The organism is Streptomyces sp. NPDC047061 (assembly GCF_040643955.1).
Classification (GTDB): Bacteria; Actinomycetota; Actinomycetes; order Streptomycetales; family Streptomycetaceae; genus Streptomyces.
On sequence record NZ_JBEYVI010000033.1, the window covers coordinates 56655 to 113036 of the forward strand.

Genomic DNA, 56382 nt, shown 5'->3' on the forward strand with positions numbered 1-56382 from the left:
TCCGGCTGCTGGCGAGCGGAAAGGCCGAGCCGACGGACCTGGTCCGCCCCGGCCATGTCTTCCCGCTGCGCGCCCGGCCCGGCGGTGTCCTGGTCCGCGACGGCCACACCGAGGCCGCCGTCGACCTGGCCCGCCTCGCGGGCCTGCGCCCCGCGGGCGCCATCGTGGAGATCGCCGGCGAGGACGGCCGGATGCTCCGCCTCCCGGAGCTGATCCCGTTCGCCCGCAAGCACGGCCTGACGATCATCTCCATCGCCGACCTGGTCACCTTCCGCCGGGCCGCCGAGCCGACCGTCCGCCGCGAGGCCGAGGTCAACCTGCCCACCAAGCACGGCACCTTCACCGCGTTCGGGTACCGCTCCACCACCGACGGCGTCGAGCACGTCGCCCTCGTCCACGGCGACATCGGCGACGGCGAGGACGTCCTGGTCCGGGTCCACTCGGAGTGCCTCACCGGGGACGTCTTCGGCTCCGCCCGCTGCGACTGCGGCCCCCAGCTCGACGCCGCCCTGGACCGCATCCAGGACGAGGGCCGGGGCATCGTCGTCTACCTGCGCGGCCATGAGGGGCGGGGCATCGGGCTGCTGTCCAAGCTGCGCGCGTACGAACTCCAGGAGCGCGGCCGGGACACCCTCGACGCCAACCTCGAACTCGGCCTGCCCGCCGACGCCCGCGACTACGGCGCCGGCGCCCAGATCCTGGCCGACCTCGGGGTGCGCAGCGTCCGCCTGATGACCAACAACCCCGACAAGAGCGACGCGCTGCTGAACCACGGGCTCAAGATCAGCGGGCGCGAGCCGATGCCGGTACAGGCGGGCGAACACAACCTCCGCTACCTGCGCACCAAGCGGGACCGGATGGGCCACGACCTGCCCTGGCTGGACACGCCTCCCGCGATGTCCACCTGCGCCAACCAGTAGGAGACCGTGGCCACCTGCGGCCACCGGTAGAGAAACAGCACTGAGGAGAGACGTGAGCGGCAAGGGTGCACCTGAACTGTCCGTACGCAATGTCAGCGACCTGCGGGTCGCCGTCATCGCGTCCCAGTGGCACGAGAAGGTGATGGACGGACTGGTGGACGGCGCCCTGCGCGCCCTGCGCGACCTGGGCATCGACGAGCCGACCCTGCTCCGGGTCCCCGGCAGCTGGGAGCTCCCGGTCACCGCCAAGGTCCTCGCCGGACGCGGCTACGACGCGATCGTCGCCCTCGGCGTCGTCATCCGCGGCGGCACCCCGCACTTCGAGTACGTGTGCCAGGGCGTCACCCAGGGTCTCACCCAGGTCTCCGTGGAGACCGGCGTCCCGGTCGGCTTCGGCGTGCTCACCTGCGACGACGAGGAGTCGGCCCTGGACCGGGCGGGCCTCGCGGGCTCCAACGAGGACAAGGGCCACGAGGCGGTGACGGCGGCGGTGGCCACGGCGGCCACCCTCCGCTCAGTATCTGAACCCTGGCACTGAGCGACGCGGCAATTGGCGTAGTCTGGCGCTCACCATGTCCAACAAGACTTTCGAGGAGCTCTTCACCGAGCTCCAGCACAAGGCCGCCCACGGCGACCCCGCCACCTCCCGCACCGCCGAGCTGGTCGGCAAGGGGGTCCATGCCATCGGCAAGAAGGTCGTCGAGGAGGCCGCAGAGGTCTGGATGGCCGCCGAGTACGAGGGCAAGGAAGCGGCCGCCGAGGAGATCTCGCAGCTGCTCTACCACGTCCAGGTGATGATGGTCGCCCGCGGCATCTCGCTGGACGACGTCTACGCCCACCTGTAAGAACCCCTTTCAGACACCCCCTTTTCGAACCCCTTTCGAAGCGAAGGAAGCCGACCTCATGCTGCGCATCGCCGTCCCCAACAAGGGTTCCCTGTCAGGCCCTGCGGCGGACATGCTGCATGAGGCCGGCTACCGGCAGCGCCGGGAGTCCAAGGAACTCCGCATCGTCGACCCGGTCAACGACGTCGAGTTCTTCTACCTCCGCCCCCGCGACATCGCGATCTACGTCTCCTCCGGCCGCCTCGACATCGGCATCACCGGACGTGACCTGCTGGTCGACTCCGGCGCCAACGCCGAGGAGATCCTGCCGCTCGGCTTCGCCCGTTCCACCTTCCGCTTCGCCTCCAAGCCCGGCGAGGCGACCGGCCTGGCGGACCTGAAGGGCAAGACGGTCGCCACTTCCTACGAGGGCATCGTCGCCAAGCACCTCGCCGACGGCGGCGTCGACGCCTCCGTCGTCCACCTGGACGGCGCCGTGGAGACCGCCATCGAACTGGGCGTCGCCGAGGTCATCGCCGACGTCGTCGAGACCGGCACCAGCCTGCGCAACGCCGGCCTGGAGGTCTTCGGCGAGCCGATCATGAAGTCCGAGGCGATCGTCGTCCGGCGCACCGGCGCCGACGCCGAGGAGCCCAAGGTCCAGCAGTTCCTGCGCCGCCTCCAGGGCGTCCTGGTCGCCCGGAGCTACGTGATGATGGACTACGACTGCCGCGTCGAGCAGCTGGAGAAGGCCGTCGCCCTCACCCCCGGCCTGGAGTCGCCGACCGTCTCCCCGCTGCACAACGAGGGCTGGGTCGCCGTCCGCGCCATGGTCCCCACCAAGGACGCCCAGCGGATCATGGACGACCTGTACGACATCGGCGCCCGCGCCATCCTGACCACGGCCATCCACGCCTGCCGTCTCTGAGGCCCCGCGCGAGATGTCCGAGCTTCCTTCGCTGCCCGTCACCTTCCGGCCGGGCCTCACCCGCGTGATCCTGCTCACCGCAGGCGTCGCGATCTTCGTCACCATATCCGGGGTCGCACTGCTCCTCGAACAGCTCGGCCCGGGCGAGAAGCTCAGCTTCGTCGTCACCGGCGCGCTGATCTTCTGGGCGCTGGCCCAGCTGGCCCGGGTGAAGGTGGTCGCCGACGAGTCCGGGGTCACCGTCGTGAACATCGCCAGCAAACGGCGCCTGGAGTGGGCGGAGATCCTCCAGGTGAACCTCCGCCCGGGTGACCCGTGGGTGTTCCTCAACCTCAGCGACGGCACCAGCCTGCCCGCCCTCGGCATCCAGCCGGGCATCGCCAAGCAGCACGCCATCGCCGACGCCAAGGCCCTGCGCGCCCTCGCCGAGGCCCACACGAGCCACGACCCCGAACAGCATCAGGGCTGAAATCACGCAACTTCGGGGCCGTCTCCGGGCCGTCGCCCCTGCCGCAGCGGCCCCTGTCTTGATTAGTCTGTTGGCGGAGGCTTTTCACGTCCCGCCTCCACCCCTGTCGCGCGCCCGGCGCACAGGGGTTCCTGCTACCCGAGGAGTGACCCTCTCCGGCGATGGACGGATCGTCCTGTAGTACCTGCGCCGCCCCCTCCCGACATACCGCGGACCGCCTTCTCGCAGTCCGCGAAGCCTCGGAGGCGGCGGCATCATGACCACCCCCCTGCTGCTCCTGGCAGCCGCGTTCCTGCTCATCCTCGCCAACGGCTTCTTCGTCGCCGCCGAGTTCGGCCTGGTGACCGTGGAGCGGCCCGAGGCCGAGAAGGCCGCCGCCGACGGCGACAAGCGCGCCCGTACGGTCGTCGCATCGCTGAAGGAGCTCTCCTTCCAGCTCTCCGGCACCCAGCTCGGCATCACCATCACCTCCCTGGTCGTCGGCATGCTCGCTGAACCGGCACTGGCCGAGCTGCTGCGCGGTCCGCTCACCGCGACCGGCCTCCCCGACGGCGCGGTCTCCGGCATCGCCGTCGTGATCGGCATGCTGCTCGCCTCGGCGATCCAGATGGTGATCGGCGAACTCGTACCCAAGAACTGGGCGGTGTCCAAGCCGCTGCAGGTCGCGCGCTTCGTCGCCGGCCCGCAGGCCCGCTTCTCCCGCCTGTTCCGCCCGGTCATCGCCGCGCTGAACACGGTCGCCAACCGGCTGGTCCGCGCCCTCGGCGTCGAACCCGCCGAGGAGCTGGCCTCCGCCCGTACCCCCGGCGAGCTCGTCTCCCTGGCCCGGCACTCCGCCCAGGCCGGCGCGCTGGAACAGGACACGGCCGACCTGTTCGTCCGCACCCTGTCCCTGGGCGAGCTGACCGCCCAGCACGTCATGACCCCCCGGGTGAAGGTCAGCGCGCTCCAGGACACGGCGACCGCCGAGGACGTCGTCAACCTCACCCGGGCCACCGGCCTGTCCCGCTTCCCGGTCTACCGGGAGAAGATCGACGAGATCGTCGGCATGGCCCACCTCAAGGACGCGCTGGCCGTCTCGGTCCGCGACCGGCTGCGTACCCCGGTCGGCCGCATCGCCCGCAAGGCCCTGCTGGTCCCCGAGACCCTCCCGGTCCAGCCGCTCCTCGCCCGGCTGCGCTCCGAGCAGCCCATCGCGGTCGTCGTCGACGAGTACGGCGGCACGGCCGGCGTGGTCACCCTGGAGGACATCGTCGAGGAGCTCGTCGGCGAGGTCCGCGACGAGCACGACAGTCCGGACGCACCGGAACTCGCCGCCGCCCCCGCCCAGGACGGCAAGCCCGCCTGGGACGTCGACGGCAGCGTCCGGGTCGACATCCTCCAGCGGATAGGCCTCGACGTGCCCGAGGGCCCGTACGAGACGGTCGCCGGTCTGGTCGCCGACCTGCTCGGCCGCATCCCGGCGCCGGGCGACCGGGCGGAGCTGCCCGGCTGGCGGCTGTCGGTCCGCAGGGTCGGCCACTACCGGGCGGAACGGGTCCGCCTGGTCCGCACCGCCCCCGCCGTCGCGGAGGCCGCCCGATGAGCGTCCTCCAACTGGTCTTCGCCGCGCTGCTGGTCCTCGCCAACGGCTTCTTCGTGGGCGCCGAGTTCGCCCTCGTCTCCGTCCGCCGCAGCCAGATCGAACCGCTCGGCACGGCCCGGGCCCGCCAGGTCCTCCACGGCCTGGAGCGTCTCCCGCAGATGATGGCCGCGGCCCAGTTCGGCATCACCGTCTGCTCGCTGACGCTGGGCGCGGTGGCCGAACCGACGGTGGCCCACCTGCTGGAGCCGCTGTTCGAGGCCGTCCACCTGCCCGACGGCATGGTCCACCCGCTGGGCTACGTGATCGCGCTCGCCGCGGTCGTCTTCTTCCACCTGGTCATCGGCGAGATGGTGCCGAAGAACCTCGCGATGGCGGCGCCGGAGAAGGCCGCGCTGTGGCTGGGCCCCGGCCTGGTCGCCTTCGCCCGCGTGTGCCGGCCGATCACGGTCGCGCTCGGCGCCTGCGCCCAGGGCATCCTGAAGCTCTTCCGAGTGGAGCCGAAGGACGAGGTCGAGGCCGTCGTCACCAGCGAGCAGCTCAACCGGCTCCTGGAGGACTCCGGCCAGGCGGGTCTCCTCGACCCCGAGGAGCGGGAGCGCCTGGAGGACGCGCTGGAACTGGGCTCCCGCCCGGTGACGGACGTACTCCTGCGCCGCGAGTCCCTGATCACGGTCCCGCCGTCGGTCACCCCGGGCCAGATCGTCGAGCTCACCGCGCGCACCGGCTACTCCCGCTTCCCGGTCGCGGCCGAGTCCGGCGCCTTCATGGGCTACGTCCATGTGAAGGACGTCCTGGACCTGGAGGACTCCGACCGCGCGGTGCCGCAGCAGATATGGCGCCCGATGACGACGCTGCGGGCCGAGCTGCCCCTGGACGACGCGCTGACCGTGATGCGGCGGGCGGCGACCCACCTGGCGCAGGTCGCTGACGCGAACGGCCGGGTGCTGGGGCTGGCGGCGCTGGAGGACGTCCTGGAGCTGCTGGTCGGGGAGGTGACGGACCCGGCGCACAGGGATCGTCCGGCTGCGCCGCGCACTCCGGAGCCGAGGGCGAGCGGGGAGCCGGAGGAGGCCATGGCCGGCTGACTTCGCGAGGGAGCCAGAGTGACGGTGGGCCGAGCACGGTGGGGAGCTGCGGGCCGGTGGGGGCTGGTCGCGCAGTTCCCCGCGCCCCTAAAAGATTTAACTGCGGGCAGGCGTGCCGCAGGGCGGCACGGGTGGGCGCGGCGGCACCCTGCCAGCGCCGGTAAGTGTCCCCACCCCCCGGCCCCAGCCCGCCCCGCACCTACATCCCGGCCGCCGGATCCTGCGGCCCCCTCCCCGACAGCACCTCCCCGTACGCCTGCATCAGGTCCGGCAGCCGCAACGTCGCCAGGTCGCCCCGCGACAGCACCCCCGGATACGAGGACAACCGCAGATCCCGGTAGGCGCAGCTCTTCTCGTACAGCGTCCGCAGGAACCGCCCGTTGCCCAGCTCGTCGATCCAGCCCTGGTCCACCACGTGCCCGGCGATCGACCGGAGCTCGTCCAGTGCCTCCTCGTCCCACGCGTCCCCGTTCTCGGCGGCCAGCACCTCGCCGATCGAGGTCAGTTCGAGGGGGCGGTAGGACGGAAAGTCCACGCGGGTCGTGAAGCGGGAGGACAGCCCCGGGTTGGCGGCCAGCAGGCGGTCCATGCCCTCGGGGTAGCCGGCCAGGATCACCACCAGGTGGTCCCGGTTGTCCTCGGCCCGCTTCAGCAGCACCTGGAGCGCCTCGTCGCCGTACGCGTCCCCCTTGCCGTAGCCGGAGTTGGAGAGCGAGTAGGCCTCGTCGACGAAGAGCACGCCGCCGATCGCGGAGTCGATCAGTTCGTTCGCCTTCACGGCGGTCTGGCCGAGGTACTCGCCGACCAGGTCGGCCCGCTGCGCCTCCACGAGATGGTCCCCGCCGAGCAGGCCCAGCGCGTAGAAGACCCGGCCGAGGATGCGGGCGACGGTGGTCTTCCCGGTGCCCGACGGCCCGGAGAAGACGAAGTGGCGTTTCGGCGGCTGCACCGGCAGCCCCTGCCCGGCTCGCAGGCGGGCCATGTTCAACTGCGCGGACAGCGCCTTGACCTGTCGTTTCACGGGTTCGAGGCCGACCATGCGCTCCAGCTCCGCGAGCGCCTCCTCGAGTAACGCGGGGTCGGTCGGCCCGGCCGGCAGCGGAGGCGACGGCACGACCTTCTCGCGCACCGCCGGGTCGATCACCGACGGCATAGCCCCGGCCGGCGGCTCCGGTTCCCCGAACCGCAGGTCCCGGCCCTCGGTGCCGAAGAGCGGGTCGAGCATGTCGGGCCCGTCCACGACGTCCTGCCCGGCGCCGGTGAGGGTGATCGCCGCGAAGTCGGCCGTGTCGTCGTACCCGTCGCCCTCGGCTATCGCGGCCAGCCGCGCGGAGGTGTCCATGAAGGCGGGGTCGACGCGGTGCACGGCCCGGTAGAGGGGGAGCGCGGCGGCGCTGCGGCCGGTGCCCTCGTGCGCCCGCGCCAGCCAGTAGCGCAGCTCCTTGCGCTGCGGCTGTTCGCTGCGGCACCGCATCAGCGCCGCGGAGAGCAGCGGTTCGGCCTGGCCGTACATTTCGAGCCGGACCCGGGCCATGCCGCCGAACAGGCCCGCCTCGATGCCGAGCATGGGGTCGTCGAGGAGCGGGTCGGTGTGCCGTACCAGCTGCTCCCAGTCCTTGACCAGGTAGGCCCGGCAGGCGTGCAGGAAGCGGACCTGGGGGTCGGCGTCCACCGGCGGGAGCCCGGCGAGGGCCCGGTCGAGCTCCGGGACGTGCCTGCCGTCCAGCCAGTGCGAGGCGTGGGCGAGGAGGAGGTCGCGCGGGCTCTCCAGGACCGGCTGTACCCACCAGCCCAGCCAGTACCAGGAGTTCAGCGTGCGGCGATGCCGGCCACGCTGTTCGCCGAAGCGGTCCCGGTGCCGGAACATCCGCAGCAGCGCGGTCGTCGTGTCCACGCGCAGCGCGTGCAGCCCGAGCCAGCCGTCGGCCATCCCGGGATCCATCCGCACCGCGGTGCGGAACTCCTCCTCCGCCTGCGGATAGGCGCCCATCGTGTAGGCGTCCACGCCTCGTAGCCAGGCGAGGTCGGCCGGGGCATCGAGGCCCTGCGTGCCGAAATCCATCACGTCCCCCACAAACCGTGCCCCCGTGGTTGGCCCCCGGGCTCCCCCCGATGGCCGCCGTTGGTCGAACCGCTGTGCCGCGGACCGGAGTTGCAGGTGCGCGAAGCAGCCGTTCGAAGGTCGCACCGAGGGCATCGTACCTGCGGTTCCACCGCCCGCCGAAGGGTGCCGCACAGGCCGTTTGGCGAGGTGGGGGCAGAAAGGGCGCACACGGCTCGGTGACCGAGGGTGAGCGGAAGGGTGCACGCGGCGCACACAAAAGGGGTAAAGGGCAGAACGAAGCCCCCGATCACGGGGGAACAACCGGGGGCTTCGCGTCTGCAGGGCGGCTTCGATGGCCGCTCATTCAGAACGTAAGTCCTGTACGGCCCCCGGGTCAAGCGGAGTTGAGGTACTCGGGCAACTTCCTGGAGGCGTGTCTTCACAAGTTCAGCACACGGCCGACGGTCCGTCACGGTGGGTGACATTCTGGTCCGGTCCAACCGCTTTCACCGGCCCCGGCAGCACCTCATATCCCTTCTGTGACTGTGTCACCAGAAGGTCGGCGTACGGCCTGGAGGGGTCCTCGGAAAAGTGTTCGCGTTCCGCCCTGACCCACTCGACCCAGAAGTCCCGCTGTTCCGCGCCGTCCCGCGCCCTGCCCCGCGTCCAGGACTCCTCGTGCGGCAGCTCCATCCACAGCAGTCGCGCCAGGAAGGGGCGCAGTGCCCGGCGGCCGGCGCCGACGCCCTCCACGAGGATCACCGGGGCCGGCGGCAGCGCGCGGGGCGGGCCGAAGCGGCGGGTGTGCCAGTCGTAGGGGGAGTAGTGCGCCGTCCCGCCGCGGCCGAGCGGCTCGATCACCTGGGCCAGCAGGCGGCCGGTCCAGGCGAACAGCTCCTCGTGGCTGGCGATGTCGTCGAGGTGCAGCACCGGCGCCCCGCCCAGGGCGGTGGCCAACTGCCCGGCGAACGTGGTCTTTCCGGATCCGGCGTGCCCGTCGACGCCGACGAGGCGGACCGGGCCGCAGGAGGGCGGCAGGGTCCGGAGTGCGGAGGCGAGGTGGTGAATGGCCGTTCCCAGGTGTGCTGCGGGGTGGGGTGTTTTCCGGAAACATTCTAGTAGTGCGGCGCATAGCGGGCGTCTGCGGCCCCGGGAAGTCGCGGCTTGAACTAATTTCTGGCCGTTCTTTGCCGTGCGCATTGATATTTCCGTCCGGCTGACCGATATGTCGACCTCGCGTGTTTCCGGTGTGCCCGGCCCTGAGTAGGGTGCCTTCAGCGTGCACGCGTCGAACGGGGACGGACAGGGGAAGATGGCCGCGGAGTTATTCGAAGGGCAGTACGTATGGCATCCGGCGGCCGACGACCGTGTGCTCGCGAGCGTATGCGTGGACGTGCGCGCCGGAAGATATCTGACCGCCCGTGAGGCGCTGGCCGAGACGCGTGCCGACTTCCCCCTGCGGGCCCACCGCTCCCTGGTCCTCGCCTCCGAGGCGGCCGGCACCGACCTGGTGGAACGGTGGCTGGCCGAGGAACCGGGTGCCGAGTCCACGCTGATGTGGGCCCGGGTGGCCGTGCAGCGGGCGATCCGGGCGGCCGACGCCCGTGACGAGCGCGCCGAGGCGCTGGAGCGGATCGCCCTCGCCGCCTGCGACCGGGCCAGCACCATGAACCCCGCCGACCCCACGCCCTGGGCCGCCAAGCTGGCCATGGCCCGGCTGCACCGCCCGCACGACCCCGCCCCCGGCGGCCTGCTGACCTCCCCGCCCGGCCCATGGCGGCTGTTCGCGCACACCCTCGCCCTCGACCCCTGGCACCGCGAGGCCCACCACCGCTTCCTGTCCTTCTTCTTCACCCGGTACGGCGGCTCGGTCAACGCGGCCTGGGACGTCGCCGCCTTCCTCGCCCAGCGGGCCCCCGCCGGCTCGGCGCTGCGGCTGCTGCCGCTGGTCGCGCTGGTGGAGAGCCACAACCCCACCCAGCTGCTCGCCGAGCGGGTCTGGGAACAGCCCCAGTGGCGCAGCACCGCCCTGTCGAGCTACCACAACTGGCTGCCCACGGTGTCCGGATACCGCTTCACCCCGGTGCTCGACCTGGCCTACCTCGCGCACGCGCTGGTCATGGCCCGGTGCGAGTTCGAGGCCCGGGCGGTCTTCACGGCCATGGGACCGTACGCCTCACGCATGCCCTGGAGTGTCTTCGGCGAACCGGCCGACCAGCTCTCGCGGGCCCGCCGCGCCTGCGGCCTGCCCATCCCTTCCTAGAGTCCCAGAGAAAGGCCGGCACGTGTCAGAACGCACAGCGGACCCCGTCACGCTCGACGACGACGCGACCCTGCACGCGATGGGTTATCCGCGGAAACTCACCCGCCGATTCCAGGCGTTCGACAATTTCGCCATCTCCTTCACCATCATCAATATTCTCTCCGGTATTTTCTCCTCCTTCGGATTCGGTATGAACGCGGGCGGCCCCCGCATTCTCGTGTTCGGCTGGATCGGCGTCTGCCTGATGGTGCTGTGCATCGGCGCCGCCATGGCGGAAGTCGCCTCCGCCTATCCGACGAGCGGTGCCCTGTATTTCTCCGCCGGTAAACTCGCCAAACGGCACAAGGGCGCCTGGTCCTGGTACACGGGCTGGCTGAACTTCGTGGGCCAGATCGGCGGCACCGCGGCCACCGGCTACGCGGCCGCCACCTTCATCCAGGCCTTCGTCGCCCTGCAGTGGCCCTCGTACACGCCGACCACCCACCAGACGGTCCTGATCACGGCCCTGATCATCGTCGTCCAGGGACTCGCCAACACCTACACCGTGCAGCTCGTCGCCGTACTGAACCGGATTTCCGTCTGGTGGCTGCTGATCGGACTCGTGGTGATCGTGAGCACACTGACCGTGATGCCGGACCACCACCAGTCCGCGTCCTTCGTGACGCATTTCGTGAACAACACCGGCTTCACCAACGGCCTTTACGGCGGCCTGCTCGGGCTCCTGGTCACCAGCTGGACCTTCACCGGCTTCGACGGCAGCTTCCACATGTCCGAGGAAACCGTCCAGGCGACCGTCAACGCCCCCAGAGGGATCATCCGGTCCATCGGCTATTCGGCGATCACCGGTCTCGTCCTGATGCTCGCGCTGGTGTACAGCATCGGCGACTACACCAAGGTGGCGAGCTCCTCCGCGCCGCCCGTCCAGATCCTCATCGACGGGCTCGGCATGGGCTGGGCCAAGGCGATGCTGCTCGTCGTCATCGGCGCCATGCTCTTCTGCGGTCTCGCCAACCTCACCAGCAACACCCGGCAGATCTTCGCCTTCTCCCGGGACGGTGCCATGCCCGGCTCCCGGCTGTGGCACTCGGTCTCCCCCCGCACCCGGACCCCCGTCAAGGCCGTCTGGCTCGCGGTGGCCTGCTCGGTCGCCCTGGTGGTGCCGGGCTGGTGGTCGCACACGGCGTTCACCGCGATCGTCAGCGTCAACGTCGTCGGTCTGTTCCTCGCCTACGCCGTGCCGGTGTTCCTGCGGCTGCGGCTGGGCGACGACTTCCAGCCCGGGCCGTGGAACCTGGGCCGCTGGAGCAGGCCGGTCGGCTGGCTGGCGGTGACCTGGATCCTGCTCAGCAGCATCCTGTTCATGCTGCCGCAGGCCTCGCCGATCACCGTCGACTCCTTCAACTACGCGCCGATCGCGCTGGCCGCCGTCCTGGTCGTGGCCACGGTCTGGTGGTTCGCCACCGCCCGCCGCCGCTTCCAGGGCCCGGTCAGCTACGGCCGCCCCGACGAGGTCGCCGCCATGGACCTCATCTGAGCCGACGAGGACCGTGGAAAGGGCCCCGGCGACCGCGCCGGGGCCCTTTCGGCGGACGAGACCAATATTGGTGGGCGTGGCATGAGCGGAAGTGCTGGCAGGGGCATGGCGTCTGCTCCATAGTTGCCCCACAGCCTCTTGCTCCGGATCAGCCGTGACGCGCACACCTGGGGGTCCTCCGCCCATGAGCAGAGCCGAACAGCCGTCCCGCAGAACCGTTCTGGCAGCCGCCGCCGTCGCGGCGGCGACCGTCGCCCAGGGCGTGGTGCCCGCGGTGCCCGCGGTCGCCGCGCCGGAGACCGACGCCGACGCGACCGCCCGGACCGAGACCCGCCGGGCCGGGAACGGCCGTCCCGGGCACGGGCGTCCCGGCCACGGCCGGGACGGGACCCGCCCGATCGACCACCGCTCCTGGACGACCTACAGCGACTGGAAGACCGGCACCGCCAAGGGCGTCGGCGCCGTCGCCGGGGACCGGCCCGGCGTGGTGATCGGCACCCCGGCCGGCACCACCTCCTACACCGACCCCCACACCGGCACCGCCGCCAGCTGGGAGTACGCCACCTGGACCGGCCCGGTGCACCAGCCGGCCGTCCCCGCCACCGAGACCATCGCCTCCTGGAACGCGGACACCCCGGCCGGCACCTGGATCAAGGTCGAGCTGCACGGCACCTACTCCGACGGCACCGACACCCCCTGGTACGTGATGGGCCGCTGGGCGGCCGGCGACCAGGACATCAAGCGGACCTCGGTGGACGGCCAGACGGACGGCAAGAGCACCATCTGGACCGACACCTTCGCGATCGACGACGCCACCACGGGCCTGCGCCTCACCTCGTACCAGCTGCGCCTGACCCTCTACCGCAAGCCGGGCACCAAGCTCACCCCGACCGTCTGGCGGCTCGGCGCCATGGCCTCCGACATCCCGGACCGCTTCACCGTCCCCGCCTCAACCCCGGGCCTGGCCCAGGAGCTCAAGGTCCCGCGCTACTCCCAGGAGATCCACAAGGGCCAGTACCCCGAGTACGACAACGGCGGCGAGGCCTGGTGCAGCCCCACCTCCTCGCAGATGATCGTCGAGTACTGGGGCGGCCGGCCCACCGCCGCGCAGCTGGCCTGGGTCGACCCGTCGTACACCGACCCCCAGGTCTGCTACGCGGCCCGCTACACCTACGACTACCAGTACGGGGGCTGCGGCAACTGGCCGTTCAACGCCGCCTACGCGTCGACGTACCCGGACCTCCAGGGGGTGATAACGCGACTGGCCTCGCTCACCGACCTGGAGACCCTGATCGCGGCCGGCATCCCGGCCATAACGTCACAGTCGTTCCTCGCCTCGGAGCTGACGGGCGCCGGCTACGGCACCTCCGGGCACCTGATGACCGTGATCGGCTTCACCGCGGACGGCGACGTGATCGCCAACGACCCGTTCTCGGCCACCGACGACGCGGTCCGGCGGGTCTACCAGCGGCGGGAGTTCGAGAACATCTGGCTGCGGACCAAGCGGTACAACGCCAGTGGCAAGGTCGTCTCCGGCACCGGGGGCGTCTGCTACCTGTACTTCCCCGTGCATCCGGCACCGAGCCAGCAGCGCGCGCTCGCCGCCGTCGGCATCAGCTGACCGGGGGCCGCACGGGGCAGCGTCGGGCCGGCGGACTCAGTCGTCCTCTCCGGTGTCGTGATCGGAGTGGTTGGCCGTGTTCAGCTTCCAGTAGGCGCGGGTGTGCAGGGTGAGCACGCCCCCGCCGGGTGCGGTCCCGGCCCGCCGCGCCCCGTTCGCCAGCAGGTGCCGGCGGATCTCGCGCATCGCGCCGGCCTCGCAGCCGACCCAGACCTCGGTGGGCTCGTCGGAGAAGACCATCTCCTGGACGGCGGCGACCAGCCGGGCGCCCGGGCGGCCGGATTCCACCGCCCAGGTGACGGCGGAGACGGCGGGACGCGCCAGCGCGATCTCGTCGTCGGCGCCGACGACCTCGATCACCGCTTCGGCGGCGACCCCTGACGGAAGGGATTCCAGGACGGTCGCCATGGCGGGCAGCGCGCAGTGGTCGCCGAGCAACACCACCTTCGAGGTGTCCGGGCGGAGACGGAGTCCGCCTCGGGCCTGGCCGGAGATCTCCAGTGTGTCCCCGGGAGCGGTGGCCGACGCCCACCGGGTGGCCGGGCCGGCGCCGTTGGAGAAGGCGTGGAGCGGCTGTCCGGTCGCGGCCAGCGCGATGGAGTACGGCGGGTGGCAGTGGACCACGGCCCCCACGTCGGTACGGGCCCGCATCACCTCGGTGTGCAGCGGGAACTCCTTGGGCGGAGTCCCCGTCCCCTCCAGCAGGTTGCCGTCCAGGTCGACGAGTGCCACGTCGTCCCCGGACACCTCGTCGAAGCCGCGGCCACCGGTCTTCAGCCACACGCCGCGGTCCTGGGGGTCACGGCGGGAGACATGGCCCCACACGGGGTCGCCGTGGTCGTCGGTGCCGAGCACACGGCAGCCCGTGACGACGTCGGCGGCCGGATTCCCGGTGGGCAACTTCTCGGTGGGCAACGCCCTCACCTCAGTGCTTTCTGTCGCTCGTGGTGCTGTTCCGGGGGCGACCGGGAGCCGTGGCCCCGGCCGCCGGCGGGGAGCCGGCGGGCCGGGCCCCTCAGCGCGCGGGGTACGCGCGGTCGAGGATCGCGTCGACCACGGCGTTGAACCGCTGGGGGTTATCCCAGTAGTCCGAGTGCGGCGCACCCTCGACGAGCTGCACGTTCGCCTCAGGCAGGAGTTCGCGCAGACGGGCGTAGGCCGGCTTGTGGACCATGACGTCCGCACCACCCTCCAGGACCGTGATGTGGACGCCGGCCTTGATGGCGTCGCGCATCTGCTGCACGGCCACCGAACCCTGCAGGGAGTTGCGGAGGCGGTTGGGCCGGCCGGGGCCGGTCTGGTTGAAGCTGCCGAGCTGGAAGAACAGGTGGACCCGCTCCTCCTCCTCGGCCTGGAACTCCTTGGTGAGCAGGAAGTCCGCCACCGAGAGGTGCTTGACCTGTTCGCGGCCCTTGGCGTTCAGCCCGGAGATCTCGTCGCCCACCGGACCGAGGGTGGAGGTCATGACGAGACCCGCGATGCGGTCCGTGTTGTGCACCGTGTAGGAGAGGCCGCTGTAGCCGCCGAGCGACTGGGTGACCAGGAAGGCGTGGTCGATCCCGGCGTGGTCGAGGACCGCCTGGATCGCTTCCGGGTGGGTCCCGGTGTCGAACCGGCCGGAAGCGATCCGTGAGAGACCGAAGCCCGGGAGGTCGACCGTGACGACCTGGTACTTCTTCTTGAAGGTCCCGGCGACCGACCCCGGCACCCACCCCACGATGACGGTCACGAAGACCGGCACGAACGAGCTCACCGCGACGTTCGACCGGGCCCTGGACGCCACGGCCGCGTCGTTCTCGATCGTGAAGGACGGATCTCCGCTGGACATCTCGTACTTCACGTGGGCCGAGGACTCGAAGTCCGTGGTCTTCACGACGGCGGACGGTCTCGCCGACGGCAGCTACACGGTGAACATGGCCAACGTCACGAACGGGAGGAGCCTGAGCGGAACGCTGGTGATCGGCTGAAGATCCCGGTGAGCGGCTGTGCCGGGCCTGACCAGGCACAACAGCGGTCCCCGGGCACTCCGGGGGCCGCTATCCTGTGACCAAGCTCTCCACCGCAAAAGCCGCAACCAGTGGCATGGTGGACGTCATGACCACGCACTCCGCCACCGCCGCCCGCGCCCGCACCGGCGGCCCCAAGGACGACGGCCCGAAGGTTCTGGAACACGTCATGGGCTGGACCCTTGTCGTGGTCATCGCCATGTTGGTCACCCAACTCGGTCTGCTGTGACCTGACCCACGACCCGACCTGACATACTGCGGATGTCCCGCAGCCCGTTGAGACCAGGGTCGAAATTGAATATCAGTCAACAGCGTGCCGCCGCCCGTCCCCGGGCGCGCGGCACCGAGCGTTCCGTGGCTCGTCGTGCTGAACTCATCGCCATCGGGCGGAAGTTGTTCGCCGACACCTCGTACGACGCGCTCTCCATGGACGACATCGCCAGGCAGGCGCATGTCGCCAAAGGGCTGATCTACTACTACTTCCAGTCCAAGCGCGGCTACTACCTGGCGATCATCCAGGACTCCGTCGCCGACCTGGTCACCTATGCCGCGAGCGGTCTGGAGCTGCCCCAGACGGACCGCGTCCACCGCACCATCGACAGCTATCTGCGCTACGCCGAGCACCACCAGGCCGCGTACCGCACGATCGTCAGCGGCGGTGTCGGCTTCGACACCGAGGTGCACGCCATCCGGGACGGGGTGCGCGAGGCGATCGTCGCGACCATCGCGGAGGGCGCCTACGGCCGTACCGACATCGCCCCGCTCGCCAGGACCGGCCTGCTCGCCTGGCTGTGCAGCGTGGAGGGTGCCACCCTGGACTGGATCGACCGGCCCGTGCTCTCCCGCGAGACCCTGTGCGAGCTGCTGGTCAAGACGCTCGGCGGCACCCTGCGCGCCATCGAGGAACTGGACCCGTCCTACCGCGCCCCGGCCCCGGCCCGCCGGGACGCCTGACGCGGAAGGGGCGGAGGGCTCGTGGTCCCCCCGCCCCAAGTCCCCCGTGGAAGGGGGCTAGTTGATGGCCTTGATCAGCTCACCGCTCGTGGTGTCGCCGCTCAGCTCCCAGAAGAAGGTGCCGCCCAGGCCCTGCTGGTTCTTGTAGGTCATCTTGGTCGCGATGGTCGCCGGGGTGTCGTAACTCCACCAGTCGCTGCCGCACTTGGCGTACGCCGTGCCGCCCACCGTGCCGGTCGCCGGGCACTTGGTCTTGAGCACCTTGTAGTCGTCGATGCCTGCCTCGTACGTGCCCGCCGCCGGGCCGGTCGCCGTGCCGCCGGGCGCCGCCTGGGTGACGCCGGTCCAGCCGCGGCCGTAGAAGCCGATGCCGAGGAGCAGCTTGGCCGCCGGGATGCCGAGGCCCCTGAGCTTGGCGATGGTCGCCGAGGTGTAGTAGTTCGCCGTCGGGATGCCCGAGTAGGAGTTCAGCGGCGAGTGCGGTGCCGTCGGGCCGGTCGAGGCCCAGGCGCCGAAGTAGTCGTACGTCATCGGGTTGTACCAGTCGACGTACTGTGCCGCGCCCGCGTAGTCCGCCGCGTCGATCTTGCCGCCGCTGGTGGCGTCGGCGGTGATCGCGGCCGTGACCAGCGAGCTGCTCCCGAACTTCGAGCGCAGGGCCGCCATCACGTTCTTGAACGCGGCCCGGCCGCTGGTGTCGCAGGTGTTGCCGCAGGCGTTCGGGTACTCCCAGTCGATGTCGATGCCGTCGAAGACACCCGCCCACTTGGAGTTCTTCACCAGGTCGTAGCAGGACTGGGCGAAGGCGGTGGGGTTCCTGGCGGCCTCGCCGAAGCCGCTGGACCAGGTCCAGCCGCCGAAGGACCAGAGGATCTTGAGGTTCGGGTGCTTCTTCTTGAGCTTCAGCAACTGGTTGAAGTTGCCGCGCAGCGGCTGGTCCCAGGTGTCCGCGACGCCGTCCACGGACTCGGCTGCGGTGTAGGTCCGGTCGGTCGCCGCGTACGAGTCGCCCATCGCGCACTTGCCGCCGGTGACGTTGCCGAAGGCGTAGTTGATGTGGGTCAGCTTCGCGGCGGAGCCGGAGGCCTCGACGTTCTTGACCAGGTACTTGCGGTCGTAGGTACCCCATTCCGTGAAGTAGCCGACGACCTTGGAGCCGGCCTGCACCTGGGGAGCGGACGGGGCGGACGCCGCTGCGGACGCCGTGCCCGCGCCGGCCAGCAGCCCGGCGCCGAGGACGGCGCAACAGGCCGCGGAGAGCAGCGCCCGGAAACGGGAGCGGTGAGTGGTGTGCATCGGGTGTCTCCTCCTGGGGGAGAGGGGAACGCGCGCCGATTGGCATGAACGCGGTAAAGCGTTGGTCATGAACCTTAGGAGGACTAGACCAGTCGGGTCAATGGTTCGGACCAATTTCGCTGGTTTCGAATGTTGTCCTGGCATTCCTGAAGTAAGCGGTCGTTAACTGGTGACGGGAGGTCCCCGATCGGGCATACTCACTGCGCAGCCGCAGGTCAGCAGCTTCCGAGACCCGGAACGCCGACCTCGGCCGCACTCGATCGACAGGCGGCGCCGCTCCTATCCCACGGGCCGTGACCGCCGCGCCCGACAGGGAGGAGACCGACGTCATGTCCGACCGCGACCCGCAGCCGGTGGAGCGTCAACTACCGACGGACGAGGCGAGGGACCTGCTCACGCTGGTCCGCGAGATCGCCCGGCGTGAGATCGCGCCCAAGGCAGCCGAGGAGGAGGACGCCGGGCGCTTCCCGCGCGAGGTCTTCACCCTGCTCTCCGAGTCGGGCCTGCTCGGCCTGCCCTACGACGCCGAGTACGGCGGCGGCGAGCAGCCCTACGAGGTCTACCTCCAGGTCCTGGAGGAGCTGGCCGCGGCCCGTCTCACCGTCGGCCTCGGCGTGAGCGTGCACACCCTCGCGAGCTACGCGCTCGCCGCCTACGGCACCAAGCAGCAGCAGGTCGAGCACCTGCCCGCGATGCTCGGCGGCGGCCTGCTCGGCGCCTACTGCCTCTCCGAGCCGGCCTCCGGTTCGGATGCGGCCTCGCTGCGCACCAGGGCCGTCAGGGACGGCGACTTCTGGGTGATCAACGGCACCAAGGCCTGGATCACGCACGGCGGCATCGCCGACTTCTACACGGTCATGGCCCGCACCGGCGCCGAGGGCTCGCACGGGATCACCGCCTTCCTGGTCCCCGGCGACGCCGAGGGCCTCAGCGGCGCGGTGCCCGAGAAGAAGATGGGTATGAAGGGCTCGCCCACCGCCCAGGTCCACTTCGACGACGTCCGGGTCTCCGACGAGCGCCGCCTCGGCGAGGAGGGCCAGGGCTTCGCCATCGCCCTCTCGGCGCTGGACTCCGGCCGGCTCGGCATCGCGGCCTGCGCCATCGGCGTGGCCCAGGCGGCCCTGGACGAGGCGGTCGGCTACGCCACCGGACGACGGCAGTTCGGCCACCCGATCTCGGACTTCCAGGGCCTGCGCTTCATGATCGCCGACATGGCCACCCAGATCGAGGCCGGCCGGGCCCTCTACCTCGCGGCGGCCCGGCTGCGCGACGCGGGCCGCCCGTTCGCCAAGCAGGCCGCCATGGCCAAGCTGCACTGCACCGACACCGCGATGAAGGTGACCACCGACGCCGTCCAGATACTCGGCGGCTACGGCTACACCGCGGACTTCCCGGTCGAGCGCTACATGCGCGAGGCCAAGGTCCTGCAGATCGTGGAGGGCACCAACCAGATCCAGCGGATGGTCATCGCCCGTCATGTGGCGGGGCCGGAAAGTCGCTGAAGTCGCAGAACTCGCTGAACTGCCCGCGGGTGACCGTCGGGGCCGCCAGCCTGGCCCACTCCGGGTCGTGGCGGCCCGGCAGGGCGCGGCCCCGGTCGGCCCAGGTCCGCAGCAGCTCGCGGTAGATGGGCGGATCCTGCGGCGCAGGCGGTGGCAGCGACGCCGCGGGCGGGGGCACGAAGATCCGGCGCTGACGGCCGAGGGTGGTGTAAGTGGTCGTCACGCCTGGCCAACGCGGCGGCGGCCGCCCGGGTCACCGATCCTCCGAATCGTGCGTGAGTTCGTGGACGTCCGGTCCCGGATCTGGCCTCCCCCTGTTTTCTGACGTACCGTCAGCCGGACCGTCTCCAGCCTCCGGGGACGGCCCGCCATGGCCGACGACCGTCCCGTACCGCTCGACGAGTACCCCGTCCACCAGGTCCCGCTCTCCATGAAGCACGTCGCCACCGGGGACCGGAACGCCTACGACCGCTGCATCTTCCACGTCCTCGACCACGACGGCCGCGCCCTGCTCATCCTGGGCCTCGGCGTCTACCCGAACGTCGGGGTGATCGACGCCTACGCCACCCTGCGCACCGGGGACACCCTGCACGCGGTCCGCGCCTCGGACGCCCTCGGCGACGACCGGATGCGGCTCGCGGTCGGCCCGCTGAGCATCGAGGTCGAGGAGCCGCTCCGGCGCTTCCGGCTCCGCTGCGACGACTCCGTCCAGGGCGACTCCCTCTCCTACGACCTCACGTGGACCGCCGGCTTCCCGGCCCTGTGGGAGCCGCACCACCTGCAACGCCGGGGTGACCGGCTGACGTTGGAGGGCCGCAGGTTCGTGCAGGCCGGGGGAGTGTCCGGGGTGGTCCGGGCCGGCGGCGAGGAGTACCGCGTCGACCCGGCCGGCTGGACCGGCACCCGGGACCGCAGCTGGGGCGTCCGCCCGATCCCCGGGGAGGAGGGCGGGCGGCTCGCCGCGGAGCACCCGACCGAGGGCTTCCACTGGATCTGGTGCCCGGTCCGCTTCGAGGACCGCTTCCTGATGGTCATCACCCAGGAGGACGCCGACGGCTACCGCACCCTGAACGACGCCACCCTGGTCCGCCCGGGCCGGCGCGACCGCCAACTCGGCTGGCCGCAGACCGAGATCACCTACCGCTCCGGCACCCGCCACCCGGAGCACGCCGTCGTCCACCTCGGCGACCCGCGCAAACCCCGGGAACTGGAGGTGGAGATCCTCGCCTCCTCGCCGCTCGCGGTCGGCGCCGGCTACCCGCCGGCCGACGACTGGCAGCACGGCACCTGGCAGGGCCGCGCCTGGACGGACCGCCGTACCTACGACCTGACCGTGCCGCACCCCCGCGCGGCCTACGGCGTCACCGACCACGCGGCCCGCTTCCGCCTCGACGGACGGACCGGCCACGGCATCTTCGAGCACGGCTCGTTCGGCAGGCACGACCCGAGCGGCTTCACCGGCTTCGACTCGGTGGCGCCCTGAAGGAGGAGGCCGGGATGGCGGCGAAACCGCGCCCACGCACCACGACCCGCGACCCGGAGGACCTCACGCGCCGGCTGACCGCCTGGCTGGACACCCGGCTCCCGGGCGCCAAGGCCGTCGGCGTCACGGTTCCCGCCTCCAACGGCATGTCCAGCGAGACCCTGCTCTTCGAGATCGAGCACCCCGAACCGCCGCTGCGTGCCTGTGCGTTGAGGCTGGCGGCGGACCCGTCGGCCTACACGGTCTTCCCGTCCTACGACCTCACCCGGCAGTACCGCACGATGCGGCTGGTCGCCGACCGCACGGACGTGCCCGTGCCCCGCGTCCTGTGGCTGGAGGAGGACCCCGGACCGCTCGGCGCGCCCTTCTTCGTGATGGAGCGGGTCGAGGGGCGCGTCCCGCCCGACGTCATGCCCTACACCTACGAGGGGAACTGGCTGCACGCGGCGACCGACGCCGAACGGGAGCACCTCGAAGCCGCCTCAGTAGGCCTGTTGGCCCGCCTACACGACCAAGTGCCCCTGTCCGAGGCGGAGTTCCTCGCCCTGCCCGGGGACGGCGACGCCCTGCACCGGCACGTCGAGTCCCAACGGCGCTACTACGACTGGGTGGTGGCCGGACTCGCCCGCTCGCCCCTGATCGAGACCGCCTTCGACCGGCTCGCGGACCTGTGGCCGAGCGAACCCGGCACACCGGTACTGAGCTGGGGCGACGCCCGGATCGGGAACGTCCTCTACGAGGGCTTCGACCCCGTCGCCGTCCTCGACTGGGAGATGGCGGCACCGGCCCCGCGCGAGGTGGACCTCGGCTGGACCGTCTACCTGCACCGCTTCTTCCAGGACCTCACGACCGCCTCCGGACAGCCGGGGCTGCCCGGCTTCCTGCGCCGTGACCACGTCGAGGCCCGCTACGCCCGCCTCACCGGCCGCACCCCGCAGGACATGGACTTCTACACCCTGTACGCCGCCCTGCGGCACGCGATCGTCATGCTGCGCGTCGCCTACCGGCAGGTGTACTTCGGAGAGGTCGCCGTCCCGGCGGACCCGGACACGCTGATCCTGCACCACGGCAGCCTGCGGGCCATGGTGCAGGGCAGGTACTGGGACGCGGTGCGGTGACTCAGGCGGCCTGACGGCTGACGACCATGCCGTCGTGGCGCATCGCCGGTACGCGCATCGGGCGTGAGCCCGGGCCGCCGACGTGCGAGAAGGGCTGCGTCCGCCAGTCCAGACTCTGCGGGAGGGTGAGCAGGAGGGCGGTGTCCTGCTCCTGCGGCTCGACCGACTCGTCCGCCGACGGCGCGTCGTCCGCCGCGCGGCCCGTACCGGCACAGACCGTGAGACCGAACGGGTTCCACGGCGAGGCGCACAGCGCGTGCTCCGGCAGGAACTCCTCGTCCGCCAGCAGTGCGATGGACTGCGTGCAGTCCGGGCAGATCACCCGGAACATCTCGAAGGTGTCGTACGCGTCCGGTTCCTCGGCCTCGTAGACGTCGGGTTCGACGCCCTCCGGCTCGGGCTCGACCACCAACTGCGGGCGCTTGGACACGGGACGACCAGGGCGCTTAAGACTCTGCATGGGTAACTCCCCCTCGGGCTGGGCCGATACGGCGCTGCGGCCTCGACCACAGCAAGCACTTCCCGTCCGATCTCGGCCGTAATCACGAGAGCATCACGGAGCCCGTTCGAGGGCTGTGGCGTTCGTCACATGCCGAACGCAGGTGCCCGGTGCGGTGGATTTGTCCCTCAGATGGCTCACAGCCTGCCGTCCGTCACATCACGAACCGGCCATGACCTGCGCCGCTGAGGTATCCCAGGAGATCAGGCGCACTGTAGTTTTTGCGCCATGGAGGAGCTGGACCGTCAAATCGTGCAGCTGCTCGTCAAGGACGGGCGGATGAGCTACACGGACCTGGGCAAGGCCACGGGTCTGTCCACGTCGGCCGTGCACCAGCGGGTGCGCCGGCTGGAGCAGCGTGGCGTCATCCGCGGCTATGCCGCGGTCGTCGACCCGGAGGCCGTGGGGTTGCCCATGACGGCGTTCATCTCGGTGAAACCGTTCGATCCCAGCGCCCCCGACGACATCGCGGACCGGCTGGCCGGCGTCCCGGAGATCGAGGCGTGCCACAGCGTGGCGGGCGACGAGAACTACATCCTCAAGGTGCGCGTGGCGACCCCGCACGAACTGGAGGAACTCCTGGCCCGGCTGCGGAGCCTGGCGGGGGTGTCGACGCGGACGACGGTGGTGCTGTCGACGCCGTACGAGGCGCGTCCACCGAAGATCTAGTCCAACCGCCGTGGGCAGGTGTTCCGCAGGGCGGAACGGGTGAGCACGGCCGACGGCTCCGGGTGCCCCCTGTCCGGAGGCGTCGGCGACAGGAGAGAAACTGTTCCCCATGAGTGAGCGCAGCCCCGAACCCAGAACCGTCCTTCTCCGCCGCGGCGAGGTTCACAGTCCCGCCGATCCGTTCGCGACCGCGATGGTCGTGGAGCGGGGGCAGGTCGCCTGGGTCGGGTCCGAGGGGGCCGCCGACGCCTTCGCGGACGGGGTCGACGAGGTGGTCGACCTGGACGGGGCGCTGGTCACCCCCGCCTTCACGGACGCCCATGTCCACACCACGTCCACCGGGCTCGCCCTGACCGGCCTCGACCTGTCCGGCGCGAGCTCGCCCGCCGCGGTGCTGGCGCTGGTCAGGGAGTTCGCCGCCGCCCGCCCGGACGACCGGGTCCTGCTCGGGCACGGCTGGGACGCCTCCCGGTGGGCCGACGGCCGCCCGCCGTCCCGTGCCGAGCTGGACGCGGCCACCGGCGGACGCCCGCTCTACCTCTCCCGCATCGACGTCCACTCGGCGGTCGTCACCACGGCCCTGCTGGATCTGGTCCCGGGCGCGGAGCCCCGCGAGGACGCCCCGCTCACCGGCGACGCCCACCACGCCGTACGCGCCGCCGCGTTCGCGGCCGTGACGACCGCCCAGCGGGCCGGGGCCCAGCGCACCGCCCTCGCGCACGCGGCCTCCCTCGGTATCGGCACCGTGCACGAGTGCGGCGGGCCGAAGATCTCCTCCGAGGACGACTTCACCGGGCTGCTGCGGCTGGCCGCCGAGCTGTCCGGCCCGCGGGTGGTCGGCTACTGGGCGGAGGCGGATGTCGAGAAGGCGCGGGAACTGGGCGCGCTCGGCGCCGCCGGCGACCTGTTCGTGGACGGGGCCCTCGGCTCGCACACCGCCTGCCTGCACGAGCCGTACGCCGACGCCGGTCACACCACCGGATCCGCCTACCTGGACGCGGCCGCCGTCGCCGCCCATGTCGTCGCCTGCACCGAGGCGGGGCTGCAGGCCGGTTTCCACGCCATCGGCGACGCCGCCGTCACCGCCGTCGTGGAGGGCGTGCGCGCCGCCGCCGAGAAGGTCGGGCCGGCCCGGGTCCGTGCCGCCCGGCACCGGGTCGAGCACGCCGAGATGCTCACGCCCGAGCACGTCGCCGCCTTCGCCGAGTTCGGTCTGATCGCCTCCGTACAGCCCGCCTTCGACGCGCTGTGGGGCGGGGCGGACGGCATGTACGCCCAGCGGCTGGGTGCCGAGCGGGCCCGCACCCTCAACCCGTTCGCCGCTCTCCTCAAGGCCGGGGTCCCGCTCGCCTTCGGTTCCGACAGCCCCGTCACCCCACTGGATCCCTGGGGGACCGTCCGGGCCGCCGCCTTCCACCACACGCCCGAGCACCGGGTCTCGGTACGCGCCGCGTTCACCGCGCACACCCGCGGCGGCTGGCGCGCGACCGGCCGGGACGACGCGGGCGTCCTGGTGCCAGGCGCGCCCGCCGACTACGCGGTCTGGCGTACCGACGAACTGGTGGTGCAGGCGCCGGACGACCGGGTCGCCCGCTGGTCCACCGACCCGCGCTCCGGCACCCCCGGCCTGCCCGACCTGACCCCCGGCCGTGAGCTGCCGGTCTGTCTGCGCACGGTGGTGGGCGGCCGGACCGTGTTCGTACGACCGGGCGAGTGACCCGCCGCATTCGTACGGCCGGGCGAGTGATCTCCCGGGGTGGCGCGGCCGTGATCGACGGCCGCCGCCCCGTCGCGCGACCTGCGCATCCTCCGCGCTGACCAGGGCTTTGAGGGAGTCTGTGCAGGTCAAACGGCTGTTGACAGCCAGCGGCAGCGGGCCGGTAGGTTCGGCGGAGTCCACCACCGGACGCCCGACCGGGGAGCAGTTCGCGCACTCGTCGCAGCGCCGCTGGGTCAGGGACGGTGTGCCGCACCGGGGCACCGTCACTGGGAGCCAGGCTCAGCGCCCGCGCCGACGAGGGAACGTTCCGGCCGGTCGGGAGGTGTGACCCGGGTGGGGCCCGGACGCTCAGTAGACAACGGCTTTCGGTCGACCCGCAGCCAGCGGGTCCCAGGTCGGCCCGAAGGGCGCCGGGCCCCCATCCGTAGGGAACACGGTGGCGAAAGCGCGGATGACGGCCGCCCGAAACGGGCATCCTTACCCCGTTCTTGCGGAATCGACACCACCATACGAACGAGCCGTCGCGTCAGCGCAGGCCGCGGCCACTATGGTGGTCCCCTGCGTACGACATGAAGGGGCAGCAGTGAACGACGGCGACGGGACCCTCGCGGCACAGGCCCAGGGGAGGCGGTTCGGCCCGCTCGGCACGGCCTTGGTGATCATTCCGACGTACAACGAGGCGGAGAACATCAAGTCCATCGTCGGCCGGGTCCGCCAGGCCGTGCCCGAGGCGCACGTGCTGGTGGCCGACGACAACAGCCCCGACGGCACGGGCAAGCTCGCCGACGAACTGGCCGCGGAGGACGACCACGTCCAGGTGCTGCACCGCAAGGGCAAGGAAGGCCTCGGCGCCGCCTACCTCGCGGGCTTCCACTGGGGCATGGACAACGGCTACGGCGTGCTCGTCGAGATGGACGCCGACGGCTCCCACCAGCCGGAGGAGCTGCCCCGCCTGCTGACCGCGCTGAAGGGCGCCGACCTGGTGCTCGGCTCCCGCTGGGTGCCCGGCGGCCGGGTCGTCAACTGGCCCAAGTCCCGTGAGTTCATCTCCCGGGGCGGTTCCCTGTACTCCCGCCTCGCGCTCGATCTCCCAATCCGGGACATCACCGGCGGCTACCGCGCCTTCCGCCGCGAGACCCTGGAGGGCCTGGGGCTGGACGAGGTCGCCTCGCAGGGCTACTGCTTCCAGGTCGACCTGGCCCGCCGCGCGGTCAAGGCCGGCTACCAGGTCGTCGAGGTGCCCATCACCTTCGTCGAGCGGGAGTTCGGCGACTCCAAGATGAGCCGCGACATCCTCGTCGAGGCGCTGTGGCGGGTCACCTCGTGGGGCGTCACCGAGCGGGTGGGCAAGATGACCGGCAAGGGCAAGTCCTCCTGAGGCCGGCGGGGCGAGCCGTCCCGGCGGACTCCGGCGAACCTCACAGTTGCGGTTGATCATCCCCTTATGCCGCACTGAGCCGGGCCCAGGCACACTGGGAGCATGACGACTGGCGCGCAGACCCCTCCGTACACGACCCGCCCCCGGCGCTCCCGGCTCGGCAGATACCTGCCGCTGGGTCTCGCGGTGTGGCTGGTGCTGGAGATCTGGCTGCTGACGGTGGTCGCGGGCGCGGCAGGCGGCATGACCGTCTTCCTGCTGCTGGTGGCGGGCTTCGTCGCCGGGGCCGTGGTCATCAAGCGCGCCGGCCGGCGCGCCTTCCAGAGCCTCAACGAGGCGATCCAGCGCGGCGGCTCCCCGGAGCGCGGCGGTGGCAACGGCCTGATGATGCTGGGCGGCCTGCTCCTCATGATCCCCGGCCTGGTCTCCGACGCCCTCGGCCTGCTGCTCCTGCTGCCCCCGGTCCAGAAGGCGGTCTCCCGCCTCGCCGAACGCACCCTCGACCGCAGGCTCCGCGCCGCCGCCCCCGGCACCCTGGGCAACGCCTTCCAGCAGGCCCGCATGCACCGCCCGGACGGAAAGGTGGTCCAGGGCGAGGTGATCCGGAACGACGGCCCCGAGGCGGGGGACGAGCCGACGGGGGAGCTGACGCGCTGACGATCCCCGCGCACGCCACAACCGAGGGCGCCGTACGTTCACAGAACGTACGGCGCCCTCGGTTGTTGTGTCGGCTTCCGTTACACGGAACTACACGGAACTATGCGGACTTGCGGCTGTCCCTGGGATGAATCGCGATGTTCATCGCCCCGGAACGCAGAACCGCCAGACGCTCCTCAAGGACCTCTTCGAGTTCCTCACGGGTGCGCCGCTCCATCAGCATGTCCCAGTGGGTACGCGCGGGCTTGGCCTTTTTCTCTTCAGGGCCGTCGCCGTCCACGAGGAGTGCCTGGGCCCCGCAGACCTTGCACTCCCACTCCGGCGGGATCTCCGCCTCGACCGAGAAGGGCATCTCGAAGCGGTGCCCCTTCTCGCATGCGTACTCCACGGCCTGGCGCGGGGCCAGGTCGATACCGCGGTCCGTCTCGTAGCTGGTCACCACGAGGCGCGTACCGCGAAGAGCTCGCTCACTCATGAATCGTGCCTCCCGGGCTTGTCGCCCACAGGACAGGTGTCGCTGTCGTCGTCATCCGGTCAACGTCCGGTCGGCGGTAAAGATTCCCGTTCCGGGTCATGTGTCGCCGTCGTAGCCGCCCCTTGTTGTACCCACCAGCGCCCGGTTTGTCACATCTGCTAACAGATGTCACCCACCGTTTCGGCATCTTTGACGCGCAGTAACGGTACGCCTGGCAGGCCAAACGCGTACACTACCGCCCTTCCGCGTTGAACGCTAAATCTTCTGGTGGATCTTCCCCTGGATCTCCCCGCTGGATCTTCTAGACCTTCTGCGGAACCGGGTTGCCGGCCTCGCCGATCGCCTGTCGCACCGGCACCCGCGCGAGCAGCGCGAACCCGATGACGAAGAAGGCCACCAGCGAGATGATCGCCGAGCGGTAGCTTCCGGTCAGCTGGTAGGTGATCCCGAACAACAACGGTCCCAGCCAGCTCATCCCCCGATCGCTCATCTCGTACGCCGCGAAGTACTCGGCTTCCTTTCCGGGCGGTACGAGATGGGAGAACAGCGAGCGGGACAGGGCCTGGCTGCCGCCGAGGACGAGACCGATGCCGCCGGCGAGGACGAAGAACCACACCGGTGCCTTCGCCGGCAGGAAGTACCCGGCGGCCAGTGTCACCGTCCAGGCCACCAGCGATCCGAGGATCGTGCGCTTCGCCCCGTACGTCCTGGCCAGCCGCCCCATCGTCAGGGCGCCCGCCACGGCCAGGACCTGCACCAGCAGGACCGCGCCGATGAGCGTCGACTGGCCGAGCCCGAGTTCCTCGGAGCCGTACACGGACGCCTGGGAGATCACGGTCTGGATGCCGTCGTTGTAGATGAGGTACGCCAGCAGGAAGGAGAGCGTCAGCGGATGGCGGCGCATGTCCCGGGCGGTCGCCGCCAGCCGGCGCAGCCCCGGCGCCGTCGCCCCGGCCTCCCGGCCGCCCCGGTCGCGCAGCCGCCGCAGCGGTACGAGGGTGAAGGCACCCCACCACAGGCCCGCCCCGGCCAGGCAGATGCGGACGGCCTCCGTCTCGGAGAGTCCGAAGGAGTCGTGCGCGGAATAGAGGACCAGGTTGACGATCAGCACCAGCGAGCCGGACGCGTAACCGAAGGCCCAGCCCCGGGAGGAGATGGTGTCGCGTTCCTCGGGAGGGGCGATCTGGGGGAGGTAGGAGTTGTAGAGCATCAGGGCGACGGACTGGGCCGCGTTCGCGACGATCAGCAGCAGCCCGCCGAGCAGATAGCGGTCGCCGTCCAGGAAGAACATGCCCGTCGTCGCCACGGCCCCGGTGTACGCGGCCACGCCGAGCAGCTGCTTCTTGCGGCCGGTACGGTCGGCGGCGCTGCCCACCAGGGGCATGACCACGACCGCGAGGACCACCGACAGGGAGACCGAGTAGGCGAAGAAGGAGCCCGCCCGGACCGGGATCCCGAGCGGATGCACATAGCCGTCGGCGTCCGCCGCGTGGTCGGCGACCGAGGTGAGGTACGGGCCGAGGAAGACGGTCAGGACGCTCGTCGAGTAGACCGAGCACGCCCAGTCGTAGAAGTACCAGCCGCGCTGTTCGCGCCGCAGCTCGGTGACCTCGTCCGAGGCCCCCGCCCGCACGGTTTCGGTGCCCACCCGTGCCCTCGCCTTTCCCGCAGCAGTACGCTCGCGCGCCTCAGAACCAGACGCCGCGCTTCTGCATGACCTCACGCAACGTGTCGATGTGATCGGTCATGATGCCATCGACTCCCAGGTCCAGGAGCCGGTGCATCCGATCGGGTTCGTTGATGGTCCAGACGTGCACGTGCAGCCCGCGCGCGTGGGCGGCGCGCACGAAGCGCCGGTCCACCACCGGGACCCCCGACTGGGACTCGGGCACCTGTGCCGCGACCGCCGACCGCCGCACCGCCGCGGGCAGTCCCCACGAGCGCAGCCGCAGTCCGACCACACCGCGGGTGCCGAACGAGGTGGCGAGCCGCGGCCCGGCCAGCCGCTGCGCCCGCAGCACCCGCGCCTCCGAGAACGACCCGACGCACACCCGGTCGTAGGAGTCCGTCTTCTCGATCAGGTCGAGGAGCGGCCGCAGGGCCGGCTCCGCCTTGGCGTCCACGTTCCAGCGGACGTCCGGGAACTCCTCGAGCAGCTCCTCGAAGAGGGGGAGCGGCTCACGGCCGGCCACGCGCGCCTGCCGTACGGCCTCCCACGGCAGGTCGGAGATCCGGCCCGCGCCGTCGGTGACCCGGTCCAGGGTGTCGTCGTGGAAGGCGACGAGCCTGCCGTCCGCCGTGGCGTGCACATCGGTCTCGATGTACCGGTAGCCGAGCTCGACCGCACGCCGGAACTGCGCCACGGTGTTCTCCAGGCCGTCCGCGGCTCCGCCTCGATGGGCGAAGGGGATGGGGCCGGGGTGGTCCAGGTACGGGTGGCGTATCAACGTGCTCACTTGGGCAGTATGGCGCGCTCCGGTGACCCCGTGGCAACGACCGTACTGCGGCCGGATGCCGCCGGGACGGCGAACACCTTCAGGAACAGCTGTGCGAGCGGGCCGATGGACGCGGCGTAGAGCAGGGTGCCGACGCCGACGGTCCCGCCGAGCGCGAACCCGGAGACGACCACCGCGACCTCGATCGCCGTACGGATGAGCCGGATCGAACGGCCGCTGCGCCGGTGCAGCCCCGTCATCAGACCGTCCCGGGGGCCCGGCCCGAAGCTCGCCGCGATGTACAGACCGGTCGCCGCCCCGTTGAGCACGATGCCGGCCGCCATCAGCGGAATCCGCACCGCCAACGTGTGCACCTCGGGGACGACGGCGAGCGCGGCGTTCATGGCGAGGCCGATGACGAAGACGTTGGAGACCGTGCCGAGGCCCGGCCGCTGGCGCAGCGGGATCCACAGGAGCAGCACGGCCGCCCCCACGATGATCGACACCGTGCCGATGCTGATCCCGGTGTGCCCGGCGAGCCCCTGGTGCAGCACGCCCCAGGGCTCGAGGCCGAGGCCCGCCTCGACGAGAAGCGCGGAACTCACGCCGTACAGCGTGAGCCCCGCATAGAGCTGGACCAACCGTCGCCCGAGACGGCCTTGCGTGGACAAGGGAGACCCCCCTGGTGGTAAAGGTGGACTGGCTCATGTCACTCTGTGGCTTGGCAGGGAAAGCCATCCATGGCCAATTCGGGGAAGGTGGACTGATTCACATGGCGCAGTGGACCTCGGCGGTGGGGCCCGCACAGCTCGCCCGGCTGCTCAACTCGCAGCAGGACCGCCCGGCCGGCCCCGGCACCCGGCGTCCGCCCGCCTACCGCGCGCTCGCCGACGGCATCCGGCTGCTGGTCCTGGAGGGCCGCGTCCCGGTCGCCGCCCGGCTGCCCGCCGAACGCGAACTGGCCCTCGCCCTGTCCGTCAGCCGTACGACGGTGGCGGCCGCCTACGAGGCGCTGCGCGCGGAGGGCTTCCTGGAGTCCCGCCGGGGCGCGGGCAGCTGGACCGCCGTCCCGGCGGGCAACCCGCTGCCGGCCCGTGGCCTGGAACCCCTGCCCCCCGAGGCGCTCGGCTCGGTGATCGACCTGGGCTGCGCCGCCCTGCCGGCCCCCGAGCCGTGGCTGACCCGCGCGGTCCAGGGCGCCCTGGAGGAACTCCCGCCGTACGCCCACACCCACGGCGACTACCCGGCCGGACTCCCCGTCCTCCGCTCGATGATCGCCGAGCGGTACACGGCGCGCGGGATTCCCACCATGCCCGAGCAGATCATGGTCACGACCGGGGCGATGGGCGCGATCGACGCGATCTGCCACCTCTTCGGCGGCCGTGGCGAGCGCATCGCCGTCGAGTCGCCGTCGTACGCCAACATCCTGCAGCTGATGCGGGAGGCGGGCGCCCGTCTGGTGCCGGTGGCGATGGCCGAGGGGCTGGACGGCTGGGACCTGGACCGCTGGCGCCAGGTCCTGCGGGACGCGGCTCCTCGCATCGCCTACGTGGTCGCCGACTTCCACAACCCCACCGGGGCGCTCGCCGACGACGACCAGCGGCGCCGGCTGGTGGACGCGGCCCGCTCGGCGGGCACGGTGCTGGTCGCCGACGAGACCATGAGCGAGCTGTGGCTGGACGACGACGTGGAGATGCCCCGCCCGGTGTGCGGCTTCGACCCGGCGGGCTCCACCGTCATCACCGTGGGCTCGGCCAGCAAGGCGTTCTGGGCGGGCATGCGCATCGGCTGGGTCCGGGCGGCTCCCGACGTCATCCGCAGCCTGGTCGCCGCGCGGGCCTACGCCGACCTGGGCACGCCGGTGCTGGAGCAGCTCGCGGTGAACTGGCTGTTCAGCACGGGCGGCTGGGCCCAGGCCGTCGACCTGCGCCGGGTCCAGGCCCGCGAGAACCGCGAGGCGCTGGTGACGGCGGTACGGCGGGAGCTCCCGGAGTGGGAGTTCGAGGTGCCGAAGGGCGGGCTGACCCTGTGGGTCCGGGCCGGGGGCCTGTCGGGCTCACGGCTGGCGGAGGCGGGGGAGCGGGTGGGGGTACGCGTCCCGTCCGGTCCGCGGTTCGGGGTCGACGGGGCCTTCGAGGGCTATGTGCGCCTTCCGTTCACCGTGGGAGGAGCGGTGGCGGACGAGGCGGCGACGCGACTGGCTGCGGCGGCGCGGCTGGTGGAGGCCGGGGCGAGCGGGGGCGGCACGGAGTCGCCGCGGTCGTTTGTGGCGTAGCGGCGGGTGGTTCTTCGGCTGCGGGTGCGTGGGGGCTGGCCGCGCAGTTCCCCGCGCCCCTAAAGACATAGCTGCGGGCAGGCGTGCCGCAGGGCGGCACGGGTGGGCGCTGGGGGTCCCCCCGGCCGAAGGCTGGGGGAGGCACCCGGCCAGCGCCGGCAAGCGTCCCCACCCCCGCCTCAGCCCTCGGCGACCGCAGCTTCCAGAGGCACCCCCGCCTCAGTCCTCGGCGGCAACAGGGCCAGCACCGCCTCCCGGTCCACCTCGCTCGTCGCGTCGTCGTAAGGATCCGGCGTCGCCGGCACCTGGAGCCGCAGTACCGGCCCGTGCCCCAGCCGCGCATACCCCCGCCCCGGCGGCACCTGGGCCAACGGAGTCGTGTGCGGCGGCGCCCCCAGTGCCGCCGCCAGTTCGTCCGGCAGCGCCGGTCCCAGCACGACACGCGCGCGCGTGTGCTGCTGTACCGCCTCGCTCAACACGTCCGCGCTGTCGAGCTGTTCGGCGACCACCACGGTGACGTTCGCCGCGCGGCCGTGCCGGAGGGGGACCTGCAGGAGGGCCTGCGGGTCCTGGTGGCCGTCCGCCGAGGCCAGATGGACGAAGGCGCTCGGGCGGTCGAGGAGGATCCACAGGGGCCGCCGGCAGTCGTCCGGCGGCGGATGCCCCGCCTGGCGCGCGCGGTTGAGCGCGATGAGCCGGCGTTCCGTCTCGTTCGCCGCCCACTCCAGGCTGGCCAGCGCCCCGGCGAGCCCGCACTCCACGGCGAGGACCCCGTCCCGGCCGTTGAGGCACAGGTACTCGCCGGTGCCGCCGCCCTCGACGACGAGGACGTCGCCGTACTGGAGCGCCTGCAGGGCGATGGAGCGCAGCAGGGTCGAGGTGCCGCTGCCGGGGCGGCCCATGACCAGCAGGTGCGGTTCGGTGGAGCGGGCGCCGGTGCGCCAGACGACCGGCGGTACGTCACGCTGCTCGTCGCCGTACGCGAGCGGGAGCGTGCGCTGGACCTCGCTGGGATCGGTGAACCCGAGGACCGTCTCGCCCGGCGCGGTGACGAATCGCTGGGCGGCGATGTCGGTGGGCAGCGGGGCGAGGACGGTCATCGTGAGCCGGTTGCCCTCCTCGTCCCACGCGAAGTGGTATTCGCGGCCCCGCCCGGACTTCGCGGTGAGCAGGTTCTCGATCCGCGCGCGGAGTTCGGGCTCGCCGTCCGGGAAGTACGCGGGGTAGCGCAGCAGGAGCTGGCCGAGGCGGCCCGCGTCGTCGAACTCGTGGGCGAGGAAGGCCTTCTCCCACTCCCCGCCGTGTGCGTACAGCGGCGCCGGGTCCTCGGCGGCCGAGAAGTACGGCACCAGGGCCTCGTACAGGGACTGGAGCCGCTGGGTCTGCGACTCGTCGGGGCCCTCCGGCGGGGGCGGGGCGTGGTCACGGCCGTGCCAGGCGCTCGCCGCCATCAGGGTGATGACGGCGAGCAGGGGTCCGTACGGCACCAGCGCCACGACCAGGACGACCGAGGCCACCAGGAACAGCAGTGGCCCACGCTTGTCCTTCGGTGTCTCCGCCCACCTGCGCCGCCCGGCCGAGGCCAGCCGGCGCAGTCCGCGCGAGACGGTGATGAGCGGATGGAGTACGTCGGTGGCGCTGTCGGCGGCCGTCCGGGCCAGCTCCCGGCTCCGGGCGATCTGCGCGCCGCCGTTGCTCAGAATGCGGGGGAGAGGGCGCCGGGCCACTGCTGTCTCCTCACGGTGCGTACGGGCGGGAGGGGCGTCAGAACTTGATGCCGCCGAGCAGGCTCGCCAGGCTCTCGCCGCCTGCCTTGATGCTCGGTGCGATGGCCGTGCTGGCGAGATAGAAGCCGAAGAGTGCCGAGACCGTGGCATGCGACGGCTTCAGGCCGTCCTTGCGGAAGAAGAGGAAGACGATGATGCCGAGCACGATGACGCCTGAGATGGAGAGGATCATTTGAGGTCTCCTGGTGTCGAAGGGGGACAGTCACCATGAGTTCTTCCAGGATCACAGCAGGTATCCATACGATTAAAGGTGCAATTGGGTGAAATTCTGGGAATTTCACCCAATTGGTGGATCATTCCTGACCCGGGCTGACCGGGTTGGTCGCCATCCGGCGCGGGAATGTGATCGTTCGAGGGGACTGCGGTGATCTTTACCTCGGGCAGATCCGGTCATGTACACCCTGGGCCAGTACGCTGACGTTTCACTCGTACGGCCCCACGGCCCGTCCGTTGCCGTACGCTCCCCCAGTCCACGAAAAGTCCCCGCAGCGCACAGGAGAGGCGGTCCGGCCGATGAGCGAAGCCCCCGACCCCGAGGTCGTGGAGCTGGCGACCAAGATCTTCGATCTGGCCCGGCAGGGGCGGACCGAAGCGCTCGTGGCGTACCTCGACGCGGGCGTTCCGGCCAACCTCACCAACGACCGCGGGGACTCCCTCGTGATGCTCGCCGCCTATCACGGGCACGCCGACGCGGTGCGCGAACTGCTCGCCCGGGGCGCCGAGGCGGACCGGGTCAACGACCGAGGTCAGACCCCCCTCGCCGGGGCGGTCTTCAAGGGCGAGACGGAAGTGGTCGAGGTGCTGGTGAAAGCCGGCGCGGACCCGGCGGCGGGCACTCCGTCAGCCGTCGACACCGCTCGGATGTTCGGCAAGACGGAGGTTCTGGAACTGTTCGGTACCTCCTGACCCATCTGTTCTGACCAGCTAAAACACACAAAACGGGGGAGGCGGTACAGGGCCGCCGAAATTTCGGTCGCGGCAGGTCGAAGTGCCGAGTCATCATGACGTCGTGATTCACGGACGCGATGGCTGGGCAGGTGTTGCCGCACCGCGCGGGCCGTGATGCGGCCCGCATGGGCCACTGACGAGAGGCAGAGAGAAATGGTCTACAGCAAGCAAGAGACGGCGGGCGCTCCGACGTTGTGTCACGCGGCCAGGTAGTGCGTGTTCTCCGGTTGCGTCGACGCTTGATGTGAGGCTGTTTCCCATGTTCGATCCGGTCATAGCGCCCAGCGGTACGCTGCTCGGCCTGCTTCAGCGGGGCCGTGGCGACGGCACGTTGCACGCGCTCACCGCCCCGCGCGCCGAAGCGCTCGCGGCGCTGAACCACTGTGTGCTCCGCGACCCCCGCCACGACTGGCAGGTGGAGAACCGCTCCCTGTACTACGCCCGGCTCTACGTCGACCTGCACGGCGAGCTGGACGCCATCGAAGCGCACCTCTTCGACCCCGAGGACGTCCTCGACACCGAGGAGTCCCGCACCGGCCTCGCGCTGGCCGTGCTCGGGCACCTCGCCTCCTACGGCAGGCGGGACGCGCTCGAACTGCTGCGCAGGTACGCCGCGACCGGCTCCAACTGGGCCTGGGCCCTGGACGAGCTGGCGCTGCGCGACGACGACGCGGGCCTGCGCGCCCTCGCCGCCCCGGTACTGGCGCGGTTCGCCACGGACGCCGAGGGCGAGGCCGAGCTGGCCGCCGCCGTAAGGGACGCCTTCGAGCCACGGCCCTGGCGGCTGTGGGCCGAGGATCCCCGCGAATCGGTCGCCACGCGCGTGCGTGCCGCGCAGGAGACCGGCTGTTTCGACCGCTGGCAGCGCCAGATGCGACCTACCGGGCCCCGTCCGGGGTGGAGCGTGCGGGCCGTCTTCGAATGGGCCCAGCAGGGCGTCGAGCGGGGCGCGGCCCTCCATGTGCCGGCCGCCCGCTGCCTGGTCGCCGTCGCCGGACCCGAGGACCGGCCGGAGATCCTCCAGGCAGCCAAGGACGGCACCGACGGCGCCCGCTGCACCGCCCTGCGCTACCTCGCCGACAGCAACGACCCCGACGCGCTCAACCTCATCGAGGCCGCGGTGACCGACGGCACGGCCACCGTCGTGGAGGCCGCCGTCGACGCCTTCGAACGCATGCGCAGTATCGCCGCCGTCGAGCGCGCCCGGGGCTGGGCCCGCCGCCCCGACCCCCTCGGCGCCGCGGCCGGCCGGATGCTGGCCTGCCGGGGCGGCACCAAGGACAGCGAACTGGTCCTCGCCGCGCTACGGGAAGCCGTACGCGGCGAAGGCCCCGACGCGCCGACGCTGTGGACCCTCGTCGACGGGACCGGACGCCTCGGCATCGTCTGCGCCGCGCCCGTCCTGCGCCACGTCTACCGTGAGACCGCCTCGTCCCACCTCCGCGGCCGCGCCGCCCGCGCCCTGGCCGCCACCGATCCCTCCTTCGCCACCGGCTTCGCCGTCGAATGCCTGTGGGACTGCGAGGAGACCACCCGCGAGGTCGCCGCCCGGCACGCCGAGACCGGTGACGCCCGGGTCGTCGAACAGCTCCGCCGGCTCGCCGCCGATCCCGCCGAGGAGGCGGAGGTGCAGACGGCCGTACGCAGCCGCATCGGACCGGACACCGCTGCCATGTGACATATCACTGCACCGGACAACTACCTCACCACGAAGACCACGGGAACCACGGGGGATCCCGTACACGTTCCATACGTGGACGACTGCCCGTCAGGTGAACAACCGGTGACCGCCGGGGCAGCCGGGTATGGACGCCGGCTGGCCCGCTCGGGTGTGCAGGCCAACGCTCATGGGACGTTTAACAATCGGAAAGATCCACTTTGACGCGGCCACGTCCAGCGCGGCGACAACACCGGTATGCGTGTCGTCATCGTGACCGAATCCTTTCCCCCCGATGTGAACGGCGTGGCCCACTGCGCGCTCCAGACCGCCCGACACCTCGTCGATCGCGGTCACGCTCCCCTCGTCGTCGCACCGGCTCCCGCCCCCGGAAACAGGCTCGCCGCGGCCGCCGCGCCCTGCCCTGTCGTCCATGTCCCCTCCCTTCCGCTCCCGGGCTATCCCCAGGTCCGCGTGGCTCTCCCCAGCCGCAAGCTCGCCACCGCGCTGATCGACCACCGCCCCGACGTGGTGCACCTGGCCAGCCCCTTCATCCTCGGCGTCCGCGGCATGGCCGCCGCCGCCCGGCTCGGCATCCCGGCCGTCGCCGTCTACCAGACCGACCTGGCCGGATACGCCCGTACCTACGTGGGCGCCGGCGAGGCGGCCGCCTGGCGGCGGATCCGGTCCGTGCACGGCGCCGCCGACCGCACCCTCGCCCCGTCCACCGCCTCGATCAGCGACCTGGAGGCACACGGGGTGCCCCGGATCCAGCTGTGGCAGCGCGGCGTGGACACCGTCCGCTTCCGCCCCGAGTTCCGCGACGAGGCGCTGCGCCGCGAGATCGCCCCGAACGGCGAGGTCATCGTCGGCTACGTCGGCCGCCTCGCCCCCGAGAAGCAGGTCGAACTCCTCGCCGGAGTCTGCGGCCTGGAGGGCGTGAAGGTCGTGATCGTGGGCGACGGGCCCGCTCAGGCCCACCTCACCGAGGCGCTGCCCGGCGCGGTCTTCCTCGGCCGCCGCACCGGCGACGACCTCGCGCGGATCTTCGCCTCGTTCGACGTCTTCGCCCACACCGGCCCCTTCGAGACGTTCTGCCAGACCGTCCAGGAGGCCATGGCCAGCGGTGTCCCGGTCGTCGCGCCCGCCGCCGGCGGCCCGATCGACCTGGTCGACCACGGCCGCACCGGGTTCCTGGTCCCGCCGCGCGACGCCGGCGCGGTACGGGAGGCGGTGGCCTCGCTCGTCGCCGACGCCGGGATGCGGGCCGCGTTCGGCCACGCCGCGCGGACCACGGTCGAGGGCCGCACCTGGGCCGCCGTCGGCGACCAGCTGATCGGCCACTACGAGGACGTGCTCGCCGCGCGCCGGCCGGTGGTGGCGGCATGAGCGGCACCTCGCCGGGGCCCCTGCGCATCGTCCGGCTGGCCAACTTCGTCGCCCCCGCCTCGGGCGGTCTGCGCACCGCCCTGCGCGAGCTCGGCAAGGGTTTCGTGGCGGCCGGGCACGAATCGGTCCTGATCGTGCCGGGCGAGCGCTACTCGGACCGGTACGAGGAGCAGGGCCGGGTCATCACGCTGCCCGGCCCGCTGCTGCCCGGCACCGGCGGCTACCGCGTCCTCGTCGACAAGAAGCGGGTGCAGAGCCTCCTGGAGCACCTCGCCCCGGACCGCCTGGAGGTGTCCGACCGGACCACCCTGCGCTGGACCGGTCGCTGGGCCCGGCGCGCCCGGATACCCGCGGTGATGGTCTCCCACGAGACCGCCGACGGCGTCCTGCGCACCTGGGGCATGTCCGAGAACATGTCCCGGCGCACCGCCGACGCGCTCAACATCCGTACGGCGCACACGTACGCGCGCGTGGTGTGCACCACCGAGTTCGCCGAGCGCGAGTTCATCCGCATCGGCGCGCGCAACGTCGTTCGCGCTCCCCTGGGCGTCGACCTGACGGGCCGCCACCCCTCGTTGCGCGACCCCGACCTGCGGGCCCGGTACGCGCGCGAGGACGAGGCACTGCTCGTCATGTGCTCGCGGCTCTCCGTGGAGAAGCGGCCCGGCACCGCCATCGACGCCTTGGAGGCGCTGGTACGGCGCGGCCGCCGGGTGATCCTGGTGGTGGCGGGAGACGGGCCGCTGCGCGAGCGCCTGGAGCAGCGGGTGCGGGAACGCAGGCTGCCCGTGACCTTCCTTGGGCATGTCTCCGACCGGGACAGCCTGGGCGCGCTGCAGGCGTCCGCCGACGTCGCCCTGGCGCCGGGACCCGCGGAGACGTTCGGGCTCGCCGCCCTGGAGGCCATGGCCTGCGGGACGCCCGTGGTCGCCAGCGCCTCCTCGGCGCTGCCCGAGGTGATCGGGTCCGCCGGCGCCACTGCGGCGGACCGTGGCGAGGCGTTCGCCGACGCGGTGGAGATGCTCCTGGAGCGGCCCTGCGACGAGCGCCGGGAAACGGCACGCGCGCGTGCCGAGTGCTTCGGCTGGGGAACGGCCGTGGAGGCGTTCCTCGCCGCGCACGACGCGCCGGTACTGTCCCGTCGCGACGAGAACGGAACGACGGCACCGGTCCGTCGTGTCGTGCCGGAGGGCGTGGCATGAGAGCGGTTCGTTTCGTGGCGCTCGGGGACTCGCTGACCGAGGGCGTGGGCGACCCCGCCGGCGACGGGTGGCGCGGCTGGGCCGCGCTGCTGGCCGGCGGACTGGCCGCGAAGGAGGTGGAGTTCACCAACCTCGCGGTCAGCGGGGCGCAGACCCGGGACGTGCTGGAACGCCAGACCCCGGCCGCCCTGGAACTGCGTCCCGACATCGTCGCCGTCGTCATAGGCGTCAACGACACCCTGCGCTGCACCTTCGACATCCACGCGGTGGCCGAACGGCTCGACAGGGTCTACGCGGACCTGACCGCGCAGGGCGCGACCCTGCTCACGGCGTGTCTGCCCGACCCCGGTTCGATGTGGGGGCTGCCGGGTGCCCTGGCCCGCCCGCTGGCCCGCCGGGGGCGTGCGGTCAACATGGTGGTGCACGCCCTGTCCGAGCGGTACGGGGCCGTACATCTGCACGCGGCGGAGGGCGCCTGGCTCACCGACCGCGAGATGTGGAGCGCGGACCGGCTGCACCCGGGCGAGCGCGGGCACCGGCAGCTCGCCGTCCGCTTCCACGCCCTGCTCGCCCCCCTGGGCATGGCGACGGGGACGGCGCCGTCCCCCGACCCGGAGTTCCCGCCGCCGACGAAGAAGGCGAGCGTCTTCTGGCTGGCCACGGCCGGCACCGCCTGGGTGATCAGGCGCTGCCGGGACCTGCTGCCCCAGCTGCTGCGGCTGGCCGTCGACGAGATGCGGCACCGCCGCAGGGGCACCAGCGCCCGCCTGGACCTGAGCGCGTCGGCCGCCGTCTCCGCCGCGCTGGCCGCCCTCCAGTCGCCGGAGCGGCCCGCCGATGCCGCGTGACGGGGCGCGATGGGGCGTTACGGGGCGTGACGAAGCCGCTGCGGTGGTTCGGCTGCGGCGAGCGGCGGTTCAGCGACGGCGTACGGCCACGAAGCGGACCGGGATGCCCGGTACCGCCTGGGCCGCCGCCGGGAGGTCGGCGGCGCGGACCACCGCGATCACCGGATAGCCGCCGGTGGTCGGATGGTCGGCCAGGAACACCACCGGACGGCCGTCCGGCGGAACCTGCACGGCGCCGAGGACCATGCCCTCGCTGGGGATCTCACCGGGACGGGCCCGCTCCAGGGCGGGCCCTTCCGTGCGCAGCCCGATACGGTTGCTCGCCGACGACACGCGGTACGCGCGCGAGGTGAACGCCCGGACGGCCGCGGGCGTGAACCAGCCGTCCCGCGGGCCGAGCGTCACCCGCAGCACGAGCTCCGCAGGCGGGGACGGCTGCGGAACGACGTCCACGCGCGCGTGCGGGCCCACCGGCGTGCCCAGCGGCAGCACGTCGCCGTCCGCCAGCGGAGCGGGACCGAGCCCGGAGAACAGATCCGTGGCCCTGCTGCCCAGCACCGGCTCCACGGCGATCCCACCGGAGACGGCCACATAGCTTCGTACACCGGACCGGGCCGCTCCCACCTCCAGCAGTTCCCCCGCCGGAACCACGACGGGCGCGCCCCAGGCCGCCGGACGCCCGCCCACCGCGACGGGGCACGGCGCACCGCCGACCGCCACCGCGACCGTCGAACGCGGCCGCACGGCGCACCCGCTGAGCGTCGCCTCCAGAACGGCCGCGTCCGGAGCGTTGCCGACCAGCCGGTTCACGAGCGCCGCGGCGGGCACGTCCAGCGCCCCGGAGCGGGGCACCCCCAGATGCGCGTACCCGGGCCGCCCCCCGTCCTGCACGGTGGTCAGCGCACCGGCCCGTACGACGACGAGCGCGCGGTCGGTCATGCCTCCTCCACCGGCACGAACCGCACACGTGTGCCCGGCGCCAGCAGAGCGGCCGGTACGCGCGTGTGGTCCCACAGCACTGCCTCCGTCGTCCCGATGAGCTGCCAGCCGCCCGGCGACGACCGCGGGTACACGCCCGTGTAAGGGCCGGCCAGCGCCACCGTGCCCGCGGGCACCGCGGTACGGGGGGTGGCCCGGCGCGGCACGTCGTAGCGGTCCGGGAGCCCGGTGAGGTAGCCGAAACCGGGTGCGAAGCCGCAGAAGGCGACCGTGAACTCGGTCTCCGCGTGGATGCGGGCCACCTCCCGCACGGGCACCCGCCAGTGGGCGGCGACCTCGGCGAGGTCCGGGCCGTCGTAGCGCACGGGCAACTCGACGGCCGCACGCGCGCGTGGGGGAGTGGGCGGGACCGCGGTGGCGGCCGGTTCGGCGGCCCGGCGGGTCAGTTCGGCGGCCCGCCGGGCCTGGTCGTCGAGGCCGTCGAGGCCGTCGAGCAGGACGGTGCGGGCGGCGGGCACGATCTCCCGGACCGTCAGCGAGCCCTCCGCGCGACGGCGCAGCAACTCGTCGTGCAGGGCCTGAGCCTCCGCGCCGGAGCCGACCTCGACCAGGAGGGCGTCGTCACCGACCAGGTGGACCGTCATGGGCGGGGCCGACTGCGGGCTCGTGCTCACGTTCGTGTCCACGCCCGTGTCCACGCTCCCACCCATGCCACTCGCCCTCGTGTCGCTCCCGCTCATGCCGCCCGCCCTCATGCGAAGGCCGCCACGGTCACGCCTGCCGCGGCGAGCCGCGCCCGCACCCTGCGCGCCAGCTCCACGGCGCCCGGGGTGTCGCCGTGCAGACAGAGCGAGCGGGCGCGCACGGCGATGCGTGTGCCGGAGTGCGAGGTGACCGCGCCGGAGCGTGCCAGTTCTACCGAACGCTCCACGACCGCCTCCGGATCGCTCACCACCGCGCCCTCCTGCCCGCGCGGGACCAGCGTCCCTTCGTCGGTGTACGCGCGGTCCGCGAACGCCTCGGTGACGGCCGGCAGCCCCGCCTGCTCCGCCAGCGCCAGTACCCGGGAACCCGGCAGCCCCAGGACGGGCAGCGAGGCGTCCGCGAGGAGCACGCCGTCGACCACCGCGGCGGCCTGCTCCTCGTCGTGCACGACCCGGTTGTAGAGCGCGCCGTGCGGCTTCACGTACGCCACCCGCGCGCCGGCCGCACGGGCGAAGACCTCGAGGGCGCCGATCTGGTAGGCCACCTCGGCCGCCAGCTCGGCGGGCGGCACGTCCATCGCGCGCCGCCCGAACCCCGCCAGGTCCCGGTAGGAGACCTGGGCGCCGATCGTCACCCCGCGCCCGGCCGCCAGCTCGCACACCCGCCGCATGGTGGCCGCGTCCCCCGCATGGAAGCCGCAGGCCACATTGGCGCTGGTCACGACGGACAGCAGCTGCTCGTCGTCGGTGAGCCGCCAGCGGCCGAAGCCCTCGCCGAGGTCGGCGTTCAGGTCGATCGAGGTCATGGATGCGCTGTCTCTCCTGTCAGGCCACGCGGTACTGCTCGTCGCGGGCGTCGGTGATGAACATCTGGCCCGGTGCGTGCGTGATGGCGAACGGCGGCCGGGAGGCCACCACCGCCGCCTGCGGGGTCACCCCGCACGCCCAGAACACCGGGATGTCGTCCGGCTCGGCGTCCACCGGGTCGCCGAAGTCTGGCCGGCCGAGGTCGGCGATGCCGAGTGCCGAGGGATCGCCGCAGTGCACGGGCCCGCCGTGCACCGCCGGGAGCAGACTGCTCTCCCGGATCGCGGCCGACAGATGCTGCGGCGGCACCGGGCGCATGGACACCACCATCGGTCCCCGCAGCCGTCCCGCCGGACGGCAGAGCCGGCTGGTCACGTACATGGGCACGTTCCGGCCCTGCTCGACATGGCGTATCGGCACCCCGGCGCCGGCCAGTGCCCACTCGAACGTGAAGCTGCACCCGAGCAGGAACGACACCAGGTCGTCCCGCCAGTACGCGCGCACGTCCGTCGGCTCGTCCACCAGCTCCCCGTCCCGCCACACCCGGTAGCGCGGCAGATCGGTACGCAGGTCCGCGCCCTCCGCGAGTTCGGTGCCGGTCGCGCCGGCGTCGGTGACGTCGAGCACCGGACAGGGCTTCGGGTTGCGCTGGCAGAACAGCAGCATGTCGTATGCCCAGTCGGCGGGCACCGAGATCAGGTTGGCCTGCGTGTGACCGGCCGCGACCCCGGCCGTGGGGCCCGTGAGGCCCTCCCGGAAGCGGGCCCGGGCACTTCTCGGGCGCCACGCGTGCGCGTGTTCGTCGACGAGCACGACGGGACGGTCCGCCGTGGCCGGGAGCTCTGCGGTGACCGGGAGGTTCTCCGTGGTCGGGAGGTCTTCCGTGGCCAGGGTGAGTACGTTCTCTTCCGTACGGTTCACGCCAGTTCCTTCCCGCGCGTCTCCGGCAGTCCGAACAGGGCCAGGGCCGCGAGCGCGTAACCGGCCGCGCCGAAGACCAGCGCGCCGCCGACGCCCCAGCTGTCGGCCAGGAAGCCCACCAGGGTCGGGAAGACCGCGCCCACCGCGCGGCCCGTGTTGTACGTGAAGCCCTGCCCGGTGCCGCGCACCGCCGTCGGGTACAGCTCGCTCAGGTACGAACCGAAGCCGCTGAAGATCGCCGACATGCAGAAGCCGAGCGGGAAACCGAGCACCAGGAGCAGCGTGTTGGCGCCGCCCGGGATGTTCGCGTACGCCAGCACGCAGGCCGCCGACAGCACGGCGAACAGCCAGATGTTGCGGCGCCGGCCCAGCCGGTCGGTGAGGTAGCCGCCGGTGAGGTAGCCGAGGAACGCCCCCGAGATCAGGAAGGTCAGATAGCCGCCGGTGCCGACCACCGACAGACCGCGCTCGGTCTTCAGGTACGTCGGGATCCAGGTGGCCAGCGTGTAGTAGCCGCCCTGGACACCCGTGGACAGCAGGCCCGCGAAGACCGTGATGCGCAGCAGGCCGGGCGCGTCGGCCGTGCCGGGGCGGAAGATCGCGGCGAACGAGCCGCGCCGCGGGCTCTGTTCGCGCACCGCGACCGCCTGCGGGGCGTCGTGCACCCGGCGCCGCACCCACACCACGAGGAGCGCGGGCAGCGCGCCGGTCCAGAACATCACCCGCCAGGCCAGGTCGTCGCCGACGAACGAGAAGACCAGCGTGTACACGATCGCGGCGAGAGCCCAGCCGACGGCCCAGGAACTCTGGATCGCGCCCAGCGTGCGGCCGCGGTGCCGGGCACTCGCGTACTCGGCGACCAGGATCGCGCCGACCGCCCACTCGCCGCCGAAACCGAGGCCCTGGAGGGCGCGGAACACCAGCAGCGTCTCGTAGTTGGGCGCGAAGCCGCAGGCCACCGTGAAGACCGCGTAGGTGACCACCGTGATCATCAGGGCGCGGACCCGGCCGACCCGGTCCGCGAACACGCCCGCCGCGGCGCCGCCCACCGCGGAGACCACCAGGGTGACGGTGGTGAACAGGCCGGTCTGGCCGCTGTCCAGACCGAAGTACGCCGCGAGCGCGACCATGCTCAGCGGCAGGGTGAAGTAGTCGTACGAATCCAGGGCATATCCGCCGAAAGCACCGGCGAACGCACGTCGGCCGCGCGGACCGAGGGCGCGCAACCAGCCGAACGCGCCGTCCTCGGCGGTGCGTTCACCCCTGCCGGGATGCGCGTCGGAGGTCAGGGCCTGCGGTGGAGGAGTCGTGCTCATGGGCACCTCGCAGAAGAGGGACGGAGGGTGCGGGACTGAGCGGTGCGGGGCCGTGCCGAGGGCCTTGCCAAGGGTCTTGCCAAGGGGCGTACAAGGTGAGCGTGATGAGCACCGTAGAGGATCGTTCAACGATCCTTCAATACCCACGTTGTTTCGTTCCTGTGTCTGCGGTTGAATTCCGGGCATGGCAGAGCAGCTGACGGGACTGGCCGACGACCGCGCCCTCCTCGGGCGGACGAGCACCGCCGAACGGGTCTCCGACATCCTCAGGAGCCGCATCGCGGACGGTTACTTCCCGCCAGGGACCCGCCTGTCCGAGGACGGCATCGGCGGCGCGCTCGGCGTCTCCCGCAACACCCTGCGCGAGGCGTTCCGGCTGCTCACCCACGAACGCCTGCTGGTCCACGAACTAAACCGTGGTGTCTTCGTCCGGGTCCTGACCGTCGAGGACGTCGAGGACATCTACCGCACCCGCGCCCTCGTCGAGTGCGCCGTCGTACGCGGCCTCGGCGAGCCGCCGTACGCCCTGGAGAGCCTGTCGGCGGCGGTCACCGAGGGGCAGTCGGCGGCCGCCGCGGATGACTGGAAAGCGGTGGGTACGGCCAATATCCACTTCCACCGGGAACTGGTCGCCCTGGCCGGCAGCGAACGCACCGGCGAACTGATGCGCAGCGTCTTCGCGGAACTCCGCCTCGCCTTCCACGTGGTCGACGACCCCCATGCCCTGCACGAGCCGTACCTGGCCCGCAACCGGGAGATCCTGGAGTCGCTGGAGCGCGGCGACCGGCGCGGCGCCGAGCGCCTGCTGGAGACCTACCTCACGGACTCCCTGGAACGAGTGGTGGAGGTCTACCGCCGCCGGGTGGACAGCGCCCCGTGACGCGCCCCGTTCTGCAGCGCCCCTTCAGGGGCGCGGGGAACTGCGCGATCAACCCCCACCGGCCCGCACTCCGACAACCGCCCTGCAGTACCCGGCCCCACCGGCGGAGCCGTCCGCGTCGTTTGGGCCGATGTCAGACCCAGGACCTAGTCTGTGCACCGTGACTTCGCCTGCATCGACGGACACCGTGCCGCCTCAGCTCAGCGCGCGGCCGCGCCCCGCACCGGGCCCGGCCGCCGACGAGGGGCTGGCGCGGCGGCTGCGCGCGCTCGCGTGCACCGCGCCGCTGCACGACCTCGACGCGCGCAAGGCGAACCTCGCAGGCGAGTACTCGGTGTACGGCATGGCCGAGGTGGCCCTCTCCGCCATCGACCTGGTCACCCTGAACATGGACTTCGACACCGGCGCCGACCACGAGCAGATCGTCGCCCGGCTGATCCCGCGCATCTCCGCCCAGACCCCGCACCGCCCGGTCGCCGAGCACGAGCGCGTGGCCCGCTGGGTCCTGGAGAACCTGATCAACGTCGGCAGCGTCGACCGCGGCTTCCGCGCGGTCTACGGCACCTTCGCACCGGACGGGTCGTACGTCCGCCGGGACTACGACTTCAAGCTCATCGAGGAGGTGCCGGGCCCCGGCGGCACCGTGTACCTCCGTACCACCGACGAGGCGGTCAACGTCCTCGTCGGCGCCCTCGACACGGACGTCACCAGCGCCCAGATCGCCGCCGAGGTCAAGCTCGAGGTACTGATCAACCGCGGCCGGCTCGCCGACGCCCAGCTCGCCGCGGAGCAGGCCCGCTACCGGACCGTGCAGTACTCGGAGACCCTGCGCCGAGCCCTGGAGGCCACCCGGCGCAACGTCCGCGCGGTCGACTGGCTCAACGCCGTCCCCGACATGATCGCCGAGGCCCTGGACCACGTCGCCGACCGGTACCGGCACGAGAACGCGATCCTCACCAACATCCGCAAGGCCCGCGACGAGACCGAGGAGCCCGAGAACAAGCGGCGCGCCGCCGAGCTCGTCGACATCGTCAAGGACTGCATCCGGCGGCACACCCAGTTGCAGTCGCGACTGCTGGAGGCCGGGCCGCTGTTCCGCGCGGAGCAGGACCGGCAGGCGTTCGCGACGCCCATGACGACGTCGGGGACGGACCTGTACGGGCACCTTCTCGCGCCGCTGCTGCCGTTGCCGCTGGAGCAGGCGAGCCGGGTCACGGGGGCGTTCTTCGCGCGCGGGACCGGGCTGCGGACGCCGGTGTCGGTGCGGGTGGGCGACCTCGTCGACATACTGCTCACGCCGCCGGTGGAGCGGGAGCACCTGGGCGTGGAGATGCCGGAACCGGACCTCATCGCCACGCCGGACGACAGCCGGTTCAGCGAGGAGCAGCTGGCCGACGCCATGCGGCTGCTGGATCTTCCGGCTGACGCGCCGCGCCGGCTGTCGGGGTTGCTGGCGGAGGCGCGGCGGGTCGGCGGCGAGGACCTGGCCTACCTCGTCGCTCTGCTGGCGGTACACGCCGCGAGCCCGGCCGTGGGCACGGCCTACCGGCAGGGCGAGGAGAAACTGCTGTTCGCGGTGGACGACGGCACGGAGCTGGACGATCCCGGATTCGGGGGCGCCGATCTGATCGTGGGGACTGCTTTGCTGGATGCGGTGGGGATGGCTGCGGATCGGACCGAGGCCGCGTGATGTCGTGTGCCGGGTGCGGGCCGGTGGGGGTTGATCGCGCCCACGCGGCGGTAGCCGCAAATTCAACACAGCCCCGCGCCCCTTTCGGTGCGCTGCCCGCCGGCCCTGTTTTCAAGATCGAGGAGTTGTCGTAGTGAGCGAGTACGTCGAGGCTGAGGTGCCTGCCGGGTCGGCGCATGCTGCCGTCACCCCGGCCGACGCCGCCGATGCCGCGCGGCTCGTCGCCTTCGGGTTGCAGCCCAAGCTGCAGCCCGCCCGTGACCAGGAGTACACCGAGCTGCTGCGGCGCTACCGGGAGGATCCTCCGTTCGCGCGGCTCGCCGATGCCGTGGCCGCCGGGCTCGGGCTGGTGGTGCTGGAGGTGTCCCCCCGCGCGGGGATGGCCGTGGCCGCGGCCGAGGACTCGGTGTTCGCCGTTCGCATGGGCGACTACGCACGTCGCACGTCCGCGGACGGCAGTGACCGGTTCCTGCACGGGCTCGCCCATCTCGCCGTCGCCGCCCTGGCGTTCCCGCGCCCCGAGGACCTGGCCGACGACGGCTACATCGGGCGGATCACGGTCAACGGCGTCGACGCCTTCGTCCGGCAGGCCTGCCGCCGCCTGGAGGAGCGGGCCGACGAGCTGGGGGAGAACACCGACCCGGCCACCGACGCGCCCGGCCTGGAGGCCGCCTGGCGGATCTGGGCCAGACGCAGCGCCACCGGCGCCACCAAGGACGCCCGCCGGCTGGCCGGTTCCACCACCGGCATCATCGGCAAGGCGGTCGTCTTCCTCACCGACTCCGGGTTCCTCCAGCGCACCGGTGACGACCAGGGCGGCACATACCGGACGACGGCCCGCTACCAGCTCCAGGTCCGGGACATGGCCGGCAGCGCCGCCATGGCCGAGCTGCTGGAACTCGGCGTCGTCCCGATCACCGACGGCACGGCCAGTCTGATGCCCGCCGACGACACCGAGGACCTGGACCTGGTCTCCGACGCAGGTCTGCCGTTCCACTCCTGACCTGTTCCCGAGTAGTTCCCGAGCCGTCACCACCCTTTCCCACGTCTTACGAGAGTCCGCCATGTACGAGCTGTCCCGGGTCCGCCTCTACTCCATCGGGCCGGCCGGTGCGCGCTACGCCGACACCGTGCTGGACCTGCGGGGTGTCGGCGAGCCCGTGCCCGACCCCGCGCCCGCCCAGGCGGAGTTCTTCGAGGAGGAGCCGGTCGGCCCGCCGCGCCGGCCCGCGCCCGCCGGGGTGCTCTTCCTGGAGAACGGCGGCGGCAAGTCGGTCCTGCTCAAGCTGATCTTCTCGGTGATGCTGCCGGGGCACCGGAACACCCTCGGCGGCGCCAGCTCCGGAGTGCTGCGGAAGTTCCTGCTCGCCGACGACTGCGGACACGTCGCCCTGGAGTGGCAGCACACCCTCACCGGCGAGTGCGTGGTCGTCGGCAAGGTGAGCGAGTGGCGGGGACGGCAGGTCTCCAACGACCCGCGGAAGTTCGCCGAGGCCTGGTACTCGTTCCGGCCCGGCCCCGGGCTCTCGCTGGACAACCTGCCGGTCGCCGAGTCCACCGCCGTACGGCCGCCCGTCGAGGGAGCCTCCGGCGCGCAGGGGCGGCGGCGCACGATGAAGGGCTTCCGGGACGCCATCACCGAGGCGAGCAAGTTCTATCCGCATCTGGAGGTGCACTGGGAGGAGATCCACGACCGCTGGATCGAGCACCTCGGCGAACTCGGCCTGGACCCCGAGCTCTTCCGCTACCAGCGCGAGATGAACGCCGACGAGGGCGAGGCCGCCGGCCTCTTCGCGGTGAAGAAGGACTCCGACTTCACCGACCTGCTGCTGCGGGCCGTGACCGACACCCGGGACACCGACGGGCTCGCCGACCTGGTCGGCGGCTTCGGCAACAAGCTGGGCCGGCGCGCCGAGCTGATCGCCGAACGGGACTTCACCGCCGGGTCGGTGGACCTGCTCGGGCGGATCGTGGAGGCCGCGGAGGCGCGGTCACGCGCGCGTGACATCCACGCCGGCGCCGAGCGCCGAACCCGCACGCTGGCGCGCCGGTTGTCCGCGCGGGGCGTGCAGGAGCGGGTGCGCGCCGCCGACCTCGCCCAGCGGGTCACGGCCGCCGCCTACGCCGTCACGCACTCCGAGGGCGCGCGGGAACGCAGCGCGCTGATCGCCGCCGAACTCGCCTACCGGCACGCCTCCCTGGCGCTGGCCGTCGGCGAGAAGTCCGCCACCGCGCAGAAGCGCGAGCTGGCCGACGCGCGCACCCTGCACTCCGCCTGGCAGGCCGCCGAGGCCGTGCTGCGCCACCGCGCCGCCGCCGACCGCGTCGCCCGCGTGGCCGCCGCCATCCAGGAGGCCGAGCGGGACGCGGCCCCCGCCCTCGCCGCCCGTGCCAAGGCCGCCGTCGAGCTCGTGCGGGCCCTGCACGCGGCCGCCGAGAGCGCCGAACACCTCGCCAACGAGGAGGAGGAGCGGTCCGCCGCACTCCAGGAGGTCAGCGACTCCGCCCACCGGGACTCGACCTCGGCCGCCACCGAGGCACAGCGCGCCCGCAGCGAGGTCGGGCACCTCCGGCAGCGGCTCGGCGAGGTCGAGCAGGAGACCGCCGAGGCCGTCCGCGCGGGCTGGCTCGACGACAGCGCCCCGGACGCCGACCCGGCCCGGGCCGCGCTCGCGGCGAGCGACGCCGAGAAGACCGCCGTGGCCGCCTGGGACACCGCCCGCGAGGCCTCCCGCAGGGCGAGCGAGCACGCCCGCGAGGCGGCCTCCGCGGAGTCCCGCGCCGAACTCACCGCCGCCCGCGCCGCCGACGCCGCGACCGCGGCCGAGCGGACGTACGACTCCGAGAAGCGCCTGGCCGAGGGCCTGGCGGCGGAGGAGCGGCTCACCGAGCTGCTGGGTCTCACCGGCTCGCGCACCGCCATCCCGCGGCCCCGGCACGAAGACGGCGACGACAGGCTCACGCCCGAGGAACTCGACCGGTTCGCCGACGAGTTGCGGGAGCTGCTGGACGACGCCGTCGGTTCCGCCGAACGGCACCTGTTCGAGCTGCGCACCGCGGCCGCCGACGACTCCCGGATCCTCGGCGCCCTGGGCGACGGCGGACTGCTGCCGCCCGGCCCCGACGTCCTCGCCACCGTCGAGTTCCTCGGCGAACACGGCATCCCGGCCCTGCCCGGCTGGCGCTACCTCGCCCAGGCCGTCGACCCCGCGGACCACGCGCGCGTGCTCGCCGCCCGCCCCGAGCTCGTCGACGGCGTCATCATCACCGACCCCGACACGCACGCGCGGGCCCGCGAGACACTCGGCGAGGCGGCCCTGCTGCCGCGCTCCGCGGTCGCCGTCGGCACGGCCGCCGCCCTGCTCGCCCCGACCCCGCCCGCCGCCGACACCCCGGGCGACGTGTTCCTCGTACCGCCGAACCCGGCCATGCACGACGAGCACGCCGCCGACGAGGAGCGGCAGGCGCTGCGCGCGCGGGCCACCGAGCGCGACGAGGAGATCCGGGCTCTCGCCGCACGGCTCGGCAAGGACCGCGAGCTGGCCGCCCGGCTCGCCTCCTGGCGCACCGGCTGCCCGGCCGGTCGGCTCGTGGAGCTGGCGCAGGAGGCCCGGGACGCGCGGGTGTTCGCGGAGGAGTCCGAGGCCGAGCTGGCCGAGGCGCGGACCGTGCGCGCGGAGACCGAGGAGACCGCCGCCGAGGCCGCCCAGGTACGCGACGAACGGCAGGAGGCCGCCCAGCGCGCCCGGCGCGCGGCCGATGCCCTCGCCGGCCTCGCGTTCCGGCTGCGCGAACGGGCCGGCTGGCAGGTCAGGCTGCGCGAACTCGCCGACGAGGCCACCGAGTCGGAAGCCCGTGCCCAGACCTGCCTGGAGCGCGCCCGCGTCGCCGACGAGGACCGGCGCGGTGCCCAGCGCGCCGCCGACGACGCCCGCCGCACCGCCCGCGCGCTGCGCGCCGAGCGCTCCGAGATCGCCGGCGCCCCCGACGACGTGCCCGAGACCGACGAGGACGCCCCCAGGTCCTCGCTGCCCGCCCTGCGCGAGGCCTACCGGGCCGCCTCGCAGCTGTACGAGAAGGTCGGCGTCGGCGCCGACCTGCGCGCCGAGCAGGCCCGCTCGGAGGGCGACGAGAGCGCCGCGCTCGCGGAGCTGGAGCGGCTCAGCAACAAGGTCCGCACCCGCGCGGAGCAGCTGCTCCAGTCGCCGGACGGCGCCGACGGCCCCTCCCGGCAGGCCGCCGCCGCCCGCGCGGAGGAACTGGTGCAGCTCCTGGAGACCCGCATGTCGACCGCGAGCGAGCAGCTCGGGCGGCTCCGCGGCGAGGCCGAACGGCACGCCCCAGAGGACGGCGAGGCGCACACCGAGCTGCCCGAGGAGCTCCAGCCGCGCGACGCCGAGCACGCCCAGGCGCTACTGCGCACGGCGACGGCCGAACTCGCCACCCGCACCGAGGCGTTGGCCCAGGCCCGGGAGGCGCACGCCGAGCTGCTGGACACGCACCGCGCGGCCGAGGACGCGGCCGGCGGCATCGAGGAGATCGCCGCCATGCTCCGCGACCTGCTGCGCGAGCACACCGCCGAGGAGGAGCAGGAGGAGCCCGAGCCGTACCCCGGCAGCCTGGAGGAGGCCCGGCACTCCGCCGCCGAGGCCCGCAGGTCGCTGCGCGGCTGCGCCGGTGACCTGTCCGCCGCCGAGGCCGCCGTCCGCGAGGCGAGCGACGTCCTCGTGCGGCACGCCAACGCCACCCGGTACGAGGCGGTACGGACCCCCGCGCGCCAGCAGATCCGCGAACTGCCCGCCTCCGCGCTGCCCGAGCACGCCCAGAAGTGGGCGGACGCCTTCGCGCCCCGGCTGCGGGTGCTGACCGACGAACTGGCCCAGCTGGAACGGAACCGGGACTCGATCGTGGACCGGCTGCGCGGGCTCGTCGAGTCCGCGCTCGCGACCCTGCGCTCCGCCCAGCGGCTCTCCCGGCTGCCCGAGGGGCTCGGCGAGTGGTCCGGGCAGGAGTTCCTCCGCATCCGCTTCGAGGAGCCCGACCAGGCCACGCTCAGCGAGCGGCTCGGCGAGGTCGTCGACGAGGCGACCCGGGCCGCCGTGAAGAAGAACTCCGACCTGCGGCGGGACGGGATGTCCCTGCTGCTGCGGGGAGTCGCGGCCGCCCTTCAGCCGAAGGGAGTCGCCGTCGAGATCCTCAAGCCGGACGCGGTTCTGCGCGCCGAACGGGTGCCGGTGGGGCAGATGGGTGACGTGTTCTCCGGCGGACAGCTGCTGACCGCGGCCATCGCCCTGTACTGCACGATGGCCGCACTGCGGTCCAACGACCGGGGCCGGGACAAGCACCGGCACGCGGGAACGCTGTTCCTCGACAACCCCATCGGGCGCGCCAACGCGACCTACCTGCTGGAGCTCCAGCGGGCCGTGTCGAATGCGCTGGGCGTGCAACTGCTGTACACGACCGGCCTGTTCGACACGACGGCACTGGCCGAGTTCCCGCTCGTCATCCGGCTGCGGAACGACGCGGACCTGCGGGCCGGCCTGAAGTACATCAGCGTGGAGGAACATCTCCGGCCCGGGCTGCCGCAGCAGCCGCAGGCGGGAGAGGCCGTGCACAGCGAGATCACCGCCACCCGGATGTTCAAGAAGCCGTCGGCCTGACACCCGGCCGTCGGCTGACGGCCCGCGTACTCCGGCCGGTTACGGACACCCGATACGGATCCGGCGGCCTCAGGGGTGTGTCAGCTGCCCGGCCTGGCCGCCCCGCCGCCGTATCCGCTCCTGTTCACGAGCGGTGGCCCGCTCCTGCCGCCGGGCCGTGCGCCGCTCGCGGCGGAGCGTGCGGGCCGTGCTGCTCGGCTCCGAGACCACGCCGTTGCGCTGGTTCCACACCTGACGCGTCACCAGGACGTCGACCGCGCTCCAGGTGGCCACCACCGTGCTCGCCACGCTGCTGATCACCATCGGGAACGCCAGCCAGGACTCCGCCATCGTGCAGAAGAACGCCACCATGGCCAGCGTCAGCGTGACAGCGATGATGATCACCGCCCGCACCGCCGACGTCCGCACCGGATCCGGCATCCGGTACCGCTTGGCAGGCTCCTCGACCCACAACGGCCGGTACTGCGGCTGCTGTTGTCGCACCGTCGGGCGCGCCGCCGTACCGTCCTCGGGCGCCATGCGCCGCTGAGCCGTCCCCATCAAGGTGTCACTCCCCACCGCCAGGCAAGCCCTCGCACCGGTGTCCGACGACCCCGGCTCCCCAGTGGCTGCCCGGCTTGCGCTGTTTTACGCCGCCCGGATGGGAGATGCGGCACCTGTGGCCGAATCCGCACCCATCACCCGTCTACAAGGACGAACGAACTCGCCCGATGATTCCCAACCGGGGAAAAATTCCGGCCAACTGATCCTTCGTGCCGTTCCCGCCCCACTCGCGTGAAGTCGCCGCGATCGCGGTGGCAATCTCCCGCAATGCCCGGACAACTCATCCTGTCTGTCCGTCATGTCCCGGTTGCGAGGCGGAAGTTCACCGTCCGGACAGTTCTTCGAGTTATCCGTGTGACGGTAGTAGGCTCGCGCCGTTTGTTGACGTACATGTGTACCCCCGGCCGGCGGGGGTCGAGCTGGGGGAGGCCATGCGCTTTCGCGGGAAGTCGATCCGCCGGAAGATCGTGGCGCTGCTTCTCGTGCCGCTGGTGTCCCTGACGGCCGTCTGGGGCTTCGCGGCCGTGCTCACGGGACGCGAAGTCACCCACATGTTCCAGGTGTCGTCGATCGTCGAGGACATCGGCTACCCCACCGAGGACGCGGTCCGCGCTCTCCAGCAGGAACGCCGGCAGACCCTGGTCTATCTCGCCGACCCGCGGGCGTCCGACGCGCTCACCGCGCTCAACCGCACGCGGGCCGCCACCGACGAGACCGTGGCCGAACTCCGCAGGAACGCCCGGGAACAGCAGGTACGCGACGGCATGGACGCCGACGACAGCGACCGCCTCACCGCCGAGCTCGACAGTCTCGACGGCATCGACCCGCTGCGGCGCAGCGTCGAGCAGGGCACCGTGGACCGTGCCGAGGCCCTCGCCCTCTACGACGCCGTCGTCGACCCCTGCTACCTGCTGCTCGGCTCCCTCGACGGGACCGACGACGTCGAGATCGACAAGCAGGCCCGTGCCCTCGTCAACATCACCCGCGCCCGGGAGCTCGTCTCCCGTGAGGACGCCCTGCTCGGCTCCGCCCTGGTGGTCGGGAAGGTCTCCCGCGAGGAGATCCGCGAGATCTCCGACCTCATAGCCCAGCGCACCCTCCTCTACGACATCAGCCTCCCGGTGCTGCCGGCCGGCGAACGCGACCGCTTCGACCGCTTCTGGAGGAGCGCCACCACCGCCCCGCTGCTGGCCGCCGAGAAGTCCGTCCTCGCCGCCGGGTCCGGCATGCCGAACGACGTCAGCGCGAAGAGCTGGGACACCACCGCCGGCAATGTGCTCGAAGAACTGCGCACCCTCGACGACCAGGTCGGCAACCGCTTCGAGGACCGCATCCGGCCCGTCGCCGTCAACGAGTTCGTCCAGGCGGCCGTCGTCGGTGTCCTCGGCCTGGCCGCCGTGCTGTTCTCGCTGGTCGTGTCGGTCCGGGTCGGCCGCAGCCTCATCCGCGACCTGCGGCTGCTGCGCCAGGAGGCGCACGAGGCGTCCGGGGTCCGGCTGCCCAGCGTGATGCGCAGGCTGTCCACGGGCGAACAGGTCGACGTGGACACAGAGGTCCCGCGCCTGGAGTACGACAGGAACGAGATCGGCGAGGTCGGCCAGGCCCTCAACACCCTGCAGCGCGCCGCCGTGGAGGCCGCCGTCAAGCAGGCCGAGCTGCGTTCCGGTGTCTCCGAGGTCTTCGTCAACCTCGCCCGCCGCAGCCAGGTCCTGCTGCACAAGCAGCTCACCCTGCTCGACACGATGGAGCGCAGGACCGAGGACACCGACGAGCTCGCCGACCTCTTCCGCCTCGACCACCTCACCACCCGGATGCGCCGGCACGCCGAGGGTCTCGTCATCCTCTCCGGCGCCGCCCCCTCGCGGCAGTGGCGCCGGCCCGTCCAGCTGATGGACGTGGTGCGCGCCGCCGTGGCCGAGGTCGAGGACTACGAGCGTATCGAGGTCCGCCGGCTGCCCCGCGTCGCCGTCACCGGCCCCGCCGTCGCCGACCTCACCCACCTCGTGGCCGAACTCCTTGAGAACGCCACGGTGTTCTCGCCGCCGCACACCGCCGTGCAGGTCCTCGGGGACCGCGTCGCCAACGGCTTCACCCTGGAGATCCACGACCGGGGTCTCGGCATGGCGGCCGAGGCACTCCTGGACGCCAACCTCCGGCTCGCCGAGACGCCCGAGTTTGAGCTCTCCGACACCGACCGGCTCGGCCTGTTCGTGGTCAGCCGCCTCGCCCAGCGCCAGAACGTCCGCGTCTCGCTCCAGCCGTCCCCCTACGGCGGCACCACGGCCGTCGTCTTCCTCCCCGACGTCCTGCTGACCGACGACGTCCCCGACACCAACGGGGTCGGCTTCCGCCTCGACCGCGACCACCAGGCCAGGGAGGCCGATCCCCAGGAGGGCCGCGCCACCGCGCCGGCCCAGACGGCGGCAGAGCGGCCCGGGCTGCCGGCCGCGCTGCTGGACGGCCCGGTCGAGCTGGAGGCACCCGTCGACCTGGACGCCCTGGAGGACTTCCCGGGAGCCCTCACCGACGACGACAGCGAGCGCGGCGGACTGTTCCGCCCCCGCCGCTCCCTCGCCCGCGCCGACGACATCACGCCCGCCGTGACCGAACTTCATCAGCCGGCCCGCGAGACCGCGGACGGCTTCGGCGACGAGCACCCCGGCGGCCCGGTACCGCTGCCCCGGCGACGGGCCCCCAAGCTGGTCAGCTCGCACGGCAAGCCCGTCACCGAGCAGCGCTCCCGCCGCGTCGAGCCGGACGGCCGGGACGACCGGGACGGGCGGGACCGGGCGGTCCAGGGCCGCGCCGAACCGGGCGGACTCGCCCCGCTGCCCTCCCGCCGCCGCACCGACCCGTCCTCGCACCGCGCCATCGGCTCGGCCGACCGTGCCGTCGGTTCGGCCGACCGCGTCGAGGAACGCACGGCACCCCGGGCCGGCGGCCCGGCCGAACCCTCCGGACCCCCCGCCCTGCCCCGCCGCACCCGCCGCTCCGCGATCACCTCCGGCAGCGGCACCGACGACTCCGTCCCGCCCCTCGGCAGCACATCCCCGGAAGCCGGCTCCGGCACCCGGCCGCTGCCCAGGCGGGTACGGCAGGCCAACCTGGCCCCACAGCTGCGACAGGAACCCGCAGCCCCCGCCGTGCGCGAGCCGGACCCCGTCGAGCGCGACGCCGACGAGGTCCGCAGCCGCATGGCCTCGCTCCAGCGTGGCTGGCAGCGCGGCCGTGCGGAGAACGCTGAGGACGACGGTTCCCGGAACAGCACAGCACAAGGAACGACTAAGGGGGACGGTCGATGACCGATCCGAAGGCGACCGGCCACACGGCGACGAACAAGGGCGAGCTGAA

General features: G+C 72.3%; 52 protein-coding genes (2 of these 52 running past the window's edge). 32 read left to right on the forward strand and 20 right to left on the reverse strand.

Going from position 1 to position 56382, the window contains the following annotated elements:
- The 7 genes from ABZ887_RS36005 to ABZ887_RS36035 form a co-directional block, all read left to right on the forward strand.
- A protein-coding gene (locus tag ABZ887_RS36005; RefSeq protein WP_361299109.1) for a bifunctional 3,4-dihydroxy-2-butanone-4-phosphate synthase/GTP cyclohydrolase II crosses the window boundary here: on the forward strand, positions 1-920 show its 3' portion. It extends 373 nt beyond the left edge of the window; 920 of the gene's 1293 nt are visible here — the last part of the coding sequence; its start codon lies off the left edge, out of view; the stop codon is at positions 918-920.
- A 52-nt stretch (positions 921-972) separates the two neighbouring features.
- Positions 973-1458, forward strand: a complete 486-nt coding sequence (gene ribH, locus ABZ887_RS36010) for a 6,7-dimethyl-8-ribityllumazine synthase (protein WP_361299112.1) — start codon at positions 973-975, stop codon at positions 1456-1458.
- Positions 1459-1492: 34 nt separating this feature from the next.
- Entirely contained in the window at positions 1493-1765 is a 273-nt protein-coding gene (locus ABZ887_RS36015) for a phosphoribosyl-ATP diphosphatase (protein ID WP_030946750.1), read from the forward strand.
- A 58-nt stretch (positions 1766-1823) separates the two neighbouring features.
- Positions 1824-2672: an ATP phosphoribosyltransferase gene (gene hisG / locus ABZ887_RS36020; protein WP_361299115.1), complete on the forward strand. Its 849-nt coding sequence runs from the start codon at positions 1824-1826 to the stop codon at positions 2670-2672.
- A 13-nt stretch (positions 2673-2685) separates the two neighbouring features.
- Complete coding sequence (locus ABZ887_RS36025; protein ID WP_361299119.1) at positions 2686-3141, forward strand: PH domain-containing protein; 456 nt, start codon at positions 2686-2688, stop codon at positions 3139-3141.
- Between the two features lie 256 nt (positions 3142-3397).
- Entirely contained in the window at positions 3398-4726 is a 1329-nt protein-coding gene (locus ABZ887_RS36030; protein WP_361299122.1) for a hemolysin family protein, read from the forward strand.
- The gene (locus tag ABZ887_RS36035; RefSeq protein WP_361299125.1) at positions 4723-5811 is read left to right on the forward strand and encodes a hemolysin family protein; all 1089 of its coding nucleotides are present in this window, start codon (positions 4723-4725) and stop codon (positions 5809-5811) included. The genes ABZ887_RS36030 and ABZ887_RS36035 overlap by 4 nt, the downstream gene beginning before the upstream one ends.
- A 199-nt stretch (positions 5812-6010) precedes the next feature.
- Here the strand turns inward: ABZ887_RS36035 and ABZ887_RS36040 are convergent, their stop codons facing one another.
- Together ABZ887_RS36040 and ABZ887_RS36045 are read right to left on the reverse strand one after the other, a co-directional pair.
- Positions 6011-7873 carry an AAA family ATPase gene (locus ABZ887_RS36040; RefSeq protein ID WP_361299128.1) on the reverse strand — a complete coding sequence of 621 codons (1863 nt, stop codon included), beginning with the start codon at positions 7871-7873 and terminating at the stop codon, positions 6011-6013.
- Positions 7874-8302: 429 nt separating this feature from the next.
- Positions 8303-8923, reverse strand: a complete 621-nt coding sequence (locus ABZ887_RS36045; protein WP_361299280.1) for a hypothetical protein — start codon at positions 8921-8923, stop codon at positions 8303-8305.
- Positions 8924-9167: 244 nt separating this feature from the next.
- On the opposite strand from ABZ887_RS36045, the gene ABZ887_RS36050 reads away from it, so the two are divergent.
- From ABZ887_RS36050 to ABZ887_RS36060, 3 genes are all read left to right on the forward strand, one after another.
- Positions 9168-10118 carry a hypothetical protein gene (locus ABZ887_RS36050; RefSeq protein WP_361299131.1) on the forward strand — a complete coding sequence of 317 codons (951 nt, stop codon included), beginning with the start codon at positions 9168-9170 and terminating at the stop codon, positions 10116-10118.
- Between the two features lie 79 nt (positions 10119-10197).
- Entirely contained in the window at positions 10198-11652 is a 1455-nt protein-coding gene (locus tag ABZ887_RS36055) for an amino acid permease (RefSeq protein WP_361299283.1), read from the forward strand.
- 184 nt (positions 11653-11836) lie between these two features.
- Entirely contained in the window at positions 11837-13273 is a 1437-nt protein-coding gene (locus ABZ887_RS36060) for a peptidase C39 family protein (protein ID WP_361299134.1), read from the forward strand.
- A 36-nt stretch (positions 13274-13309) separates the two neighbouring features.
- On the opposite strand, the gene ABZ887_RS36065 is transcribed toward ABZ887_RS36060, so the two are convergent.
- A complete protein-coding gene (locus ABZ887_RS36065; RefSeq protein WP_361299137.1) occupies positions 13310-14188 on the reverse strand; it encodes an SIP domain-containing protein in 879 nt (292 codons plus the stop codon).
- Between the two features lie 100 nt (positions 14189-14288).
- Entirely contained in the window at positions 14289-15014 is a 726-nt protein-coding gene (locus ABZ887_RS36070; protein ID WP_361299140.1) for an alpha/beta hydrolase, read from the reverse strand.
- Here ABZ887_RS36070 and ABZ887_RS36075 point away from each other — a divergent pair.
- The 3 genes from ABZ887_RS36075 (at position 14992) to ABZ887_RS36085 (ending at position 16233) form a co-directional block, all read left to right on the forward strand.
- A complete protein-coding gene (locus ABZ887_RS36075; RefSeq protein WP_361299143.1) occupies positions 14992-15240 on the forward strand; it encodes a hypothetical protein in 249 nt (82 codons plus the stop codon). The two genes, ABZ887_RS36070 and ABZ887_RS36075, sit on opposite strands and share 23 nt — an antisense overlap.
- 127 nt (positions 15241-15367) lie before the next feature.
- Positions 15368-15508 (forward strand): SCO1431 family membrane protein, encoded by a 141-nt coding sequence (locus ABZ887_RS36080; protein ID WP_308310962.1) that lies wholly within the window; start codon positions 15368-15370, stop codon positions 15506-15508.
- 65 nt (positions 15509-15573) lie between these two features.
- Entirely contained in the window at positions 15574-16233 is a 660-nt protein-coding gene (locus ABZ887_RS36085) for a TetR/AcrR family transcriptional regulator (protein ID WP_361299146.1), read from the forward strand.
- A 57-nt stretch (positions 16234-16290) separates the two neighbouring features.
- Here the strand turns inward: ABZ887_RS36085 and ABZ887_RS36090 are convergent, their stop codons facing one another.
- The gene (locus tag ABZ887_RS36090) at positions 16291-17529 is read right to left on the reverse strand and encodes a glycoside hydrolase family 18 protein (RefSeq protein WP_361299149.1); all 1239 of its coding nucleotides are present in this window, start codon (positions 17527-17529) and stop codon (positions 16291-16293) included.
- A 329-nt stretch (positions 17530-17858) separates the two neighbouring features.
- Between ABZ887_RS36090 and ABZ887_RS36095 the strand changes: the two genes are divergently transcribed.
- Positions 17859-19031 (forward strand): acyl-CoA dehydrogenase family protein, encoded by a 1173-nt coding sequence (locus ABZ887_RS36095; protein WP_361299286.1) that lies wholly within the window; start codon positions 17859-17861, stop codon positions 19029-19031.
- Here the strand turns inward: ABZ887_RS36095 and ABZ887_RS36100 are convergent.
- Positions 18994-19254 carry a hypothetical protein gene (locus tag ABZ887_RS36100; RefSeq protein ID WP_361299152.1) on the reverse strand — a complete coding sequence of 87 codons (261 nt, stop codon included), beginning with the start codon at positions 19252-19254 and terminating at the stop codon, positions 18994-18996. The two genes, ABZ887_RS36095 and ABZ887_RS36100, sit on opposite strands and share 38 nt — an antisense overlap.
- 147 nt (positions 19255-19401) lie before the next feature.
- Here ABZ887_RS36100 and ABZ887_RS36105 point away from each other — a divergent pair, with 147 nt between their 5' ends.
- Together ABZ887_RS36105 and ABZ887_RS36110 are read left to right on the forward strand one after the other, a co-directional pair.
- Positions 19402-20514, forward strand: coding sequence for a hypothetical protein (locus tag ABZ887_RS36105; RefSeq protein WP_361299155.1), 1113 nt, complete (start codon positions 19402-19404; stop codon positions 20512-20514).
- 14 nt (positions 20515-20528) lie between these two features.
- Positions 20529-21632, forward strand: a complete 1104-nt coding sequence (locus tag ABZ887_RS36110; protein ID WP_361299158.1) for a phosphotransferase family protein — start codon at positions 20529-20531, stop codon at positions 21630-21632.
- Position 21633: 1 nt separating this feature from the next.
- Here the strand turns inward: ABZ887_RS36110 and ABZ887_RS36115 are convergent, their stop codons facing one another.
- Entirely contained in the window at positions 21634-22092 is a 459-nt protein-coding gene (locus ABZ887_RS36115) for a hypothetical protein (protein WP_361299161.1), read from the reverse strand.
- A gap of 267 nt (positions 22093-22359) precedes the next feature.
- Here ABZ887_RS36115 and ABZ887_RS36120 point away from each other — a divergent pair, with 267 nt between their 5' ends.
- From ABZ887_RS36120 to fxsA, 4 genes are all read left to right on the forward strand, one after another.
- Positions 22360-22800 carry an Lrp/AsnC family transcriptional regulator gene (locus ABZ887_RS36120; RefSeq protein ID WP_066997022.1) on the forward strand — a complete coding sequence of 147 codons (441 nt, stop codon included), beginning with the start codon at positions 22360-22362 and terminating at the stop codon, positions 22798-22800.
- 109 nt (positions 22801-22909) lie between these two features.
- A complete protein-coding gene (locus ABZ887_RS36125; protein ID WP_361299164.1) occupies positions 22910-24517 on the forward strand; it encodes an amidohydrolase in 1608 nt (535 codons plus the stop codon).
- A 586-nt stretch (positions 24518-25103) separates the two neighbouring features.
- Entirely contained in the window at positions 25104-25898 is a 795-nt protein-coding gene (locus ABZ887_RS36130; protein WP_361299167.1) for a polyprenol monophosphomannose synthase, read from the forward strand.
- 102 nt (positions 25899-26000) lie between these two features.
- Positions 26001-26555 (forward strand): FxsA family membrane protein, encoded by a 555-nt coding sequence (gene fxsA / locus ABZ887_RS36135; RefSeq protein WP_361299170.1) that lies wholly within the window; start codon positions 26001-26003, stop codon positions 26553-26555.
- 100 nt (positions 26556-26655) lie between these two features.
- Here the strand turns inward: fxsA and ABZ887_RS36140 are convergent, their stop codons facing one another.
- The 4 genes from ABZ887_RS36140 to ABZ887_RS36155 all read right to left on the reverse strand — a co-directional run bounded on the left by ABZ887_RS36140 (position 26656) and on the right by ABZ887_RS36155 (position 30136).
- Complete coding sequence (locus ABZ887_RS36140; protein WP_010046329.1) at positions 26656-27030, reverse strand: RNA polymerase-binding protein RbpA; 375 nt, start codon at positions 27028-27030, stop codon at positions 26656-26658.
- A 301-nt stretch (positions 27031-27331) separates the two neighbouring features.
- The gene (locus ABZ887_RS36145) at positions 27332-28678 is read right to left on the reverse strand and encodes an MFS transporter (protein ID WP_361299173.1); all 1347 of its coding nucleotides are present in this window, start codon (positions 28676-28678) and stop codon (positions 27332-27334) included.
- A gap of 40 nt (positions 28679-28718) precedes the next feature.
- On the reverse strand, positions 28719-29486 hold the full coding sequence (locus ABZ887_RS36150; protein ID WP_361299176.1) for a glycerophosphodiester phosphodiesterase: 768 nt from the start codon (positions 29484-29486) through the stop codon (positions 28719-28721).
- Entirely contained in the window at positions 29483-30136 is a 654-nt protein-coding gene (locus ABZ887_RS36155; protein ID WP_361299179.1) for a hypothetical protein, read from the reverse strand. Before ABZ887_RS36155 ends, ABZ887_RS36150 begins: the two co-directional genes overlap by 4 nt.
- A gap of 101 nt (positions 30137-30237) precedes the next feature.
- Here ABZ887_RS36155 and ABZ887_RS36160 point away from each other — a divergent pair, with 101 nt between their 5' ends.
- Entirely contained in the window at positions 30238-31740 is a 1503-nt protein-coding gene (locus tag ABZ887_RS36160) for a PLP-dependent aminotransferase family protein (RefSeq protein ID WP_361299182.1), read from the forward strand.
- A gap of 179 nt (positions 31741-31919) precedes the next feature.
- Here the strand turns inward: ABZ887_RS36160 and ABZ887_RS36165 are convergent, their stop codons facing one another.
- Together ABZ887_RS36165 and ABZ887_RS36170 are read right to left on the reverse strand one after the other, a co-directional pair.
- Positions 31920-33467 (reverse strand): hypothetical protein, encoded by a 1548-nt coding sequence (locus ABZ887_RS36165; RefSeq protein ID WP_361299185.1) that lies wholly within the window; start codon positions 33465-33467, stop codon positions 31920-31922.
- Between the two features lie 37 nt (positions 33468-33504).
- A complete protein-coding gene (locus ABZ887_RS36170) occupies positions 33505-33699 on the reverse strand; it encodes a hypothetical protein (RefSeq protein ID WP_046731976.1) in 195 nt (64 codons plus the stop codon).
- 341 nt (positions 33700-34040) lie between these two features.
- Here ABZ887_RS36170 and ABZ887_RS36175 point away from each other — a divergent pair, with 341 nt between their 5' ends.
- Together ABZ887_RS36175 and ABZ887_RS36180 are read left to right on the forward strand one after the other, a co-directional pair.
- Positions 34041-34433, forward strand: a complete 393-nt coding sequence (locus ABZ887_RS36175) for an ankyrin repeat domain-containing protein (RefSeq protein WP_361299189.1) — start codon at positions 34041-34043, stop codon at positions 34431-34433.
- Positions 34434-34734: 301 nt separating this feature from the next.
- A complete protein-coding gene (locus ABZ887_RS36180) occupies positions 34735-36153 on the forward strand; it encodes a HEAT repeat domain-containing protein (protein ID WP_361299192.1) in 1419 nt (472 codons plus the stop codon).
- A 90-nt stretch (positions 36154-36243) separates the two neighbouring features.
- Here the strand turns inward: ABZ887_RS36180 and ABZ887_RS36185 are convergent, their stop codons facing one another.
- Positions 36244-36489, reverse strand: a complete 246-nt coding sequence (locus tag ABZ887_RS36185; RefSeq protein WP_361299295.1) for a hypothetical protein — start codon at positions 36487-36489, stop codon at positions 36244-36246.
- Here ABZ887_RS36185 and ABZ887_RS36190 point away from each other — a divergent pair.
- Genes ABZ887_RS36190 through ABZ887_RS36200 form a run of 3 tightly spaced genes read left to right on the forward strand, consistent with a single transcriptional unit; the run spans position 36391 to position 39571 of the window.
- Positions 36391-37521, forward strand: coding sequence for a glycosyltransferase family 1 protein (locus tag ABZ887_RS36190; protein ID WP_361299195.1), 1131 nt, complete (start codon positions 36391-36393; stop codon positions 37519-37521). The genes ABZ887_RS36185 and ABZ887_RS36190 overlap by 99 nt on opposite strands.
- Positions 37518-38723: a glycosyltransferase gene (locus tag ABZ887_RS36195; RefSeq protein ID WP_361299198.1), complete on the forward strand. Its 1206-nt coding sequence runs from the start codon at positions 37518-37520 to the stop codon at positions 38721-38723. The genes ABZ887_RS36190 and ABZ887_RS36195 overlap by 4 nt, the downstream gene beginning before the upstream one ends.
- Positions 38720-39571, forward strand: coding sequence for an SGNH/GDSL hydrolase family protein (locus ABZ887_RS36200; RefSeq protein WP_361299201.1), 852 nt, complete (start codon positions 38720-38722; stop codon positions 39569-39571). Before ABZ887_RS36195 ends, ABZ887_RS36200 begins: the two co-directional genes overlap by 4 nt.
- A gap of 69 nt (positions 39572-39640) precedes the next feature.
- Here ABZ887_RS36200 and ABZ887_RS36205 read toward each other — a convergent pair whose 3' ends face one another.
- The 5 genes from ABZ887_RS36205 to ABZ887_RS36225 all read right to left on the reverse strand — a co-directional run bounded on the left by ABZ887_RS36205 (position 39641) and on the right by ABZ887_RS36225 (position 44258).
- On the reverse strand, positions 39641-40510 hold the full coding sequence (locus ABZ887_RS36205; RefSeq protein ID WP_361299204.1) for a biotin-dependent carboxyltransferase family protein: 870 nt from the start codon (positions 40508-40510) through the stop codon (positions 39641-39643).
- Positions 40507-41154 (reverse strand): allophanate hydrolase subunit 1, encoded by a 648-nt coding sequence (locus ABZ887_RS36210; RefSeq protein WP_361299289.1) that lies wholly within the window; start codon positions 41152-41154, stop codon positions 40507-40509. Before ABZ887_RS36210 ends, ABZ887_RS36205 begins: the two co-directional genes overlap by 4 nt.
- Positions 41155-41261: 107 nt before the next feature.
- A complete protein-coding gene (locus tag ABZ887_RS36215; RefSeq protein WP_361299207.1) occupies positions 41262-42020 on the reverse strand; it encodes a 5-oxoprolinase subunit PxpA in 759 nt (252 codons plus the stop codon).
- 19 nt (positions 42021-42039) lie between these two features.
- Positions 42040-42834, reverse strand: a complete 795-nt coding sequence (locus tag ABZ887_RS36220) for a putative hydro-lyase (protein ID WP_361299292.1) — start codon at positions 42832-42834, stop codon at positions 42040-42042.
- A gap of 104 nt (positions 42835-42938) precedes the next feature.
- Positions 42939-44258: an MFS transporter gene (locus ABZ887_RS36225; protein ID WP_361299210.1), complete on the reverse strand. Its 1320-nt coding sequence runs from the start codon at positions 44256-44258 to the stop codon at positions 42939-42941.
- Between the two features lie 184 nt (positions 44259-44442).
- Between ABZ887_RS36225 and ABZ887_RS36230 the strand changes: the two genes are divergently transcribed.
- The 4 genes from ABZ887_RS36230 (at position 44443) to ABZ887_RS36245 (ending at position 52488) form a co-directional block, all read left to right on the forward strand.
- Positions 44443-45138 (forward strand): GntR family transcriptional regulator, encoded by a 696-nt coding sequence (locus ABZ887_RS36230; RefSeq protein WP_361299213.1) that lies wholly within the window; start codon positions 44443-44445, stop codon positions 45136-45138.
- 160 nt (positions 45139-45298) lie between these two features.
- Positions 45299-46828 (forward strand): hypothetical protein, encoded by a 1530-nt coding sequence (locus tag ABZ887_RS36235; protein WP_361299216.1) that lies wholly within the window; start codon positions 45299-45301, stop codon positions 46826-46828.
- A gap of 133 nt (positions 46829-46961) precedes the next feature.
- Complete coding sequence (locus tag ABZ887_RS36240) at positions 46962-47831, forward strand: hypothetical protein (RefSeq protein ID WP_361299219.1); 870 nt, start codon at positions 46962-46964, stop codon at positions 47829-47831.
- Positions 47832-47892: 61 nt separating this feature from the next.
- Positions 47893-52488, forward strand: a complete 4596-nt coding sequence (locus tag ABZ887_RS36245) for a hypothetical protein (protein ID WP_361299222.1) — start codon at positions 47893-47895, stop codon at positions 52486-52488.
- A gap of 69 nt (positions 52489-52557) precedes the next feature.
- Here the strand turns inward: ABZ887_RS36245 and ABZ887_RS36250 are convergent, their stop codons facing one another.
- Positions 52558-53028 carry a hypothetical protein gene (locus ABZ887_RS36250; RefSeq protein WP_361299225.1) on the reverse strand — a complete coding sequence of 157 codons (471 nt, stop codon included), beginning with the start codon at positions 53026-53028 and terminating at the stop codon, positions 52558-52560.
- Positions 53029-53462: 434 nt separating this feature from the next.
- Here ABZ887_RS36250 and ABZ887_RS36255 point away from each other — a divergent pair, with 434 nt between their 5' ends.
- Together ABZ887_RS36255 and ABZ887_RS36260 are read left to right on the forward strand one after the other, a co-directional pair.
- Complete coding sequence (locus ABZ887_RS36255) at positions 53463-56333, forward strand: nitrate- and nitrite sensing domain-containing protein (RefSeq protein ID WP_361299228.1); 2871 nt, start codon at positions 53463-53465, stop codon at positions 56331-56333.
- Positions 56330-56382, forward strand: partial view of a roadblock/LC7 domain-containing protein gene (locus ABZ887_RS36260; protein ID WP_361299231.1) — the start only. 382 nt of this gene lie beyond the right edge of the window; only the first 53 of its 435 coding nucleotides appear in the window; its start codon is at positions 56330-56332; its stop codon lies off the right edge, out of view. The genes ABZ887_RS36255 and ABZ887_RS36260 overlap by 4 nt, the downstream gene beginning before the upstream one ends.

Excerpts from the sequence above, each read along its gene's own strand:
- hisG (WP_361299115.1), top strand. The coding sequence starts at position 1,824 with ATGCTGCGCATCGCCGTCCCCAACAAGGGTTCCCTGTCAGGCCCTGCG.
- ABZ887_RS36015 (WP_030946750.1), top strand. The coding sequence starts at position 1,493 with ATGTCCAACAAGACTTTCGAGGAGCTCTTCACCGAGCTCCAGCACAAG.
- ABZ887_RS36055 (WP_361299283.1), top strand. The coding sequence starts at position 10,198 with ATGGGTTATCCGCGGAAACTCACCCGCCGATTCCAGGCGTTCGACAAT.
- ABZ887_RS36210 (WP_361299289.1), bottom strand. The coding sequence starts at position 41,154 with ATGACGGTCCACCTGGTCGGTGACGACGCCCTCCTGGTCGAGGTCGGC.
- ABZ887_RS36205 (WP_361299204.1), bottom strand. The coding sequence starts at position 40,510 with ATGACCGACCGCGCGCTCGTCGTCGTACGGGCCGGTGCGCTGACCACC.
- ABZ887_RS36110 (WP_361299158.1), top strand. The coding sequence starts at position 20,529 with ATGGCGGCGAAACCGCGCCCACGCACCACGACCCGCGACCCGGAGGAC.
- ABZ887_RS36125 (WP_361299164.1), top strand. The coding sequence starts at position 22,910 with ATGAGTGAGCGCAGCCCCGAACCCAGAACCGTCCTTCTCCGCCGCGGC.
- ABZ887_RS36250 (WP_361299225.1), bottom strand. The coding sequence starts at position 53,028 with ATGGGGACGGCTCAGCGGCGCATGGCGCCCGAGGACGGTACGGCGGCG.
- ABZ887_RS36105 (WP_361299155.1), top strand. The coding sequence starts at position 19,402 with ATGGCCGACGACCGTCCCGTACCGCTCGACGAGTACCCCGTCCACCAG.
- fxsA (WP_361299170.1), top strand. The coding sequence starts at position 26,001 with ATGACGACTGGCGCGCAGACCCCTCCGTACACGACCCGCCCCCGGCGC.
- ABZ887_RS36035 (WP_361299125.1), top strand. The coding sequence starts at position 4,723 with ATGAGCGTCCTCCAACTGGTCTTCGCCGCGCTGCTGGTCCTCGCCAAC.
- ABZ887_RS36115 (WP_361299161.1), bottom strand. The coding sequence starts at position 22,092 with ATGCAGAGTCTTAAGCGCCCTGGTCGTCCCGTGTCCAAGCGCCCGCAG.
- ABZ887_RS36080 (WP_308310962.1), top strand. The coding sequence starts at position 15,368 with ATGACCACGCACTCCGCCACCGCCGCCCGCGCCCGCACCGGCGGCCCC.
- ABZ887_RS36195 (WP_361299198.1), top strand. The coding sequence starts at position 37,518 with ATGAGCGGCACCTCGCCGGGGCCCCTGCGCATCGTCCGGCTGGCCAAC.
- ABZ887_RS36090 (WP_361299149.1), bottom strand. The coding sequence starts at position 17,529 with ATGCACACCACTCACCGCTCCCGTTTCCGGGCGCTGCTCTCCGCGGCC.
- ABZ887_RS36140 (WP_010046329.1), bottom strand. The coding sequence starts at position 27,030 with ATGAGTGAGCGAGCTCTTCGCGGTACGCGCCTCGTGGTGACCAGCTAC.
- ABZ887_RS36190 (WP_361299195.1), top strand. The coding sequence starts at position 36,391 with ATGCGTGTCGTCATCGTGACCGAATCCTTTCCCCCCGATGTGAACGGC.
- ABZ887_RS36255 (WP_361299228.1), top strand. The coding sequence starts at position 53,463 with ATGCGCTTTCGCGGGAAGTCGATCCGCCGGAAGATCGTGGCGCTGCTT.
- ABZ887_RS36025 (WP_361299119.1), top strand. The coding sequence starts at position 2,686 with ATGTCCGAGCTTCCTTCGCTGCCCGTCACCTTCCGGCCGGGCCTCACC.
- ABZ887_RS36095 (WP_361299286.1), top strand. The coding sequence starts at position 17,859 with ATGTCCGACCGCGACCCGCAGCCGGTGGAGCGTCAACTACCGACGGAC.
- ABZ887_RS36215 (WP_361299207.1), bottom strand. The coding sequence starts at position 42,020 with ATGACCTCGATCGACCTGAACGCCGACCTCGGCGAGGGCTTCGGCCGC.
- ABZ887_RS36160 (WP_361299182.1), top strand. The coding sequence starts at position 30,238 with ATGGCGCAGTGGACCTCGGCGGTGGGGCCCGCACAGCTCGCCCGGCTG.
- ABZ887_RS36230 (WP_361299213.1), top strand. The coding sequence starts at position 44,443 with ATGGCAGAGCAGCTGACGGGACTGGCCGACGACCGCGCCCTCCTCGGG.
- ABZ887_RS36245 (WP_361299222.1), top strand. The coding sequence starts at position 47,893 with ATGTACGAGCTGTCCCGGGTCCGCCTCTACTCCATCGGGCCGGCCGGT.
- ABZ887_RS36050 (WP_361299131.1), top strand. The coding sequence starts at position 9,168 with ATGGCCGCGGAGTTATTCGAAGGGCAGTACGTATGGCATCCGGCGGCC.
- ABZ887_RS36030 (WP_361299122.1), top strand. The coding sequence starts at position 3,398 with ATGACCACCCCCCTGCTGCTCCTGGCAGCCGCGTTCCTGCTCATCCTC.
- ABZ887_RS36175 (WP_361299189.1), top strand. The coding sequence starts at position 34,041 with ATGAGCGAAGCCCCCGACCCCGAGGTCGTGGAGCTGGCGACCAAGATC.
- ABZ887_RS36040 (WP_361299128.1), bottom strand. The coding sequence starts at position 7,873 with ATGGATTTCGGCACGCAGGGCCTCGATGCCCCGGCCGACCTCGCCTGG.
- ABZ887_RS36120 (WP_066997022.1), top strand. The coding sequence starts at position 22,360 with ATGGAGGAGCTGGACCGTCAAATCGTGCAGCTGCTCGTCAAGGACGGG.
- ABZ887_RS36200 (WP_361299201.1), top strand. The coding sequence starts at position 38,720 with ATGAGAGCGGTTCGTTTCGTGGCGCTCGGGGACTCGCTGACCGAGGGC.
- ABZ887_RS36075 (WP_361299143.1), top strand. The coding sequence starts at position 14,992 with ATGACGGTCACGAAGACCGGCACGAACGAGCTCACCGCGACGTTCGAC.
- ABZ887_RS36060 (WP_361299134.1), top strand. The coding sequence starts at position 11,837 with ATGAGCAGAGCCGAACAGCCGTCCCGCAGAACCGTTCTGGCAGCCGCC.
- ABZ887_RS36180 (WP_361299192.1), top strand. The coding sequence starts at position 34,735 with ATGTTCGATCCGGTCATAGCGCCCAGCGGTACGCTGCTCGGCCTGCTT.
- ABZ887_RS36170 (WP_046731976.1), bottom strand. The coding sequence starts at position 33,699 with ATGATCCTCTCCATCTCAGGCGTCATCGTGCTCGGCATCATCGTCTTC.
- ABZ887_RS36225 (WP_361299210.1), bottom strand. The coding sequence starts at position 44,258 with ATGAGCACGACTCCTCCACCGCAGGCCCTGACCTCCGACGCGCATCCC.